The 57,671-nt window shown below is 37.9% G+C and carries 53 protein-coding genes, 1 rRNA gene, 1 other RNA gene and 1 riboswitch (2 of these 56 only partly in view); of the genes, 43 read left to right on the top strand and 12 right to left on the bottom strand.

Features of this window, described 5'->3' with window-relative positions:
* On the top strand, window positions 1-1,684 hold the 3' portion of the coding sequence (gene metG / locus PYW34_RS09900; RefSeq protein ID WP_002289325.1) for a methionine--tRNA ligase. Its footprint begins 326 nt before the window's first position; 1,684 of the gene's 2,010 nt are visible here — the last part of the coding sequence; its start codon lies beyond the left edge, outside the window; it ends in the stop codon at window positions 1,682-1,684.
* A gap of 478 nt (window positions 1,685-2,162) precedes the next feature.
* Here metG and PYW34_RS09895 read toward each other — a convergent pair whose 3' ends face one another.
* Window positions 2,163-2,750 (bottom strand): hypothetical protein, encoded by a 588-nt coding sequence (locus tag PYW34_RS09895; protein WP_002293998.1) that lies wholly within the window; start codon window positions 2,748-2,750, stop codon window positions 2,163-2,165.
* Between the two features lie 174 nt (window positions 2,751-2,924).
* Between PYW34_RS09895 and PYW34_RS09890 the strand changes: the two genes are divergently transcribed.
* The 5 genes from PYW34_RS09890 (at window position 2,925) to PYW34_RS09870 (ending at window position 7,719) form a co-directional block, all read left to right on the top strand.
* Window positions 2,925-4,247 (top strand): APC family permease, encoded by a 1,323-nt coding sequence (locus tag PYW34_RS09890; RefSeq protein ID WP_002294000.1) that lies wholly within the window; start codon window positions 2,925-2,927, stop codon window positions 4,245-4,247.
* A 154-nt stretch (window positions 4,248-4,401) separates the two neighbouring features.
* Window positions 4,402-5,178, top strand: coding sequence for a TatD family hydrolase (locus tag PYW34_RS09885; protein ID WP_002294001.1), 777 nt, complete (start codon window positions 4,402-4,404; stop codon window positions 5,176-5,178).
* The gene (rnmV, locus tag PYW34_RS09880) at window positions 5,171-5,740 is read left to right on the top strand and encodes a ribonuclease M5 (protein WP_002305490.1); all 570 of its coding nucleotides are present in this window, start codon (window positions 5,171-5,173) and stop codon (window positions 5,738-5,740) included. The genes PYW34_RS09885 and rnmV overlap by 8 nt, the downstream gene beginning before the upstream one ends.
* Window positions 5,733-6,617, top strand: coding sequence for a 16S rRNA (adenine(1518)-N(6)/adenine(1519)-N(6))-dimethyltransferase RsmA (gene rsmA / locus PYW34_RS09875; RefSeq protein WP_002294004.1), 885 nt, complete (start codon window positions 5,733-5,735; stop codon window positions 6,615-6,617). The genes rnmV and rsmA overlap by 8 nt, the downstream gene beginning before the upstream one ends.
* Before the next feature lie 472 nt (window positions 6,618-7,089).
* A complete protein-coding gene (locus tag PYW34_RS09870; protein WP_002294011.1) occupies window positions 7,090-7,719 on the top strand; it encodes a hypothetical protein in 630 nt (209 codons plus the stop codon).
* Between the two features lie 123 nt (window positions 7,720-7,842).
* On the opposite strand, the gene PYW34_RS09865 is transcribed toward PYW34_RS09870, so the two are convergent.
* Window positions 7,843-8,952: an ABC transporter ATP-binding protein gene (locus tag PYW34_RS09865; RefSeq protein ID WP_002289507.1), complete on the bottom strand. Its 1,110-nt coding sequence runs from the start codon at window positions 8,950-8,952 to the stop codon at window positions 7,843-7,845.
* Between the two features lie 208 nt (window positions 8,953-9,160).
* Here PYW34_RS09865 and mgsA point away from each other — a divergent pair, with 208 nt between their 5' ends.
* Both mgsA and PYW34_RS09855 read left to right on the top strand, forming a co-directional pair.
* Window positions 9,161-9,583, top strand: coding sequence for a methylglyoxal synthase (gene mgsA, locus PYW34_RS09860; protein WP_002289508.1), 423 nt, complete (start codon window positions 9,161-9,163; stop codon window positions 9,581-9,583).
* Window positions 9,584-9,769: 186 nt separating this feature from the next.
* Window positions 9,770-9,868, top strand: a riboswitch (THF riboswitch).
* Between the two features lie 37 nt (window positions 9,869-9,905).
* Window positions 9,906-10,442: a folate family ECF transporter S component gene (locus PYW34_RS09855; RefSeq protein ID WP_002289509.1), complete on the top strand. Its 537-nt coding sequence runs from the start codon at window positions 9,906-9,908 to the stop codon at window positions 10,440-10,442.
* Window positions 10,443-10,481: 39 nt separating this feature from the next.
* Here PYW34_RS09855 and PYW34_RS09850 read toward each other — a convergent pair whose 3' ends face one another.
* The 3 genes from PYW34_RS09850 to PYW34_RS09840 form a co-directional block, all read right to left on the bottom strand.
* Window positions 10,482-12,245: an ABC transporter ATP-binding protein gene (locus PYW34_RS09850; protein ID WP_002289511.1), complete on the bottom strand. Its 1,764-nt coding sequence runs from the start codon at window positions 12,243-12,245 to the stop codon at window positions 10,482-10,484.
* 2 nt (window positions 12,246-12,247) lie between these two features.
* On the bottom strand, window positions 12,248-13,963 hold the full coding sequence (locus PYW34_RS09845) for an ABC transporter ATP-binding protein (protein WP_002294013.1): 1,716 nt from the start codon (window positions 13,961-13,963) through the stop codon (window positions 12,248-12,250).
* Window positions 13,964-14,741: 778 nt separating this feature from the next.
* Window positions 14,742-14,966 carry a hypothetical protein gene (locus PYW34_RS09840; RefSeq protein ID WP_002294014.1) on the bottom strand — a complete coding sequence of 75 codons (225 nt, stop codon included), beginning with the start codon at window positions 14,964-14,966 and terminating at the stop codon, window positions 14,742-14,744.
* A gap of 190 nt (window positions 14,967-15,156) precedes the next feature.
* Between PYW34_RS09840 and PYW34_RS09835 the strand changes: the two genes are divergently transcribed.
* From PYW34_RS09835 to PYW34_RS09765, 15 genes are all read left to right on the top strand, one after another.
* Complete coding sequence (locus PYW34_RS09835; RefSeq protein ID WP_016925852.1) at window positions 15,157-17,934, top strand: sigma 54-interacting transcriptional regulator; 2,778 nt, start codon at window positions 15,157-15,159, stop codon at window positions 17,932-17,934.
* Window positions 17,935-18,014: 80 nt separating this feature from the next.
* Window positions 18,015-18,434, top strand: a complete 420-nt coding sequence (locus PYW34_RS09830; RefSeq protein ID WP_002294017.1) for a PTS sugar transporter subunit IIA — start codon at window positions 18,015-18,017, stop codon at window positions 18,432-18,434.
* 11 nt (window positions 18,435-18,445) lie between these two features.
* On the top strand, window positions 18,446-18,916 hold the full coding sequence (locus tag PYW34_RS09825) for a PTS sugar transporter subunit IIB (protein ID WP_002287114.1): 471 nt from the start codon (window positions 18,446-18,448) through the stop codon (window positions 18,914-18,916).
* A gap of 16 nt (window positions 18,917-18,932) precedes the next feature.
* Entirely contained in the window at window positions 18,933-19,712 is a 780-nt protein-coding gene (locus PYW34_RS09820; protein ID WP_002287115.1) for a PTS mannose/fructose/sorbose/N-acetylgalactosamine transporter subunit IIC, read from the top strand.
* Window positions 19,699-20,520, top strand: a complete 822-nt coding sequence (locus PYW34_RS09815; RefSeq protein WP_002287116.1) for a PTS system mannose/fructose/sorbose family transporter subunit IID — start codon at window positions 19,699-19,701, stop codon at window positions 20,518-20,520. The genes PYW34_RS09820 and PYW34_RS09815 overlap by 14 nt, the downstream gene beginning before the upstream one ends.
* 16 nt (window positions 20,521-20,536) lie before the next feature.
* Window positions 20,537-21,586: an SIS domain-containing protein gene (locus PYW34_RS09810; RefSeq protein WP_002324182.1), complete on the top strand. Its 1,050-nt coding sequence runs from the start codon at window positions 20,537-20,539 to the stop codon at window positions 21,584-21,586.
* 12 nt (window positions 21,587-21,598) lie between these two features.
* A complete protein-coding gene (locus PYW34_RS09805; protein ID WP_002287119.1) occupies window positions 21,599-22,603 on the top strand; it encodes an SIS domain-containing protein in 1,005 nt (334 codons plus the stop codon).
* 632 nt (window positions 22,604-23,235) lie between these two features.
* A complete protein-coding gene (locus tag PYW34_RS09800; protein WP_002287121.1) occupies window positions 23,236-24,255 on the top strand; it encodes an NAD(P)H-dependent glycerol-3-phosphate dehydrogenase in 1,020 nt (339 codons plus the stop codon).
* 42 nt (window positions 24,256-24,297) lie between these two features.
* Entirely contained in the window at window positions 24,298-25,179 is an 882-nt protein-coding gene (gene galU / locus PYW34_RS09795) for a UTP--glucose-1-phosphate uridylyltransferase GalU (RefSeq protein WP_002287122.1), read from the top strand.
* A gap of 373 nt (window positions 25,180-25,552) precedes the next feature.
* The gene (locus PYW34_RS09790; protein WP_000222572.1) at window positions 25,553-26,506 is read left to right on the top strand and encodes an IS30 family transposase; all 954 of its coding nucleotides are present in this window, start codon (window positions 25,553-25,555) and stop codon (window positions 26,504-26,506) included.
* Between the two features lie 39 nt (window positions 26,507-26,545).
* Window positions 26,546-26,923, top strand: coding sequence for a hypothetical protein (locus tag PYW34_RS09785; RefSeq protein ID WP_002294021.1), 378 nt, complete (start codon window positions 26,546-26,548; stop codon window positions 26,921-26,923).
* A 605-nt stretch (window positions 26,924-27,528) separates the two neighbouring features.
* Window positions 27,529-28,143: an SIS domain-containing protein gene (locus PYW34_RS09780; protein WP_002287124.1), complete on the top strand. Its 615-nt coding sequence runs from the start codon at window positions 27,529-27,531 to the stop codon at window positions 28,141-28,143.
* A gap of 772 nt (window positions 28,144-28,915) precedes the next feature.
* Window positions 28,916-30,655, top strand: coding sequence for a putative basic amino acid antiporter YfcC (yfcC, locus tag PYW34_RS09775; protein WP_002294022.1), 1,740 nt, complete (start codon window positions 28,916-28,918; stop codon window positions 30,653-30,655).
* Between the two features lie 156 nt (window positions 30,656-30,811).
* The gene (iadA, locus tag PYW34_RS09770; protein ID WP_002287126.1) at window positions 30,812-31,996 is read left to right on the top strand and encodes a beta-aspartyl-peptidase; all 1,185 of its coding nucleotides are present in this window, start codon (window positions 30,812-30,814) and stop codon (window positions 31,994-31,996) included.
* A gap of 110 nt (window positions 31,997-32,106) precedes the next feature.
* Window positions 32,107-32,310 (top strand): CsbD family protein, encoded by a 204-nt coding sequence (locus PYW34_RS09765; RefSeq protein ID WP_002287127.1) that lies wholly within the window; start codon window positions 32,107-32,109, stop codon window positions 32,308-32,310.
* Window positions 32,311-32,410: 100 nt separating this feature from the next.
* Here PYW34_RS09765 and PYW34_RS09760 read toward each other — a convergent pair whose 3' ends face one another.
* Together PYW34_RS09760 and PYW34_RS09755 are read right to left on the bottom strand one after the other, a co-directional pair.
* Window positions 32,411-33,073, bottom strand: coding sequence for an ABC transporter ATP-binding protein (locus tag PYW34_RS09760; protein WP_002287128.1), 663 nt, complete (start codon window positions 33,071-33,073; stop codon window positions 32,411-32,413).
* 12 nt (window positions 33,074-33,085) lie between these two features.
* The gene (locus PYW34_RS09755) at window positions 33,086-34,588 is read right to left on the bottom strand and encodes an ABC transporter permease (protein ID WP_002287129.1); all 1,503 of its coding nucleotides are present in this window, start codon (window positions 34,586-34,588) and stop codon (window positions 33,086-33,088) included.
* A gap of 547 nt (window positions 34,589-35,135) precedes the next feature.
* On the opposite strand from PYW34_RS09755, the gene PYW34_RS09750 reads away from it, so the two are divergent.
* The 7 genes from PYW34_RS09750 to PYW34_RS09720 all read left to right on the top strand — a co-directional run bounded on the left by PYW34_RS09750 (window position 35,136) and on the right by PYW34_RS09720 (window position 41,871).
* Window positions 35,136-36,815, top strand: coding sequence for a ribonuclease J (locus tag PYW34_RS09750; RefSeq protein ID WP_002334387.1), 1,680 nt, complete (start codon window positions 35,136-35,138; stop codon window positions 36,813-36,815).
* Between the two features lie 126 nt (window positions 36,816-36,941).
* On the top strand, window positions 36,942-37,421 hold the full coding sequence (locus PYW34_RS09745; RefSeq protein WP_002287132.1) for an aminoacyl-tRNA deacylase: 480 nt from the start codon (window positions 36,942-36,944) through the stop codon (window positions 37,419-37,421).
* A 218-nt stretch (window positions 37,422-37,639) separates the two neighbouring features.
* Complete coding sequence (locus tag PYW34_RS09740; RefSeq protein WP_002287133.1) at window positions 37,640-38,320, top strand: metal-dependent hydrolase; 681 nt, start codon at window positions 37,640-37,642, stop codon at window positions 38,318-38,320.
* 7 nt (window positions 38,321-38,327) lie between these two features.
* Window positions 38,328-39,659: a DRTGG domain-containing protein gene (locus PYW34_RS09735; protein WP_002287134.1), complete on the top strand. Its 1,332-nt coding sequence runs from the start codon at window positions 38,328-38,330 to the stop codon at window positions 39,657-39,659.
* Between the two features lie 14 nt (window positions 39,660-39,673).
* A complete protein-coding gene (locus PYW34_RS09730; RefSeq protein WP_002287135.1) occupies window positions 39,674-40,636 on the top strand; it encodes a DHH family phosphoesterase in 963 nt (320 codons plus the stop codon).
* Window positions 40,637-40,746: 110 nt separating this feature from the next.
* Complete coding sequence (locus PYW34_RS09725) at window positions 40,747-41,085, top strand: zinc ribbon domain-containing protein YjdM (protein ID WP_002287137.1); 339 nt, start codon at window positions 40,747-40,749, stop codon at window positions 41,083-41,085.
* A gap of 78 nt (window positions 41,086-41,163) precedes the next feature.
* The gene (locus tag PYW34_RS09720) at window positions 41,164-41,871 is read left to right on the top strand and encodes a zinc metallopeptidase (protein ID WP_002287139.1); all 708 of its coding nucleotides are present in this window, start codon (window positions 41,164-41,166) and stop codon (window positions 41,869-41,871) included.
* A 102-nt stretch (window positions 41,872-41,973) separates the two neighbouring features.
* On the opposite strand, the gene PYW34_RS09715 is transcribed toward PYW34_RS09720, so the two are convergent.
* Window positions 41,974-43,455, bottom strand: coding sequence for a helix-turn-helix domain-containing protein (locus tag PYW34_RS09715; RefSeq protein WP_002296077.1), 1,482 nt, complete (start codon window positions 43,453-43,455; stop codon window positions 41,974-41,976).
* Window positions 43,456-43,763: 308 nt separating this feature from the next.
* On the opposite strand from PYW34_RS09715, the gene PYW34_RS09710 reads away from it, so the two are divergent.
* The 3 genes from PYW34_RS09710 (at window position 43,764) to PYW34_RS09700 (ending at window position 46,150) form a co-directional block, all read left to right on the top strand.
* Entirely contained in the window at window positions 43,764-44,300 is a 537-nt protein-coding gene (locus tag PYW34_RS09710; RefSeq protein ID WP_002287143.1) for a TetR/AcrR family transcriptional regulator, read from the top strand.
* 77 nt (window positions 44,301-44,377) lie between these two features.
* Entirely contained in the window at window positions 44,378-45,748 is a 1,371-nt protein-coding gene (locus tag PYW34_RS09705) for an RsmF rRNA methyltransferase first C-terminal domain-containing protein (protein ID WP_002287145.1), read from the top strand.
* Window positions 45,749-45,814: 66 nt separating this feature from the next.
* A complete protein-coding gene (locus PYW34_RS09700) occupies window positions 45,815-46,150 on the top strand; it encodes a hypothetical protein (RefSeq protein ID WP_002287147.1) in 336 nt (111 codons plus the stop codon).
* 80 nt (window positions 46,151-46,230) lie between these two features.
* Here the strand turns inward: PYW34_RS09700 and PYW34_RS09695 are convergent, their stop codons facing one another.
* The gene (locus tag PYW34_RS09695) at window positions 46,231-47,088 is read right to left on the bottom strand and encodes a helix-turn-helix domain-containing protein (RefSeq protein ID WP_002287150.1); all 858 of its coding nucleotides are present in this window, start codon (window positions 47,086-47,088) and stop codon (window positions 46,231-46,233) included.
* A 106-nt stretch (window positions 47,089-47,194) separates the two neighbouring features.
* Between PYW34_RS09695 and tadA the strand changes: the two genes are divergently transcribed.
* From tadA to PYW34_RS09665, 6 genes are all read left to right on the top strand, one after another.
* Window positions 47,195-47,710, top strand: a complete 516-nt coding sequence (tadA, locus tag PYW34_RS09690; RefSeq protein ID WP_002287154.1) for a tRNA adenosine(34) deaminase TadA — start codon at window positions 47,195-47,197, stop codon at window positions 47,708-47,710.
* Between the two features lie 21 nt (window positions 47,711-47,731).
* An RNA gene (gene ffs / locus PYW34_RS09685) (signal recognition particle sRNA small type) lies at window positions 47,732-47,818 on the top strand.
* Window positions 47,819-48,026: 208 nt separating this feature from the next.
* Window positions 48,027-49,412 carry a bifunctional metallophosphatase/5'-nucleotidase gene (locus PYW34_RS09680; RefSeq protein WP_002287155.1) on the top strand — a complete coding sequence of 462 codons (1,386 nt, stop codon included), beginning with the start codon at window positions 48,027-48,029 and terminating at the stop codon, window positions 49,410-49,412.
* A gap of 36 nt (window positions 49,413-49,448) precedes the next feature.
* Complete coding sequence (locus PYW34_RS09675) at window positions 49,449-50,126, top strand: YutD family protein (RefSeq protein WP_002287156.1); 678 nt, start codon at window positions 49,449-49,451, stop codon at window positions 50,124-50,126.
* A gap of 7 nt (window positions 50,127-50,133) precedes the next feature.
* Window positions 50,134-50,898, top strand: coding sequence for a TIGR01457 family HAD-type hydrolase (locus PYW34_RS09670; RefSeq protein ID WP_002333429.1), 765 nt, complete (start codon window positions 50,134-50,136; stop codon window positions 50,896-50,898).
* 1 nt (window position 50,899) lies between these two features.
* Window positions 50,900-51,559 carry a TIGR01906 family membrane protein gene (locus PYW34_RS09665; protein WP_002287161.1) on the top strand — a complete coding sequence of 220 codons (660 nt, stop codon included), beginning with the start codon at window positions 50,900-50,902 and terminating at the stop codon, window positions 51,557-51,559.
* Between the two features lie 29 nt (window positions 51,560-51,588).
* On the opposite strand, the gene PYW34_RS09660 is transcribed toward PYW34_RS09665, so the two are convergent.
* Both PYW34_RS09660 and PYW34_RS09655 read right to left on the bottom strand, forming a co-directional pair.
* The gene (locus PYW34_RS09660; RefSeq protein WP_002287163.1) at window positions 51,589-52,098 is read right to left on the bottom strand and encodes a phosphatidylglycerophosphatase A family protein; all 510 of its coding nucleotides are present in this window, start codon (window positions 52,096-52,098) and stop codon (window positions 51,589-51,591) included.
* A 111-nt stretch (window positions 52,099-52,209) separates the two neighbouring features.
* Window positions 52,210-53,208 carry an NAD(P)/FAD-dependent oxidoreductase gene (locus PYW34_RS09655; protein WP_002333430.1) on the bottom strand — a complete coding sequence of 333 codons (999 nt, stop codon included), beginning with the start codon at window positions 53,206-53,208 and terminating at the stop codon, window positions 52,210-52,212.
* A gap of 200 nt (window positions 53,209-53,408) precedes the next feature.
* On the opposite strand from PYW34_RS09655, the gene PYW34_RS09650 reads away from it, so the two are divergent.
* Window positions 53,409-53,993, top strand: coding sequence for a peptidylprolyl isomerase (locus PYW34_RS09650; RefSeq protein ID WP_002287167.1), 585 nt, complete (start codon window positions 53,409-53,411; stop codon window positions 53,991-53,993).
* Between the two features lie 76 nt (window positions 53,994-54,069).
* Here the strand turns inward: PYW34_RS09650 and PYW34_RS09645 are convergent, their stop codons facing one another.
* Window positions 54,070-55,245, bottom strand: a complete 1,176-nt coding sequence (locus PYW34_RS09645) for a MalY/PatB family protein (RefSeq protein ID WP_002296072.1) — start codon at window positions 55,243-55,245, stop codon at window positions 54,070-54,072.
* An 81-nt stretch (window positions 55,246-55,326) separates the two neighbouring features.
* On the opposite strand from PYW34_RS09645, the gene PYW34_RS09640 reads away from it, so the two are divergent.
* From PYW34_RS09640 to PYW34_RS09630, 3 genes are all read left to right on the top strand, one after another.
* Window positions 55,327-55,707, top strand: a complete 381-nt coding sequence (locus PYW34_RS09640) for a CvfD/Ygs/GSP13 family RNA-binding post-transcriptional regulator (RefSeq protein WP_002287231.1) — start codon at window positions 55,327-55,329, stop codon at window positions 55,705-55,707.
* A gap of 73 nt (window positions 55,708-55,780) precedes the next feature.
* Window positions 55,781-56,143, top strand: coding sequence for a hypothetical protein (locus PYW34_RS09635; protein WP_002287172.1), 363 nt, complete (start codon window positions 55,781-55,783; stop codon window positions 56,141-56,143).
* 697 nt (window positions 56,144-56,840) lie between these two features.
* Window positions 56,841-57,671, top strand: a 16S ribosomal RNA gene (locus PYW34_RS09630); it runs 729 nt beyond the window's last position.

The following is a 57,671-nucleotide window of genomic DNA, read 5'->3' as shown; positions in this document are numbered from 1 at the left end:
ATTTGATCGTTTATTAGAACAGGGAGATATTTACTTAGGTGAATATGAAGGCTGGTACTCTGTTTCTGACGAAGAATTCTTTACAGAAACACAACTTGCAGAAGTGTACAAAGATGACGAAGGTAACGTGATCGGTGGTAAAGCGCCAAGTGGACACGAAGTAGAATTGGTAAAAGAAGAATCATACTTCTTCCGCATGAGCAAATACGCAGACCGTCTGTTGGAATACTATGAAGAACATCCCGAATTCATCCAGCCAGAATCTCGTAAAAACGAAATGATCAACAACTTTATCAAACCAGGATTAGAGGATCTTGCAGTTTCACGAACAACTTTTACTTGGGGAGTACCAGTCAAGAGTGATCCGAAACATGTGGTGTATGTATGGATCGATGCATTATCCAATTATATTACTGCACTAGGATATGGCTCCGAAGATGAAAGTCTATTCGAAAAATACTGGCCTGCAGATGTTCAGATGGTCGGTAAAGAAATCGTTCGCTTTCATACGATCTATTGGCCAATCATGCTGATGGCCCTTGATTTGCCTCTACCTAAAAAAGTATTTGGGCATGGCTGGCTATTGATGAAAGACGGAAAAATGTCTAAATCAAAAGGAAATGTCGTTTATCCTGAAATGCTTGTGGAACGTTATGGTTTAGATGCACTCCGTTATTATTTGCTTCGTGCTGTTCCGTTTGGGTCAGATGGTGTCTTTACGCCAGAAGATTTTGTTTCCCGTGTCAATTATGATCTGGCAAATGATCTAGGGAACTTATTGAATCGAACGATTGCTATGATCAACAAATATTGTGATGGACTCGTTCCTGACTATGCCTCACTTGTCACTCCATTTGACAGTGAACTGTCTACGACGGCTGCTAACGTTGTCGGACGTTACCATGATGCAATGGAAAAAATGGAATTCAATACAGCATTGGCTGAAATCTGGGTGCTGATTTCTCGTGCAAACAAATACATTGATGAAACAGAACCATGGGTATTAGCAAAAGACGAAGAAAAGAAAGCTGAATTGAATAGTGTCATGATCCATTTAGCTGAATCTTTGCGTATCGCAGCGATATTACTTCAGCCAATCATGACAGAAACGCCAGAGAAGATCTTCAATCAACTAGGATTGGACTCTGAAACAATGAATCTTGAAGGATTACACTTTGGCGAATTTCCTTCAGGAACAAAAGTAGTTGCAAAAGGTACACCAATCTTCCCACGTTTAGATATGGAAGAAGAAGTTGCTTTTATTCAAGAAAAAATGTCTGAAGGTACTCAAACAAACGAAGATACAGTCAAATGGGATCCAGAAGAAACAGAACTTGTTTCAACGAAAGAAAAACAAATCAAATTTGATGTATTTGAAAAAGTAGAACTAAAAGTAGCAGAAGTCATCAACTGTCAAAAAGTAGAAGGGGCAGATAAGTTGCTGCAATTCCGACTAGATGCTGGAGACAGCCAAGACCGTCAAATCTTGTCAGGAATCGCTGAATTTTATCCTGATCCAAGCGAATTGATCGGGAAAAAAGTCGTCATTGTAGCAAATCTGAAACCACGAAAGATGCGTGGACAAATCAGTCAAGGAATGATCCTTTCTGCAGAAGCACCAGATGGCTCTTTACAAGTAATCGAAGCACCAAAATCCATGCCAAATGGCTCAGAAATCGCATAGAAATTCAAAGGGGGTATGACACTAGTTGTGTCATACCCCCTTTTTCCGAAATTTGAGAAGCAATTTTCGTAAATTCCTTCTTATTACTTGAAGCCAATCATATAATACAGAAACAGAGAACTATCCAAAATAAATCCTAGAAAAAGAAGTACGAGCTTCGCTGATTTTTGTTAATTTAGAATAATACTAATAGGAATCGTAAAAACAGAAAAAAAGCATAATGATAAAGGGTCGGGCAGATTTTAATTGATTCATCTGGTACTCTTTTTTATTGTCCTTACATTCATAAAGTTTGAATGCAATGACTTTATTACATCTATATTTATATCTAACAGTAGCGTTGATGTGTTAATTATAAGTTCTATCACTTTATGTTCAATTAGTTTGTGCTCTTATATGTGTGATTGAAAATATAGATAAAAAAACAATCATCGGCTTTGACTTCGATGATTGTTTTCTTTATTTTGTAAAAATCCTATCACTTGATTTTATGGTAACCTTTTATTTTTGTCTTCAAACGGCTTGGTAAGAGAGCAGTAAGCAGTGCAAATGGGATCGAAAAGACATACCAGAAAATCGTACGTCCGATACCATAATGTTGATAGAGCTTTGTCAACATCACGTGTAACAAGATCAACCCTAAAAGCAAGGAGCCAGCTATAAACCAATGATTATCCCAATGCATGACTTCACTAAGTGCCATCACTCCAAAAGGATAGAAATAAAAATAGATCCCGACTAAGGTCATCCGCCAGTTCTTTGTAAATGTTCCGATATTCAATAAAAAGAAAATCGCTGAAAGCAAAATACCGATAGGCGGAAAAAGCCCAACCAAAAAGGAATACAACATCCCCCACAAGATCATCACAGGACCTTTGATCAATGCAACGATTGCGATGAACAAAGTCAGCAATATTAGTTTTTGTGATAACGTTGCAACAGTCATTAATCCAAATAAAATTAATGTGAACCAATGCCAATGGGACTGCTGTTGTTCTTTACGGGAAAAATCGACCCGGTTGGATAAATAATCTGCTAATTTCGGATAAGAACGCTTAAAATCCATAAACTGTTCCTCCTTCGTGGAAAAGGTAGGTTTAGTATACGAAAAATAAAAAAGAAATACATCCGTCTTAAGAGGGAGTTTTTCACTGAAAGTGGAGAAAAAAGAATGGTAAATTAAAATATTCTCAGTTATACTGAAAATTATACCAAATTTCAAAGAAGAAAGAGGATGGGAATGAAAGGCAAACTAAAACGAGAAATCAATCTGTTTGGCGCATTAGCTACCGTTATGGGAACCGTGATCGGTGCAGGCGTCTTCTTCAAAACTGCTGCTGTTACTGCTAGTACTCAGTCTACAAGTTTGACATTGCTAGCTTGGCTTTTGGGTGGTTTCTTAACGATCTGTGCTGGATTGACAGTGGCTGAATTAGCTACAGCAATCCCGGAAACTGGTGGAGCTGTAAAATATATTGAAGCTGCGTATGGAAAATTGCCCAGCTTTTTATTAGGATGGGCGCAAAGCTTGATTTACTTTCCTGCTAATATTGCTGCATTATCGATTATCTTTGCGACACAATTGACGAACTTATTACAATTATCTACCGATTATCTTTTGTTGATTGCAGTGATCACCGCTGTTTCTGTGACAGGGTTGAATTTGTTAGGGACAAAAGTCGGTGCTTCTGTACAATCAGTGACGTTGATTGTTAAATTAATACCAATTGCTGTGATTGTCATATGGGGATTATTGACCCCAGGACAAGGAACTGTCCAGTTATTTCCAATCGAAGCTGGAAAAGATGTTACTTTTGTCGAAGGATTGAGCAGTGCGTTGTTAGCAACGTTGTTTGCTTATGACGGCTGGTTAGGTGTCGGTGCAATGGCAGGGGAAATGAAACGGCCGGAAAAAGATTTGCCTAAAGCAATTATTCTTGGTTTGAGTTTTGTAACAGTCGTTTATCTATTGATCAATTTTGTTTTTTTGAAAACTTTGCCGATTGATCATCTTGCCGGTAATTTGAATGCAGCTTCTGAAGCATCAGACGTCATTTTTGGAGGAATCGGTGGAAAGCTGGTCACTATTGGGATCTTGATCTCGGTATACGGTGCATTGAACGGTTATACACTAACTGGGATCCGCGTGCCTTATGCGATGGCTTTAGAAGACGAGCTACCTTTCAGTAAACAGCTGACAAAGCTTTCAAAGAAGTTTACGGTTCCTTATGTTCCTGCGGTTTTCCAGTTAGCAGTAGCTTGTATTATGATGAGCCTTGGTTCTTTCGACTTTTTAACAGACATGTTGATTTTTGTGATGTGGCTATTCAGTTTACTGATTTTTATCGGTGTCTTTATTTTAAGAAAAAAAGCGCCGGAATTGCCACGTCCATATAAAGTACCACTTTATCCAATCGTTCCGATTATTGCGATTCTCGGTGCTATTTTCATTTTAGGTATGACGATGATGACGCAAACGAAATTAGCATTGATCGGTATAGGTGTTACCTTGATAGGTATCCCAGTCTATTATCAAAAAAAGAAAAAACGCTCAGAAGAGTAAAATATTTCAACAACAGACAGAAAAAGTACGAACTAGGTCCTCTAGATCTTCGTGCTTTTTCTATTTCAATAAAACAAGTTCTTCTATTTTGATTTTTGCTACTTCTGCAAGTAGTGCTTATGTGCTAAAGTAAGAATGAAAAGGAGAGATAAACATGATATTTGATTCTCATACCCATTTAAATGCTGAACAGTTCAATGAAGATATTCCAGAAACGATTCAGCGAGCACAAGAAATGGGGGTAACGAAAATGGCGGTCGTGGGCTTCGATACGCCAACGATTGAAAAGTCTTTGCAATTAAGCCATGACTATCCAAATATATACAGTATTATCGGCTGGCATCCGACAGAGGCTGGCAGTTATACGAAAGAAATCGAAAATAAATTACAAGAACAATTGACTTTACCAAAGGTTGTAGCATTAGGGGAAATTGGCTTGGATTATCATTGGATGGAAGACCCGAAAGAAGTCCAAGATAAAGTATTTCGCAGACAGATTGCTATCGCAAAAGAAATGAACCTACCAATCAGTATTCATACTAGAGAAGCACTTGAAGACACGTATCAAATCCTAAAAGAAGAAGATGTTCGAGATATCGGTGGAATCATGCATAGTTTCAGTGGTGATTATGAATGGGCAAAACGATTTCTTGACTTAGGGATGCATATTTCATTTAGCGGTGTCGTCACTTTCAAAAAAGCATTAGACGTCCAAGAGGCTGCAGCAAATGTACCAATCGAACGATTACTTGTGGAAACAGATGCCCCTTATCTGGCACCAGTTCCTTTTAGAGGAAAGCGAAATGAACCAGGCTATACTCGTTATACAGTAGAAAAGATTGCTGAACTTCGGAATCTTCCGACAGAAGAAGTGGCTGCCCAAACATGGACAAATGCGCACCGATTATTTGGTCTAAGCGAACATGGATAAGATGAAGATCCAAGAGATTATAGTCGTTGAAGGAAAAGACGATACAAGAAGGCTGCGGGAAGTAGTTGATGCAGATACGATAGAAACAATAGGGTCTGCAATCAATGAAGAGATCCTGATGCAAATTGAACATGCCCAAGAGACTCGTGGAGTGATCGTTTTTACCGATCCTGATTTTTCAGGAGAAAAAATAAGAAAAATCATTATGGAAGCTGTTCCTCAGGCAAAACATGCTTTTTTGCCGCGCACACAAGCTAAACCAAAGAAAAAGGGAAGCCTTGGTGTCGAGCATGCAAGTGATGCTGCTATTTTAGAAGCATTGAAAAAGGTCGTGACGCCAGACATTTCCCAAACGGCTGTTTCTGAAATCACTAGACAAGACCTTTTAGACTATGGTTTAATAGCTGGGGCACAAGCAAAAGAAAAACGAGAAAAACTAGGTGACGAGTTGCGCATCGGTTACACGAACGGCAAACAATTGGAAAAACGTTTGAAGATGTTTCGTATTACGCCGAAAGAACTCGCCCAAGCAATGAAAATAGTGGAGGAACAACATGAGTGAATATCGTGAAATTGCGACACCCTCTAGAACAAAAGAGATTTTATTGAAACATGGTTTTTCATTTAAAAAAAGTTTAGGACAAAATTTTCTGACTGAACCAAATATTTTAAGGAAAATCGTAGAAACTGCGCAAATAGATGAACATACGAACGTGATCGAAGTTGGACCAGGAATCGGTGCATTGACGGAACAATTAGCCAAGCATGCAAAACAAGTCGTAGCATTTGAGATCGATGATCGTTTGATCCCTGTATTGGCTGATACGATGCAACCCTATGACAATGTGACTATTGTACATCAAGATATTTTAAAGACCGATTTGTCAACAGCTGTTAGAGAAACATTTCATGAGGAGCTTCCGTTAAAAGTCGTAGCGAATTTACCTTACTATATTACGACACCGATCATGATGCATTTTCTTGAATCAGATTTGGTTGTGGATGAACTAGTCGTCATGATGCAAAAAGAAGTAGCTGATCGTATCTCTGCTGAACCAGGAACGAAAGCTTATGGTTCATTATCGATTGCTGTTCAATATTATATGGAAGCCAGTTTAGCATTCATCGTACCAAAAACAGTATTTGTCCCTCAGCCAAATGTAGATTCAGCGATTTTGAAACTGACAAGAAGAGATATACCGGCAGTCGAAGTGACAGACGAAAAAGCATTTTTCCGATTGACAAAAGCGGCATTTCAGCAAAGAAGAAAAACGCTTTGGAATAACTTGCAGCATTCGTATGGCAAAGATGACCAGACAAAAGCATGGTTAGCAAAAAGCTTGGAAACAGCTGGAATCGATCCAAAACGTCGTGGGGAGACTTTGTCATTACAAGAATTCGCCGCATTAAGCAATGCGATGTCAGAAAATATGCAGTAAAAAAAGAGGTTGTGACAGAAGTTGTGAAAAAGCTGTCCTGCATCAAGTAATAAGAACAGCCAAACAAAAATAGTTCCTCATGTTTTTCGTTTGTTTGGGCTTATTACCGCAGATGCAAGCTTTTGAACACCGTTTAGTGGAAAGGTTGTGAAATCAGCGCTTTGACCTGAGTATTAGAGAAACAAACGGCAAAATAGTTCCTCATATTTTGCCGTTTTTTGAGCTAATACCGAGGTTCAGCTGATTGAACACCGTTTAAGAAAGAGGTTGTGGTCCTGCCGTTTAACTCTAAGTCACAAGGAACAATTTCAAAAAACAGCTTCTCATGTTTTTGAGTTAGTTGGTCTTATTACTTGATACTCACACTCATTTTGTATGGATTTAGAAAAGAATATGTGTCTTGACAGTTATTAGTAAGTGAGTTATACTAAGTCGACATTTATGTGTCAAGACATATTAGGAGAGAGAAAAAATGAGAAAAAATTCAGTTCGAAAACTAACGATTTCTGCTTTATTGATTGGGATGGGGGTCATTATCCCAATGGTCATGCCTAAAATCATGATTCCACCAGCTTCCTTTACTTTGGCGTCTCATGTGCCATTATTTATTGCGATGTTTTTTACACCAGGAGTTGCAGTGGCTGTTGCGCTAGGTACGACATTTGGTTTCTTTTTAACAACGCCGGTTATCATCGCATTGCGAGCATTGTCACATCTTGTGTTTGCGTTGATTGGGGCTTGGTACTTGCAAAAGCATCCGAGTATCGTTTTAAAAAATGGACAGTTTACTTTTGCTAATTGGCGTTTCCAAGGGTTCAATTTTGTGATCGGTGTGATTCATTCTTTAGCAGAAATGCTAGTAGTCAGCATCTTTTACTTTATTGGTAATATGCCTGAAACATATTATTCTCAAGGATATTTTTATACAGTATTCATCTTGATGGGGATTGGTGGGCTTATCCACAGTTTAGTTGATTATAATATTGCTTATTTTATAGCAGGAACACTCAGCAAATATTTTGATATCCCCGTATTTACGGCAGCAAAAAAAGAAAATCGGAAAGAGTCGATTCAAGGGTACGCGAAGAAAACGACATATTAGACATGATCTCTCAAAAAAAAAACTCTCATCTAGTAATGGATAATAAATCCTCTAAGATGAGAGTTTTTTGTCCTAAAAAGAGCTGCACCAACATCTTCTGGCACAGCTCTAACAGGGGGCAATTTATGGAAGTTTGATGACTTGTTCTGTTTCTTTATCAAAGAAGTGGCCTTTGCTGATGTTGAAGGCAAGGTCGACTATTTCGCCTGGTTTATGGAAATCTCTTGCATCTACTTTTGAGATGAACTCAGTAGAACCAGTTTTTGTGTAAAGCATCGTTTCAGCTCCAAGTAATTCGGAAACGACAACTTCTGATTTCACTACGGCTTCAGGTGAAGCTTCAAGGGCTACTTGTTCACTGTGGATGTCTTCTGGACGAATACCGAAGATAACTTCTTTTCCTTCATAACCTTTTTCAACTAATACTTTGTTTTTTCCTTCAGGAATACGAAGCTTAAGCCCATGTCCATCTGTGATAACACCATTTTTCAATGTCACATTAAAGAAGTTCATGGCAGGAGATCCAATAAAGCCGGCAACGAACATATTGACGGGTGTATCATAAACTTCTTTCGGTGTACCGATTTGTTGGATAAATCCGTCTTTCATGATAACGATTCGGTCAGCCATAGTCATTGCTTCTGTCTGATCGTGAGTAACATAGATGGTCGTTGTTTCAAGACGCTGGTGAAGTTTGGCAATCTCAGCACGCATGGCTACACGTAATTTAGCATCTAAATTTGATAATGGCTCATCCATTAAGAAGACTTTTGCATCCCGAACGATTGCCCGTCCCAATGCCACACGTTGGCGTTGTCCACCAGATAAAGCAGCTGGTTTTCGTTTCAAGTATTCTGTCAGACCTAAGATCTCTGCTGCATTGTCCACACGTTTTTTGATGTCTGCTTTATCATATTTACGTAATTTCAAGCCAAAAGCCATATTATCAAAAACAGTCATATGAGGATACAATGCGTAGTTTTGGAAAACCATGGCAATATCACGGTCTTTAGGTGCCACGTCATTCATGACTTTTCCGCCGATATTTAGTTCTCCTTCAGAGATATCTTCCAGTCCCGCGATCATTCGCAAAGTAGTTGACTTTCCACAACCGGAAGGACCAACAAAAACGATAAATTCACGGTCTTTGATTGATAGATTAAAATCAGTTACAGAATAATTTTCTGCATTGTCATATTTTTTATATACGTTTTTCAGAGCCATTTCTACCATAATACGTTCCACACTTTCTTTTTTAGTTTTATTAACTATTTAAAGTATAAATGAAAGCGTTAACTAACTTCAATGTCATGTTGAACAAGAATTTTTTCTTTTTTTTGTCAATGTGCTAGTTTTAAGCTTTAATAAATATCCATAAGAAATAAAAACTGATACACTGGAGTAAATAAGTATGTTAACAATATCAAAAGGAGTGTCTCTTATGAAAATCGCTTTGATCGCTCATGACCGAAAAAAACCTATGATGGTGAAATTAGCAACAGCGTATAAAACAATATTGGAAAAACATGAACTTTTTGCTACCGGGACGACTGGGCAGAGGATCACGGAAGCAACCGGCTTGCCGATCCATCGGTTTAAATCCGGACCGTTAGGCGGGGATCAGCAAATTGGAGCCATGATTTCGGAGGATCAGTTAGATTTGGTGATTTTTCTTCGAGACCCGCTGGCTGCACAGCCCCATGAACCAGATGTAACAGCACTTATCCGTTTATCTGATGTCTATGAGATTCCGTTAGCTACGAATATCGGAACAGCTGAGGTGCTACTAAGAGGACTGGAAGCCGGCTTCCTAGATTTTCGAAGAATCGTCCATGAAATAGACAAGCATCCACTTTCATTTTGATGGATAAGCGTATGGAAAAATAACGTTTAATGTTCGCCTATATGTAGCTATAAAAGCTAAACAAACTGATAATATGCGATATAATACGAACGTATTGGATAATATAAACAATAATATTAGTTTTTCGTATTTGCAGTAAATGTGAAAATATGCTATAGTTTCTGTGGGAAAAGATCCCAAAAATAATACAGAGTAGAAAATAAAGCGTTAAGTGCTAAGAGGATGGGATGTTGCCTCTTGGACGAAGGACGTAATGTTCGCGGTTTTATTTTCGCATTCGCTGCATGATACGATGTAGCAGCTCTTAAAGGAGATGCTAAAAATGAAGAAACACCGGTTAGACGCACGTATGATTGCTATTATGGGCTTATTGATTGCATTGATGGTCACTTTGTCCCGACTGGTAGCAATCGAGACCCCATTTATTAAAATCAGTGTCACATTTATTCCACAAGTGATCATGGGCATTCTTTTTGGTCCTTTTTGGTCAGGGATAGGCGCAGTTTTAGCTGATTTAGTAGGAATGGCCCTCTTCTCGAAATCTGCATTCTTTATTGGATTTACATTGAATGCATTTATTGAAGGAGCAATCTACGGATTCTTTTTCTATCGAAAAGAGATCACTTGGAAAAATGCCATTCTGGCTACGCTTAGTGTCACGCTGATCATCAACTTATTTTTGACACCATTATGGCTTGCGTTGATGTACCATGTGCCATTGTTCAGCTGGGTCGTTTGGGCGCCCCGCCTGTTAAAAACAGTAATATGGTTACCGATTCAATCAATTGCCATTTATTACGTAGGACGTAGTATTCCTTACAAAAAAATTTTAAGAAGTTTAGCGATCCACGCTAAATAAAAAACAAGCAGTCTTCCCATCCCAGAAGACTGCTTGTTTTTATTGTGCTGTGAATTGTGCTTGATAGAGCCGTCGGTAATAACCATCTTTTTGAAGCAGCTCATCATGGGTGCCCATTTCGACAATAGCTCCCTGATCCATCACTAATATCTGGTCCGCATTTTTGATTGTGGACAGGCGATGGGCAATCACAAAACTGGTTTTTCCTTCCATCATTGCTAAGAAGGCTTGTTGGATTTTTTTCTCTGTCAATGTATCGACTGAGCTGGTAGCTTCATCTAAGATCAACATAGGGGGATTACTGATCATCGTTCGAGCAATCGTCAACAGTTGGCGTTGTCCATCTGATATCTTTAACCCTTGACCGCCAATCTTAGTATCTAATTTTTCCGGCAAACGTTCTACAAATTCATACATATAAGAGGCTTTTAGGGCATCATTGATTTCTGCGTCACTTGCTTCCGGATTCCCAAAACGAAGATTTTCTCGCAATGTACTGTCAAATAGCCAAGTATCTTGTAACACCATTCCAAAACTTTTACGTAATGTATCACGTTGGATAGAGCGGATGTCATGGTCATCGACTGTAATTGTTCCTTTTGTTGTGTCATAAAAACGCATCAGCAAATTAACAAGTGTGGATTTTCCGGCCCCTGTTTTTCCTACTATAGCAATGGTTTGACCTGGATAAGCAGTAAAATTGAAATCTTCGATCAAACGCTGCTTGGGGTCATAAGAAAAAGAAACATGATCAAAAGAGACTTTTCCTTTGATATTTTTGGGTTCCAAGGCATAGGCATCTGGCAAATCAGGCTTTTCTTCTGGCTGATCGATCAAATCAAATGCTCGTTCTAGACCAGAAAAAGCGGTTTGCAGTTGTGTCGTGATTCCAGAAAGTTCGATAAATGGTTTAGAAAACTGACTTGAGTAGATCGTAAAGCTGGAAATCACACCAACAGTGATTGACGAACCACTCTTCAATGCCAATAGGCCGCCAACTAAACCAATCGATAAATAAGCAAGGTGATCTACAAAACGAGAAGACGGGTTTGTCAAGGAAGAAGAAAATTGTGCCCGTTGTCCTTTTTCATATAGATCAGCATTTAGCAGTTCAAATTGCTGTTGACTAGCTTCTTCTTGCTGAAAAGCTTTCACGATTTTCTGGTTACCGATTCGTTCGGTCACAAAGCCCGAGATATCCCCAATAATCCTTTGCTGTCTATCGAAATTTGTTTGTGAAGCACGAGCAACGATCCAACTCACAAGGAAAATAATTGGTGTAGAACAAAGAACGACCAATGTCAGAAGTGGACTTAGACGCATCATAAAAATAAACGAAAGAATGATGATTGCCACTCCAGAAAATAATTGATTGAAGGCCGCAGAAATTGCAATGGAAATATTGTCCATATCATTTGTAAATCGACTGACGATATTTCCGTGGGAGTTTTGATCATAATAACGAAGTGGCAATCGATTCAGATGAGCAAATGCATCTTTTCTTAATTTTGCAACGGATAAGTAAGCTAACCGATTGCTTAACACTTGGATGAGCCATTGACTGACTACGTTGATTAAAACGATACCACCGAATAGAATAAGTAAATGGAACAGTCGATTGAAGCGGACCTGTCCTTCTCCAATCATTTGATCGATACTTTGACCAATTTGTAACGTCATCACAACTGTTGCAATCCCATTGATGATTCCTAGTATCACAGCTAGCCAAATGTCTTTTGCATAGGCAGTAAGGTAAGGAATGAATCGGCGGAGCGTCTGCAAGGATAATTTTTTTACTTTCATAACTATTCTTCCTCCTGTGATGCGACGATTTCCTGATATTCTGCTGATTGAGCAAGTAATTCTTCATGGGTACCCTGAGCAGCAATCTTACCTTGATCCATCACTAAGATATGATGTGCTTCTTGAATAGAGCGGACACGTTGGGAGATAATAATCACTGTACTGCCAAGATAAGTCTGTAGCGCCTTACGCAAATCCAAGTCTGTTTGATAATCCAACGCACTTAAAGAGTCATCTAAAATCAGTAATGCTGGCTTGGCAATCAAAGCTCTTGCAATCGTCAGTCGCTGTTTTTGTCCGCCAGAGAAATTTTTCCCATTTTCCATGACTTTTGTATCTAAACCATTTGGAAGCTGACGGACAAATTCTTCTGCCTGAGCGATTTTCAGAGCTTCCCAACATTCTTTTTCTGTGGCGTCTTTCTTACCCCATTGAAGGTTTTCACGAATAGTCCCGGTAAATAGTACAGAAGTTTGGGGAACAAGAGCAATTTGCTGACGGAGATGATCCAGCTGCCAAGAACGAACATCCATTCCGTCCATTATAACTGTACCGGAACTGACATCATAGAAACGCGGAATCAATTGTGTCAAAGTCGTTTTCCCGCTTCCGGTTGGACCAATGATTCCAAGGACTGTATTTCGCTTCAGCTGAAATGTAATATTTTGGAGAGAAAGACCAGAATCAGGAGTATAACGGAAGTCAACATGGTCAAAAGCGATAATTGCTTCAGAAGAAAAATCGGGAGTAGTACTGACCTCAGCTTCAAGAATCGAATTTTCTGTGTCTAGCACCTCTTTCACCCGATTTCCTGAAGCTTCGGCACGTGTGAAGATCACGACGAGGTTTGAAACAACGATCAGTGCCAAAAGCATTTGATTCATATAATTGATCAAAGCAAGAACTTGTCCTTGTTGCAAGCTACCAATATTTACTTTGATCCCGCCAACTGTCAGCAAACAGATGATCCCGACATTCATGATCAAGGTTGTAGCAGGTGATAATAGGGCAGAGATATTGGAAACACGTAAATAATTGTTCGCTAGATCATTTGTGCTTTTATCGAACTTCTCTGTTTCTTTTTTTGTCTGCGCAAATGCGCGGATGACACGAACACCGCTAAGATTCTGACTAACGTGTTCATTGAGCTGATCTAGTTTTTCTTGCACTTTTTGGTAGAGAGGAACGGTTTTTTTGATGATAAAAAATAAAATGATTGAGAAAATAGGCAATAATGCTAAGAAAAACAGACCTACTTCCCAGTCGATCACAAAAGCCATGACCACTGACCCGATACTTAAAAACGGTGCTCTGATCAATAAACGAATGACCATTGCTAAAGCTAGCTGAAGCTGATTGATGTCGTTTGTCATTCGGGTGATCAAGGTATCTGTTCCAAAATGATTCAACTCGTTGTGAGAGAAAGTATTGATTTTTTTGATTAGCTGATTACGTAACTCTGTACCAAATCCTTGTGAAGCTACTGAAGCATAGTATTGGCAAATGATAGCACAAATCAGACCAATCACAGACATAGCGACCATCCATAAGCCCATTTCAATGATTTTTCCTCGGTCATTCATTTTTAGTCCATTATCGATCAAGGAAGCCATCATTAAAGGCAGGACAAGTTCGAAGACAGCTTCAAGAAATTTGAAGAACGGGCCCAAAATGATTTGCTTACGATAGTCTTTTGCATAACGTAATAACTGAATCATATGATTCCTCCTATTATTTATTTGTCCACAATTGAAAAAACAAGTACTACCACATTGTAGCTTAGGAAATTTAGAATGAAAAGAGAACAAGCCTTTTCATAAATGAAAGTTTTATTATGAAGAAGCTTTAGAAATTGAATAGACTATTTTTTTTAAAAAAAAGAAAATGAGAAAACATGCCAGTCTCTTCATTCATAGGAACGTCTATTTTACTTAATTTTTCTATAAATGAATTCTGCATAAAAAATATATCAAGTAAATGTTTATAGATGAAACTCTATTTACTTCTTTTTTAATTTGTTCTTGCAATCTTTTTTGCTACGTAATTTTTGTAAAAAAGTGGGTTGAGAGAAATCTAATTGATTTTCAAAGAAGGAGTATGAAAATGAGAAAAATATTTATTCGTTTATTGTGGGTACTATCTTAGAGGAATAAATAATAGTGGAGAAAACTATGGTTTGGCGCAGATTCTATCAGGTTTGATGGAACGAAGACAACCTCCCGACATCAAGTCAAAAGCTACTTGAGATTTTGATCTGAAAATAAAAAAAGAAAACAAGGTAGGAACATCAATGTTTCTACCTTGTTTTCGTAATCAATGGGAAAAAACTAAGAGTGGTGTACGTAATCAATAAAAAGGATGGTGACAACAGTACCTCTTTACTCTCTGAAAGCATCATAACTCGTTTTTCCTCATTATGCCAATAAATTGTTGTTATACCACATATAAGGATTTGTAATAGCTAAAAACAGACAGGAAAGTTGAAATCTGTGAATCTTATTTTGTATGGAAGGATTTATAGAACGCAAAAATCAAGATAAAGATGAATAAAAATCCTGTTTCGGCTATATATTGCGTATCTACGCCAATAAAACGAGTTTGTTCTGTCATAGCCATATAAAGCAAAGGCAAAAATACAACTACAGCGAGATAAGATCCGATGATTTCTCGAAAAGTTTTCCAGGAAGTATGTTTCCTGTTTTTATATTTATCCGATTTCATTGAATAGTCATAGCCTCCTTATTCTTTCATATGTTGAAATTCCAGTATAAAAACTGGAAGGAACTGTACGTTTTTTAGAATAAAAATTATAAGGGATAAGTAGGCTGCTGTCTATAATAAGATATATTTTTCAATTCTTTATTAAAGATTTTATTGACAAAATGAATCCGTTTTCTATGATGGAGGAGGGGTGAATAAGTTGTTGAAGAAGGAAATTTTATGTTACTTAGAGAACCAGACAGCCTTTTTCGATTTAGAACATATGAACGAGGTCTTTACAGCACAAAGGTTAGCTGATCATTTTGGGGTAAAAAGAAACACAGTCAGTCATTATTTGAACCAGTTAAATGATGAGCAACTACTAGTCAAAATCAATTCTCGACCAGTGATTTATTTCCACAAAGAAGCTTTTGAAAAACAATTTTTTAAGTTACGCACGAATTTTTATTTTTCTATCGATGATCTCAAAGAGGAACAGCCTTTTTTCGCGCAACCAAAAGACTTATTCTCTTTTATGATCGGATACGACGCCAGTTTGAAAGAAAGTATCGAACAAATCAAAACAGCTCTTTACTATCCAGATGGCGGATTACCACTTTTGATTACAGGCGAAAGTGGCACAGGTAAAAGTTATTTAGTTAATTTGGTCTATCAGTATTGTCTGCTTCATGATCTGCTAGAAGATTCTGCACCATTCATCACTTTTAATTGTGCACAATATGCAGATAATCCTGAACTTTTGACTAGCAATTTGTTTGGACATGTTAAGGGAGCGTACACTGGTGCAGAAGAAAATAAAAAAGGGGCTTTTGAAGCAGCAGATGGTGGGATCTTGTTTTTAGACGAGGTACATCGCTTAACACCAGAAGGTCAGGAAAAACTGTTCACCTATCTTGATCAAGGTGTGATTTATCGTATGGGAGAACCTAATTTGTCACGCCGGATCAAAACACGTCTCTTTTTTGCTACGACTGAAGAGATTACTAGTCATTTCTTAACAACTTTCATTCGAAGAATACCTATCCGAATCGAACTACCTGCACTTAATCAGCGTAGTCGTAATGAACGGCTAGAACTGATGTACTCTTTTTTTCTCGAAGAACAAAGAAAAATGGGGAGCCCTTTGTCAGTCAGTGGACCAGCTTTGTCACTTTTAATAAGTCAGAAATTATCCGGAAACATAGGAGAGCTGAAAAATATCGTCAAAGTTTCAGCAGCAAAAGCATATGCTGAACAGCGTGAACAGCCTGAAATCCATGTCACGATCCATCATTTGCAAAAAGAACTACTTGCGCAGCCTATTACTAAAAATACAGCACAGCAAGGAATCTATATTACGCAAGACCAGACCTTAGAGCAATTAATGGAGAAGCAACAGCCCGAACAGCAGCGAATCGTTAAAAGTTTTGAGCAAATCCTAATTGATTTCAAGAAAAATAACTGTCTGCTATATTCTTGCGAAGGAAAATTAAAGCAAGAAGTGATTCAATTATTTGATTTTTTGCTGTTTGAGACCAGTAGACAAGAAAAACACGAGCTGCTGGTTTATTGGACACAATCTATCCGAGAGACCTTTCGACAAATGGAAACTGCCTATCAAATCAAATTCGATGGAAACAGTGTCTATGCCTTGAGTTACTATCTCTATCAGCGAAGCACTATCAAATGGTTACCGGAAGAACATGATATTATCCAACTAATCAAAGAATTAGAACAACAAGTTTCTCAGTCTTATCCATCTAGTTATCACTATGTCCAACGAATTCTGGAATTAAGTAAGATCAAATTAGATATTGAAGACACAAGTATGGATCGGATTTTACTGACGATCTATCTAAAAAAAGCGAAATGGTCAAAAGAAAAACGACTGCCAAAAGCGATGATTGCTGCTCACGGTTATGCAACTGCTAGCAGTATGGCAAATGTAGTAAATCGTTTATTACAAGAGGATCTATTTGAATCATTTGATATGCCACTAGATGTCACACCACAGCAGATTGCTTCAGAAATCCTTGATTATTGCGAAAACAGCGATGTTTCAAATGGATTGATCATATTAGTAGACATGGGATCTCTGAAAGAAATCCATCAGTTTTTTAAAAAACAGTTATCCGTACCGCTTTTGATTTTGAATAATGTGACGACACCTTTAGCAATCACAGTAGGGGAATGCCTGCAAAAAAATGTATCATTAGAAGAGATAGCAGAAGAGACTGTTCGACAGATCCAGCCAGAATGGCGACTGCTCTATCCAGAGGAAAACAAACCCAAAGCACTCATTACTACTTGCTTCACTGGAATCGGTACGGCGGTCCACTTAAGTGAACTGCTAGAAAAAAGCTTACCTACGGCTTGTCAGTTGAAAATCATCCCATATGAATATCAGCAATTAAAAGATAAGAAAAACAGTGACCCATTATTTTCCATATACGAAGTCGTAGGAATGATTGGCACCACAGATCCTGATATCACCAATATCGACTATCTTTCATTAGAAGACCTCATCTCGGGGGAAAAGATGTCTGTACTAGCTGAATGGTTGGACACTACTATGAATGCTTCAGAGAAGGAAATATTCAATCAGCGCATCATTCGTAATTTTTCATTGGAAAAAGTACTGGATTCCGTGACTATTCTAGATACAGAGAAGGTGATGGGAGAAATCGATCATTTTATGAGAGAATTAGAGGTGCAGTTGAATCGAAGCATCAGCAATCCCAAAAAATTAGCGTTGTATGTCCATGTGAGCTGTCTCATTGAACGATTGATCCGACAAATGCCAATCGAAACCTATCAAGGATTAGAGAAATGGAAGCAGTGTCAAAAAGAAGGGTTATCTGCTATTAAATCTGCGTTTAGTGTCATTGAAGAGCATTATAGTGTCATGATCCCCAATTCTGAGATTGCCTATATCTATGATATTTTGAGTGAAGATACAGAGTTTCTCTCGATAGAAGAAGAATTTTGAACATAAGCAAGTTGTTGCCACTAATTTTGGCATGCAACTTGCTTTTTTAGTATGTGTAAGTGAAAAGAGGAGATGAAAAAGTGGATAGAGAAATTATCTTAGCTTCCCATGGAAAATTTGCTTCAGGGATATTAGATTCATTAGAGCTGATCTATGGGAAAAATCATTCTATTACTGTATTGGATTGCTATACTGATGAGAATTTTGATTTAGCGGAAACAGTAAGGCAGCTTTTTATGAGGTACAAAGATAAAGAAATCATTGTTCTGACGGATCTTTTTGGCGGAAGTGTCAACAACGAATTCTTACAATATATCAATCGGGATCATGTCTATCTCGTTGCCGGATTGAATTTGCCACTATTGATTGAGCTAGTATCTCGGTTGGACGCTGAAGTAGAGACAACTGTTTTGATCCAGCAGGTGCTAACTGATTCAAAAAAAATGATCCAGTTTTGTAACGAGCGGCTCAATCAGAAAATAGAAGAAGACGAATTTTAGGAGGAAGAAAAATGATTGTATTGACAAGAGTCGACCATCGGTTATTACACGGACAAGTAGCTTTTTCATGGACACAAACAATAGGCGCAGACTGTATTTTGATTGCTAATGATGATGTACCTACGAATGAGATACGAAAGACAACGATCAAATTAGCCAAGCCACAAGGAGTCAAACTAGTGATCAAATCAATTGATGACTCGATTGCCGCGTTGAAAAGCGGGGTGACAGATAAATATAAGTTATTCATCGTAGTGGAATCGATCGAGGATGCATATAAGCTGGCAGAAGCGTATCCAGAAATCAAAACCATCAACTTAGGAGGGATCAAGGCAAAACCTGGTACTCGCAGCATCGGAAAAGCGGTAAATATTTTACCAGAAGAGGAGGAACGCTTGAAACGATTAATTGACAAACAAATAGAAGTAGAAATCCGTCAAGTACCAGCAGATAAAAAAGTGGATGTAAGAGAAGTTTTGTAAGAAAGGAAGAACCTCAATGATTGTACAAGCAGTCTTATTAGGAATTGTTGCATTTGTCGCACAATCAGAATATGCACTAGGGACATCGTTGCTTTCTCGTCCGATTGTGACGGGGCTGTTTACAGGAATCGTGTTAGGTGATGTAAAAACTGGGATCATTATGGGCGCAACTTTAGAGTTAGCATTTATCGGATCGTTCTCAGTAGGTGCTTCGATTCCACCTGATGTTGTGACCGGTGGGATTTTAGGGACGGCTTTTGCTATTACAGCTGGAGCCGGTACAGAAACCGCGCTTTTACTAGGTTTGCCGATTGCTACGTTGACATTGATATTGAAAAATATTTACTTAGGGCTTTTGATTCCAATTATGAACCATAAAGCAGACAATTATGCAGAAGAAGGAAATTATAAAGGAGTCGAGCATATGCACTTGCTTGCCGGTATCGGTCTTTCCTTGATGCTTGGTGTTGTGGTAATGGTTTCTTATATGGTGGGAAGCAATACGATCGGAAATCTATTAAATATGATTCCTGACTTCGTTCAAAAGGGGTTGTCAGTAGCTACAGGGTTGATTCCAGCTCTTGGTTTTGCGATGCTTGCTCGTTTGCTGATCAACAAACAAGTTGCACCATATTTTTTCTTAGGTTTTGCTATAGCTTCTTACTTAGAGATTCCTGTGACCGGAGTAGCTATTTTTGGTGCGATTTTAGCAGTTGTGGTAGTCAATATTATGAATGTCCGTCAACTACCACTTCAAACAACTGCAGGGGAGGTAGAAGAAGATGAAGAATTCTGAGATCAAAAACAGCAAAATAACGAAAAAAGAGCTAAATCACGTATTTTGGCGTTCTTTTCAAATGGAGTTTTCTTGGAATTATGAACGTCAGATGAATATGGCTTATGTTTATGCAATGATTCCGATTTTGAAAAAGTTATATCAGTCGAAAGAAGAAATGGCAGCAGCTTTGAAACGGCATCTAGAGTTTTTTAACACGACCCCACATATCGTTACACTGATTTTAGGAATCACGGCTGCAATGGAGGAAGAAAATAAGGATGATCCTGAATTTGATGTGACTGCGATCGATAGTATCAAAACATCTTTGATGGGACCTCTTGCAGGGTTAGGAGATTCTTTCTTTTGGGGAACTTTGCGATTGATTGCCACAGGTGTGGGTACCTCTTTAGCCATGCAAGGAAATATTTTAGGCCCTATCTTGTTCATTTTGATTTTCAATATTCCGCACATTCTGTTTCGCTATCTAGCAACAGGTTGGGGATATCGCTTAGGAACGGGTTTTTTGAAAAAGATCCAGGCAAACGGTATGATGGAAAGTTTGACATTAGGCGCGTCTATTATTGGACTGATGGTCGTTGGAGCAATGACTGCCACGATGATCACCATCAATATTCCTTTAAAAATCGGTTCAGGAGAAAATGCTGTGACTGTTCAAAGTATTTTTGATGATATCGTTCCAAATATCTTATGTCTTGGAGCATTTGGCATAGTGTTTTATCTATTGAAGAAAGAAGTGAAACCATTAACGATCTTGATCGGACTAGCTTTCTTTGGAATTTTTGGTTCGTGGATAGGGATTTTTTAAAAAAGGAGCAGAGAAAATGTTTACGATGCAAGATTATATCTATGAAGAAAAGGAAGTACTAAGTACGATCTTGAAAAAGAATGATTTTTCGACAAGAGAACATATGAAAAAAACAGTGAATTTACTGATCTTAGCAACGGGTTCATCTTATAACGCTTGTTTAGCAGCGAAGCCAGCATTGGAATCTTATGGTGATCTTACTGTCGATATTCAAGAACCTTTTTATTTTTTCCATTATGGAAAACTTTCTCCTTCAATCGATACTGTGATTGCTGTGTCACAAAGCGGGAAAAGTGCTTCTACTGTTGAAGCAGTAAAAATGATACAAAAACAAGGGTTACCTGTTGTTGCTATCACAAATGACGTGCAAAGTCCACTTGCTTTAGAAGCTGCACAAATTATTGATTTAGGTGCCGGGGTAGAATCAGTAGGCTTCGTTACAAAAGGCTATTCTGCGACTGTTTTACAGTTACTACTCTTAGGGATAGGAATTGGAATAAGTAAAAATAAAATCAGCAAAAAAATAGAACAAGACTACATGCAACAGTTGCGCAAAATAATCAACCATTTACCAGCGATTATTCAAAAAACGGAAGAATTTTTTGATGGATATCAAAGTTTATTTCGTTTAGCACAGCGTTTCGTCACCATTGGATATGGTCCAAACTGGGGAACAGCTAAAGAAGCAGAGACGAAATTGACTGAAACAATCCGCGTTCCGTCACAAGGATTTGAGTTAGAAGCTTATATGCACGGCCCATACCTGGAGGCAGATGCTTCGCATTTGCTATTCTTTATTGAAGGGGAAAGTGTAAATAAGGAACGTTCGCAAAAGTTGCAAAGATATATGAGTCGGTACGTTGGAGAGACTCTCACCATTACCACAAAAAAAGCAAGAAACGAGAAAACACTTGGATTAGCAATAGAATGTGATGAATATCTGTCTGTATTAGCGCTTGTCGTTCCGTTTCAACTATTCGCTTATAAAACCGCAGTAGCTAAAGGTATTGACTTGAACAAAAAGATTTTTGAAGACTTTGATACAGTCTTGAAAAGTAAATTATAAGAGGTGGAAATCATGCTGAAATTCAATGAAGAAGAACAAATCAAAGCAATAAAAGGCGCACTAGCTTTACGTCCGCAAGTAGAAGAAATCATCGATAAACTTTATGCGGAAAAATTTGACGCTGTCTATTATCTAGGAATCGGTGGAACGTATGCTTCCTCGATGCAAGCTGTCACTTATATGAATGGGAAAAGCAACTTGCCTGTCTTTGTACAGCATGCTGCAGAATATTACACTACTGGAAACAAAAGATTAACAAAAGATTCTATCGTTATTTTGTCCTCTGTTACCGGTACAACTCAAGAAGTAGTGAAAGCAGTAGAACAAATTAAGAAAGTAGGAGCGACACTGATTGGATTTATCGATAAAGCGAACAGTAAGTTGTCTCAGCTATGCGATTTTGTGGTCACTTATCCAGCTCCTGGAACAGAACAAATCAAATTTTTTATGGCAGCAGATCGATTGATGTATTTGAATGGAGAATTCGAAGCTTATTCAGAATACTATGAACAGCTCGAACGTTATTTACCAACAGGGTTAGTGGAAGCAGAGAAAAAAGCAGATGCATTTGGCTTATCATTTGCAGAAAAACATCGACGTGATAGTATGCATTATTTTATTGGAGCAGGGAATCAATGGGGAGCTGTTTATTCATATGCCATGTGTTACTGGGAAGAACAAAGCTGGCTTCCATCGAAATCTATCCATGCTGCCGAGTTTCTTCACGGGACGTTAGAGATCGTAGAAGAAACAACCCCAGTCACATTATTTTTAGGCGAAGATGAACAGAGAGTGTTATCTGAACGTGTGGCTAAACTTTTGCCAAAAATTTGCAGCAATTATACATTGATAGACACAAAAGACTATCCAGTAGAAGGTATCAGTGAAAAATATCGCGGACGTGTTTTGTCTTTCTTATTGATGCATGTAGTGACACAACGCATCGATGCTCATGTGGAGCAGTTGAACTGCCATCCATTAGAGATACGCCGCTACTATCGTCAGTTTGATTATTAGGATAGACTGGATAAAAAGAATATAAAAAATAAAGAGAGCAGCGATAACTGCTCCCTTTATTTTTTTAAAATATTGGCATCAATTACGTTATAAAACACATTTTTTGCATTATCTACAGTTCAACTTATAATCTGTTTAATGGGACATGTGGGTGCCAACCATTTTTTGTTATGCAATAGTACTATTTAGTTGTTGCATGGATCCGTAGTAAAAGTCCAAGTACAACGAGTTGCGCCAGTTTACATAGCGTTTTGTATCCAGAATGTTGACTAAAACAAAAGTTCCTATGTCAACCGTCAACAGAGACAATCTGTCCGTTGCAGGACCTGACAGATTTAGAAATGTTCAATCTGTCTCTTATGTATTTTAAATCAATACTCACTAGGAGAAGTTTCCTAACCTCCTAATAGTAATGCTGGTAGTAACATTGTCAAAACTGCTTCCTCTTAGGAACAAGCAAAGCATAACGAGTGTAAAAATAAAATGTAGACTATTGTAACATATCATTGATTATTTCAAGTAAAAACGATAAAAGAAGTAAACAAACACTTAAAAACAATGGAAATTAGTCCCAACTTTAAGAAATGTATACTATAATGGAAATTATCAATTATTTATTTGGAGGAATATCCATGAAACAAAAAATCGCAGTTCTTGGTCCTGGATCTTGGGGCACTGCTTTAGCACAAACATTGGCAGAAAACGGGCATGATGTCCGTATTTGGGGAAATGTACCTGAACAGATTGATGAAATCAATAAGTATCATACAAATCAGCATTTTTTACCTGATTTGACGATCCCAGAATCGATTATCGGATATAAAGAATTGGCAGAAGCAGTGGATAATGCAGATGCTATTTTATTTGTTGTTCCAACAAAAGCGATTCGTTCAGTCGCACAGGAACTTATTGGTAAAATGAATACTAAGCCAATCATTATACATGCAAGTAAAGGACTAGAACAAGATACGCATAAACGAATCTCAGAAGTTTTGGCTGAAGAAATTCCAGAAGAAAAAAGACAGGCAATTGTTGTATTATCTGGTCCTAGCCATGCTGAGGAAGTGGCAGTACATGATATCACAACAATTACAGCTGCAAGTATTGATCAAAAAGCAGCAGCCTATGTACAAAAACTGTTCATGAATGATTATTTCAGGATTTATACAAATAATGATGTGATTGGCGTAGAAACTGGTGCAGCACTGAAAAATATCATTGCAATTGGTGCCGGCGCTATCCATGGATTAGGATTCGGAGATGATGCAAAAGCAGCAATCATGACTCGAGGATTGGCAGAAATCAGCCGTCTTGGTGTCGCGATGGGTGCCAATCCTCTGACATTTATCGGTTTGAGTGGTGTGGGGGACTTGATCGTTACTTGTACAAGTGTTCATTCTCGCAATTGGCGTGCCGGTAACTTGTTAGGACAGGGACATAAGCTGGAAGAAGTTCTAGAAAACATGGGAATGGTCGTTGAGGGTGTGGCAACGACAAAAGCAGCAGTAGAGCTAGCTCAACAGCTAGGTGTTGAGATGCCAATTACTCAAACAATCTATAATGTTTTGTATAATGGAGAAGATATCAAAAAAGCAGCAAAAGAAATCATGTTACGTGACGGAAAAATGGAGAATGAATTTTCTCTTCGTTAAATAGATGATCAATAGTTAATCGTCGTTTAGGAGGAACAGCAAGTGAAGGTCAAAAAAGCAGTCATTCCTGCCGCTGGGCTAGGAACACGTTTTTTGCCGGCAACAAAAGCCATGGCAAAAGAAATGCTTCCAATCGTGGATAAACCAACGATCCAGTTTATTGTGGAAGAAGCATTGGATTCGGGAATCGAAGACATCTTGATCGTAACGGGAAAAGAAAAAAGACCCATTGAAGATCACTTTGATGCAAATATCGAATTGGAAAACAATTTGCGGGAAAAGGAAAAAACAGAATTACTCGCTTTAGTTGAAGAAACGACTCAAGTCAATCTTCACTTCATCCGTCAATCTCATCCAAGAGGACTGGGGGATGCCGTGCTTCAAGCAAAAGCATTTATAGGAAATGAACCGTTTGTCGTCATGCTGGGGGATGATTTGATGAAAGATGATATCCCATTGACTCAACAATTGATGATGGATTATGAAGAAACACAAGCTTCCGCTGTTGCCGTCATGCGTGTACCAGAAAATGAAACATCTAAATACGGAATTATTGATCCTAAAACAGATAGCGAAAAGGGTCGTTGCAGAGTAAAAGGGTTTGTAGAAAAACCTGAAATGGGAAAAGCACCAAGTAATTTAGCCATTATCGGACGTTATCTACTGACTCCTAAAATATTTGAGATATTAGAAACTCAAGAACCAGGAGCAGGAAACGAGATACAGCTAACGGATGCACTTCAGACTCTTAACCAGACAGAGGCGGTCTATGCGAGAGAGTTTAAAGGAAAAAGATACGACGTAGGCGATAAGTTAGGATATATGAAGACAAATATTGAATATGGACTTCAACATTCGGAAATTGGGACTTCATTAAGTGCATATATTATCCAGTTGAGTAAAAAGCTAAGAACAGAAAGTTAACTGGAAATAAGTGGCCTGCTGAGAATGAAAGGCTATTTGTTATTAAAGCGGCAGCTTGTGCGTCATTTGCGCAACTGTCGTTTTAGTTTTTTGACTCTAGATCAGTTGAGTCGTGGAAAACGAAAGATAGAAAAAGACTTTCGTGAATAGATTCAGAAAATATTCTGCTAATGGTTTAATTTTTTTTTAAGTTGTATAAAAGAAAATGATTACATAAGAGAAATGAAAGCCAAGCCAGAAGATTCATAGTAGAATAAAAAGGCGAATTTTTTAATTACGCCGTTTGTATAATTAAGCGAGACAAATAAAAAAGCCATTTATGTTACACTCAAATTGTAATACCCGCTAAAGCATACAAGGAGAGTGAACATAAATGACTTATACCCATCTTACACCAAACGAGCTTGTAATGATAGAAGCATATTTTCATCAAGAAACTCCGGTTGCTATCGTTGCGAAGCAGCTTAAACGTGGACGCCAAACAATTTACAATGTCTATAACTTTCTCAAATGTGGTGGAACAGCACTTGAATACTTTGAACAATACAAAGAAAATAAGCGACGTTGTGGGAGAACCGAAATCATTTTTCCTGCTGAGGAAAAAGAATACATTGAAAAAAGATCAACTGAAGGTTGGACCCCAGACGTCATTATTGGCCGTGCAGAGCGAACCTTCTCTTGTTCAGTAAGTACCCTCTATCGCCGGTTTAAGACGGGAGAATTCAATGTTTTACATTTACCGATGCAAGGAAAACGAAAACCAAATGGTTATAAGGAAAAACGTGGAAAACAGGCATTCAAAAGAAATATTTCTGAACGTAAAAAAGATTATGTCGTTTTCGAAGAAGAATTTGGACATTTAGAGGGTGATACGATTGTCGGCATCCACCATAAAAGTGCCGTCATCACACTCGTTGAGCGACTTTCAAAAGCCATTATCGCCTTGAAACCAGAAGGCCGTAAGGCAGTTGATATTGAAAATTCGATTAATGAATGGCTTCAATCCGTACCCAAAAATCTTTTCAAATCAATTACCTTTGATTGTGGAAAAGAATTCTCTAATTGGAAAAGTATTAGTAATACGAATGATATTGATATTTATTTCGCAGACCCAGGAACGCCTTCCCAACGGGGATTAAATGAACATTCAAACGGACTCCTCCGAAAAGATGGACTACCAAAAGAAATGGAATTCAACCAAGTCAATCAAGGATTCATCTCATCCGTTGCGTCTAAAAGAAACCATATCCCTAGAAAATCACTAAATTACCAAACACCATTAGAAGTTTTTTTGAGTTACGTAAATGGAAAGTTTTGTCTCGCTTAATTTGACAAATAATATTATAAAAAAAGGTGTGTGTTCACTATGGGAAAATTAGTCGCTGTTGCACAGTCGCTGCTTGATATACTCAAGTGGCTGATGGAAGGAAGCAATTGGATATTTGTGTTGCCACTATTGCTTATTAGTCTATTTATCATGTTTCGCATGGTCAGAAAAAAAGAAACGTTTCTGATTTTTATCTGGTATGCAGCATCCGTTGGGGTTGCTACCTTGATGGTTGAATTGGCGTTAGGTAGTTGGGAAGCTTGCGTATTTGCTTTATTTTTTGCTGTACTGTATCTAATCATTTATATCCCATATATGAAAAGAAAGTCTCGGATAGGCAGAAAAGGTAGACATACAACTACTTTTTCTAGTACAGATTCTCTCGAACAAAGTAGAAGAACGAGAAGAAGACGGTAATATTTAGTAGGTATACGCAAAAAAAGATAAAATAATGGATAAACTATTGAGATGAGAGATTTATTTAATTGGTGGAAAAAAGCTTTTTTCACTTATATAAAAGAATCTTTTTTAAAGGAATGCTTGTTGTATCGGGATAAGCCATTCCTTTTTTTATGTTATTTATATATATATAAATCATACCAATGTTTTTTTGTATTTTCGTGCTTGCACTTGGATAAGAGATTACTTACAATAAATTCAGATAGAAACAGCTGAATAAAAAAAGGCTCCCTGACCCTTAGTTGGCGCTAAGAATCAGGGAATGACCAGTCACACACATACACCCTGACCGATCATTTTGCCATAGTCAATGCAGTGCATCGACCTAATTTATTGTACCTAATCTAGGGTGAAAATTCTACCCCTATGTAGATATTTTCCATGGTCTGCACGTTGTTTTATTTGCTATGTCAAGGTATTGGGCGTATTCGTTCAATGCCTTTTTTGTGTTTGAAACAGCAAAGACCACATGTGTTACTGTCTAACTACTGTTTTTTTATGTACTTCCTTAGATTAGGCAGCTGTTTCTATTCATGTCAAGTATAGCTAGGCGGGAGAGATAAATGAGTTTATGTTATTTTGACTATTATCACCAATTGGAAGAGAAATTAAGGATAGAAGAGCCGCTGATGCTTCAAGCTGGCACTTGGATCGCGAAACAAATTAATCAAGGTGGTAGATTGCAGATATATGCTAGCCGCACACTAAGTGGTGTAGCATTTGAATTTTGGGATCAAACCCCGGATCTTGTACCAAGTATATTGATTGAAAATCCAGCCGGAGGTGTCTATGAAACGCTAGAAGGTGCAGGACAGGCAATTATTGATCAGCTTTCTGTCAAATCAGAAGACATTTTTCTTCTTCTTTCGAATGAAGGAAGAAACCCGGCAATCATCGAACTAGCTCAGTGGATCAAAGAAAATGGTCATCCATTAATCATTGTTACTGGATTTGATTTGTCACGAAGTATCAAATCGCAACATAGCAGTGGTTTGCGATTATTTGAATTTGCTGATTTGGTTTTGGACAACCACGCCAATTTACATGATGCAGTCTTGACTTTGCCAAATCTAGATCCAGCGATCTGCGGAACAGCCTCTCTTGCAACGATCTTTTTGCTGCAGCAAGTTTTGTATTTTACAGCAAAACAGCTAGTCCAGGACACAAGTGGAAAATAGTTATCCACATGTTGACAAAGTTCCTTAAAAAAATAATGTTCCACATAAAAATGGAGCGTTTGAAAAAAAGAAAACGATTATTAATGAGGATTAACAACGACTACTTTTTTTGTTTTAGTTATTTTAAGATGGATCATCTTTGATTTTAAGCTTGTTTTGTTTAAAGTTTGTTATTTTTATAAGTTGTTTCACAGTTATGAGAAATGAGTTATAAGAATATGTAGTGTCAGAAAAATAAAAAGTAGTGGAAAAAGAGACAAGAAAGAATCCATATGGATTCTTTCTTGTCTCTTAATACACGTTGATGAAAGAGTCTTCCCCAAAACTCTTTACAAAGTAATTATAGTACATTTGTTATCATTATTGCAATGAAGTTTACCTGATATAACAAAATTGTCCAACAGGATACCTTTTTCTAATAGAAATAAAATACACAAAAATTGAAGGATAGATAATGGATATTTATAAGTGTTTATTATTATTTTTGCAATGAAATTCAATTTTTCAATGATTGTAAAATGAAAAAAACAGGACGAGATTTTCTCTAATCTAAAAATAAAAAAAGAATTTTAAGGAAAAACAGAGAAATAAAATACTTAATATAAATGGAAAGAGAAAAAAATAATCATACATAGGAGAAAAAAAACAAAATAGAAAAAAGTGATTTTCTAATAAATTATTCATGTGGAAATGTCATTTTTACTGTATAATTCATTTGATTATCCATTTTTTATTCATCAAAATTACTGAAAAAAGAAAGGAAGAAATAAATTTGAAGAAAACAAATTCTTCAGGAAAACCGAAACGCGACTTCACTAAATTATCGACACCCCATACGTATGTCATTATTTTTGGTGTAGTCATCTTTGCATGGATACTGACTTTTGTCGTTCCAGCAGGAAAGTTCAGCACGCAAGATATTGAATACAAAGATGCAAATGGCGAAACAAGTACTCGTACTGTTTTACGTCAAGATTCCTTCCGTTATGCTTACGAGCTGGATAAGTCGTATGTGTTTGATCAATTAGAAGAACTGCAAGATCATCCAGCAGAACGTGAAAAACTGGATGTTCCGGAAAAAGGATTGGAAAAAGTCATTGCTGACGGAGAAAAAAATCTTACGCAGGAAAAACTAGATGAAATCTCCTTGACAGATGATGTGCTTTACGATCAGTACGGCGAAAATATCTATGATACTTCTAAAAAATTGCATAAAACAGCCAAAATATGGGGAACAGATGATTTTGGCGGCTTTGGTTTCTTAAATTTTGTTTTTGAAGGACTAGTATCTGGAGATAAGTATGGATCTGCTGTAGGGATCGCTGCATTGATCCTTGTTGTTGGAGGTGCTTTTGGTATTATTATGCGTACCGGAGCGATCGACGCAGGTATCTATGCGTTTATCAGTAAAACTAAGGGACTGGAGCGTTTAGCTTTACCGCTATTATTCTTTGCTTTTTCATTCGGTGGCGCTACATTCGGGATGGCAGAAGAGGTAATTCCATTCTCAATGGTGATGGTTCCATTTGTCATTGCGTTAGGATATGACTCGATCGTAGCAGTAACCGTGACTTATGTCGCATCTCAAGTCGGAAATGCGACCTCTTGGATGAGCCCGTTTAGCGTAGCGGTGGCTCAAGGGATTGCTGGAATCCCCGTGTTGTCTGGTGCGACATTCCGATTGATTATGTGGGTAGTTGTTACTGCATTAGCCGCTGGTTATATGATGATATATGCAGAAAAAATCCGTAAAAAACCAGAAAGTTCGTTGACTTACAAATCAGATGATTATTTCCGTTCTCATATCAAAAAGACATCTGATGAAAATAAAAAATTCATGCTTGGGCATAAATTGATCTTATTAGAGATGTTAGTTGTCCTTGTCTGGATCGTTTGGGGCGTGACTCAAAAAGGCTATTACATTCCAGAAATCGCTTCTCAATTCTTTGTGATGGGATTAGTTGCTGGAATCATTGCTGTTCTTTTCAAATTAGATGGAATGAAAGTCAATGACATCGCTTCTTCTTTCCAATCTGGTGCAGCTGATTTAGCTGGTACAGCAATCGTAGTAGGTATGGCCAAAGGGATTCTTCTTGTCTTGGGAGGATCTGATGCATCTGTTCCTTCAGCTTTGAATACGATTTTGCATGGGATCGGGACGGCGTTGACCGGTGTTCCAGCTGTCATTGGTGCTTGGGCGATGTACATCTTCCAAAGTTTGTTCAACTTGGTTGTTACATCAAATTCAGGACAAGCAGCTTTGACTATGCCAATCATGGCTCCACTGGCAGATTTAGTAGGTGTATCCAGACAAGTAGCAGTTCTTGCTTATCAGCTTGGTTCAGGTTTTATGGACGCTTTTACACCCGTATCAGCCAGCTTGATTGGTGTGCTAGGTGTTGCACGGATCGAATGGGCAAAATGGGCAAGATTCCAAATCAAGATGCAAGGATTCCTGTTTGTTTTAGGAACTATTTTCATCATGATTGCCATTGCAATAGGTCTGCAGTAGTACTGGAGACCTGTAAATAAAAAAGTAATCCAAACAGTAGATAAGGACTCCAAGAACCGTCATTTTACGGTAAAATCAAAGGAGTAAAGATTCTATCGTTTGGATTATTTTTTAAGATCCTATCATCAGTTATACTTAAAGAAAGAGGAAAAATGTATGAAAATCATTCGACAAATTGAAGTGTTTGCACCAGATTACTTAGGAAAAATGGATGTACTGATTGCCGGTGGGAAGATTTTGGCTGTAGAAGAACAGCTAGAAGGCGGCTACGAAGGAGTGGAAGTAGAAGAACTTTCAGGTGAGGGAAAAGTACTAACCCCGGGTTTCATTGACTGTCATTTCCATATTTTAGGTGGAGGAGGAGAAGGCGGTTATCAAAATCGAACGCCAGAAGTCACATTGAGCCAATTGACTACAGCTGGTGTAACGACAGTTGTCGGTTGTTTGGGAACAGACGGAGAAGGTAGAGATATGACTGCGTTGATCAGCAAAGCGAAAGGTCTGGAAGCAGAAGGAATCTCCACTTATGTATACGAAGGTTCGTACCGATTGCCGGTAAAAACAGTAACAGATTCTATCATCAAAGACTTTTTGACAATTGATAAAATTATCGGAATCGGAGAAATCGCAGTATCCGATCACCGTTCTTCTCAGCCAAGTTTTGAAGAGTTCGCTCGTGCAGTAGCAGATGCTCGTGTAGGAGGCATGTTATCCGGAAAAGCTGGGATCATCAATGTCCACTTAGGCGGAGGAAAAAGAAAGCTAGAGCTATTGACACGAATCGTAGAAGAAACAGAAATTCCGATCACACAATTTTTGCCTACTCATGCAAATCGCACACCAGAATTATTTGAAGCTTGCGTGGCATTTGCCAAACGTGGTGGCACGATTGACTTCACTGCTAGCGAAGATCCTGATTTTTGGGAGAAGACAGATGGTGAAGTTCGCTTCAGCAAAGCACTGAAACGATTGATCGAGGAAGATGTTTCTTTAGATAATTTCACGATGACCTCAGATGGACAAGGAAGCTTGCCTTATTTTGATGAAAACAATCATTTCCTAGGGTTAGGAGTAGGAAGTGCCAAGGCATTGCTAGTAGGGATCAAAGAAGCTGTGCAAAAAGAAAGTATCCCTTTGGAAATCGCCTTACGAGCTATAACCAGTAATCCAGCACGTATATTGAAATTGGATAAAAAAGGAAAAATCGAAATTGGTGCTGATGCAGATCTGTGTATCTTGGATAAAGAAACGCTTGATATTGATACAGTTATCGCTAAAGGAGAAATAATGGTCCAAGAAAAAGAAGTCAAAGTATGGGGGACTTTCGAAAAAAGTTTTTAATCAACAGCTCTAACTATCTTTTTTAGAAAACGAGCGTTCTGTTTGTCTGTATCTGTTGTTGATGTTACCCTGAAGGTAGATCAATAAACAAACTAAGAGGAGGAAGCACAATGGCAGATTTAAAAGGACGTTCTAAAGATATGAAAGATAAAGTAGTCGGTGAAGGAAAAGAAGCATACGGCAAAGCAACAGACGACAAGAGCAAAGAAACAGAAGGGAAAGCACAATCACTAGGTGCTGACATCAAAGAAAAAGCTCGAAATTTAGGCGACGAAGTCAAAGACAAGTTTTCTCGAAAAGACGAAAAAAAATAAAAACCACTTATTACTAATTGAATCAAGCAAATAAAAAATCCGAACCATATCTGTCTCGCAGATATGGTTCGGATTTTTTATTTGATCATTATCCTGTTTTTTAAACTTCGATTTTTTGAAATTTTTTATTTTTTAGTTCAAAGACTTCATCACAGCTTTTTGCTACTTCAATCTCATGAGTCACGATGATAATACAGCGATTTTGTTCATGGGCGATTTCTTGGAAAAGTTTGACGATATCTTGTGAAGTTGTTTCATCTAGATTTCCAGTAGGCTCATCCGCTACGATTAGTTGATGTTCACAGCAGATAGCACGAACGATAGCGACTCGCTGCTGCTGACCTCCCGAAAGTTTGGTCACCTGTTTTTTTGCTAATATTTCATCAATTCCTACACGAGCCAGTCGATCTAAAGCAACTTGTCGATAATTCTCTTGCTTGGTCTTAGTGATTTCCATTGCTGCTATGACGTTGTCTAGAGCCGATAAATAAGGAAGCAAGTTGTAAGCTTGGAAAATAATCGAGACATCATTTTTACGATAACTTCTTAACCCGATTTTGTTCAGTGAACGATCTTGATAGTATACCTTTCCTTCTTTTGGTGCATCTAGTCCAGAAATAAGCGAAAGAAAAGTCGTTTTTCCAGAACCACTTGCTCCTAAAATAGCGTACATTTTTCCAGCTTCGAAATTCAGTTCTACATCTTTATAAAGCGCATCTTGCGGATCTTGATACCAAAATCCCAATTGTTCTGTCCGTAACATCAAATTCCTCCTTTAGTTTAATAGGATTTTTCTTGGGTTTAATCTTAATATCCCTATAGAAGCTAAAAAGACAGAAAACAGACTGATTCCAAATGCTACTCCGGCTAATAGTCCCAATTGTGCAGGTTTGACATTGATTTCCAATTCGCTGACTTGATCAGAAACAGCAAATGGATTATTCGTGGTTCCTTGTTGACCATCGCGTTGACCGCCTTGTTCTTGTCTGTTACCTGGCATTTGTCCACCGCCAGGAGCTTGCTGGTTTTGTGTCGTGGTTTCTGTCTGTTGGTCAAGTAGCTGCTGTCCCACGGCATTCGCGACGACGTTTCCGCTAAGCGAAGCAACTCCTAATGCAAGAATCATACAAATAGCCACTTCGGTAAACAATTGGAGAATGATTTTACTTCTGGATTCTCCTAAAGATAGCAAGACGCCTAACTCATGCCGACGCTCCCGAATGGTAATCATAATGATCAGAGTAAGTATGATAATACCGGCTACAGCCACTAGTAAAACAACATTTTTAGAAAAACTTGCCACGTTGTTTAAAGGTTCCAACATTGACTGATACATGGAATCATTTGATTGTAAGCTAAATGTATCTGTGTCGATCAGCTTCTCAGCTTCTTTGAGAAACTCATCCATTTTATCTGGATCAGATAGAGTGTAAATAGCAGAATCTATCGTGTTATCGTCAGATGTCCCATTTAGTTCATTTGCAAAAGTGTAAGAAGTGTAAAGTGTATTCGACGGATTCATGAAGTTGAATTTCATACCCATACTGCCGCTTGTTTCGCTGGATTCATAAATTCCTTTGATCGTCATTTCATAAGTGGTATCTTCATCTTCAGTACTCGTGATTGTGAAAGTATCTCCGACTGCCAGGTCATTTGTTTCTGCTAGAGTAGAATCAATGACTACATTGTTTGTGCCTTTGTCGCTGTCATCTATTCCTTCACCATCCGTGATTTTTGCTGTTCCATCAGAAAAATTACTATTTTGTGCAGTTGCTGACACACCACTGATTTGAAAGTCTGCTTGAGTCATTTGCGGATTCCCGCCCATTCCTCCAGCAGGTTCACCGCCTGCATCAGTAGTTTCTGAACTGTCTTCACTTGAATCAGAACTAGTGATGGCAGTTATTCCATCTTTTGCCATAGCTGAGGCGGAACTTTCAAAGGAATAACTCTTTACATTATCTAATTCAGCTATTTTTTCCGCGTCCGTTAAGGAAACTGGTGTAAGAGAAAAACTGCCTGGATCTGGACGTTCTTCAGTGGTAGAACCGCTTGAAGAAGTTTGTTCCTGTTTTTTAAATGAAGCTTCTCGATTGGCACTTAAAGTCACTGTTGCTCCAACTTCTTTTTGTGCTTGATTCGCTGCTTCTTCTGCAGCGCTTCGAATCGTGAGGCCAGCTAGCACAAAAATAAGAATGGCTGTGAACACGGCAAACAATAACAATGAACGTCCCCATTTTACTTTTGTACTTTTCCATGCACGTTTCATAAAATTCATATTTTGCATCCCTCCTAGTAGATGCATTTGATAATAGACAACCTATCTTAAAGCTAGCTTAAATCTTATGCTGTTTGCACACCATCAACATGAGGTTCTGTATATATAAAAAGTCACTATAGTTATTGCAAAAAATGTGGTAAAATGAAAAAAGTATGTTTCAAACCGACGAAGAAGAAATGAAAGAGGAATAGCAAAAGAAATCCTAGATGCTACAGAGGGATTTTTACGTGCATAGTTGTTCTAACAATTGCTGATACTAGCGATTTAGTTTATTTGTTGTATAATAATGGGGAACAGCTGAATACTTATATAAGTATTCTGGCTATAGCGTTTCGCAAAAGATCCATTTTGTTAATGAAGTATATCCAAAATAAAATGCCCATCCAACTGTCAGAACGCGGATGTGCTGGTAATTTTCCTGCTGATTCTCCATAAGTTGAGAAATAGTGATTTTGCATATGCTTCATTGGAATGGCTCATATATTTAGATAAAGAAGAAAATCGACATCTTTAAACTTGGATGTCATAAGAAGAGGTGAAGTTTGTGAGTACCATTAAAATTATCCCATTAGGCGGCGTTCGTGAAAATGGAAAAAACATGTATGTCGCAGAAGTGGGCGAGGATATTTTTATTTTAGATTGTGGGCTAAAATATCCTGAAAATGAGTTGTTGGGGATCGACGTCGTAATCCCTGATTTTACGTATTTAGAAGAAAACATTGATCGTGTAGCTGGTGTCTTTTTAACACATGGACATGCAGATGCGATCGGGGCACTTCCTTACTTGTTGTCAAAAATTTCTGTACCAGTATTCGGGACAGAGTTGACGATCGAGTTAGCAAAATTGAATGTCAGTCGTAATGAAGCAGCCAAAGGATTTAAGGATTTCCATGTGGTAGATGAGCATACAGAAATAGACTTTGGTGAAACAGTAGTGAGCTTTTTCCGTACCACTCATACGATACCAGATTCAGTGGGGATCAATCTGAAAACAAAAGAAGGTAGTATCGTTTATACGGGAGATTTTAAATTTGACCAAACGGCTATCCCAATGTATCAAACAGATTATGCACGATTGGCGGAAATCGGCAAAGAAGGAGTCTTAGCCTTACTAAGTGAATCGGCAAATGCAGAAAATCCTCAGCCTGTAGCTTCTGAAGCCCAAATAGCAGATGAAGTATTTGATACGATCAAATATTGGGAAGGGCGTATCATCGTCGCTTGTGTAGCAAGTAATTTGCAACGAGTGCAACAAGTATTGGATGCAGCAGAAAAAGCACAACGAAAAGTTGTCTTGACTGGTCAAGATTTCGAACGAATTATTCGCACAGCGATGCGTTTAGAAAAACTTCAATTACCAAGTGAAGATCTGCTTGTTACGTTGAAAGACATGAAAAACTATGATCCAGAAGAACTGATCATTTTAGAAACTGGCCGAATGGGTGAACCCATCAAGTCTCTGCAAAAAATGGCAAACGGTACACACCGTAATGTCAAGATTGAAGAAGGAGATTTGGTTTATATCACTACTACGCCAAGCATCGCGATGGAAACCATCGTGGCGAAAACGGAAGATATCATTTATCGAGCTGGTGGAACAGTGAAGTTGATCTCTGAGAATATGCGCGTTTCTGGCCATGCCAATCCTAATGACTTGCAATTAATGATCAATTTGATGAAACCAACATATTTTGTGCCAGTTCAAGGAGAGTATCGTGAATTAGCTGCTCATGCAGATTTGGCTCATGCAGTAGGGATGCCATACAAAAATATCTATATTACTGGACGCGGAGACGTGCTGGAATATAAGAACAAGCGTATGAGTGTTGTAGGAACTACAAGTGCAGAAAATGTAATGATTGATGGATTAGGCATAGGTGATATCGGAAACATTGTTTTACGTGATCGAAAAATCTTGTCAGAAGACGGGATTTTCGTAGCGGTTGTCACTATCAGTCGGCGAGAAAAGAAAATCATTTCAAAACCTCAAATTACTTCACGGGGATTCGTTTACGTAAAAGCTAGCCGTGATCTGATGAAAGAAAGCAGCAATATGATTGAAACAATCGTTGAGAAACATTTAGAAAGCAATGATTTTGAGTGGAGCAAATTAAAGCAAGACATCCGAGATCAATTAGGCCGTTACTTATTTGAACAAACAAAACGCCGCCCAGTGATCTTGCCAGTCATTATGGAAGCTACTCAACGTCGAAATAAAAAATAAACAAAAAGAGTAAGATGAACCTCTCTATAGAGTGCTCGTCTTGCTCTTTTTTTGCGAAAAACAAATAATTTTTGAATACAGCATCCCTCGCTTTATAATAAACGATAGAATAAAGGGAGTGAATCAATGATGAGTCAAACAAAAGTCGAACGTTATTTAGAAGAACAAAAGATCAGCTATCAACCACTTGATTTTAGTCATGTGGTAGAAGAATCTTTCACAGAAGAACTACAAAAAAGAGGGATTGATCCAGCTTTGATATGTAAAACTCTCGTAGTGAAAGGAAACAAAACTGGGGTGATCATCGCATTGATTCCTTTGAACGATCACTTAGATTACAAAAAAACGAGACAAGTGACGAAAGATCGTAAAGTTGGTTTTCCTGGAATGGATTTTGTATTAATGCATACAGGATATCCCCACGGAGCAAACACCCCTATTGGAATAAAACTCGCACATCCTGATTATTGTTTTTTAGCAGACAGTTCTTTAAAAGAAAAAGAAGAAGTAATTGTGTCAAGCGGTGAAATCGGGAGAAGCCTTCGGATAAAAGTAGCCGATTTAGAAAAGATCGTCCATCCTATTTACGCTGATTTAATTAGTTAAGGGACGAGAAGAGAAGCTAAGCAGAGCAGAGACCTCAAACTTGAGATTATATCTGCTTGGTACTTGGTGCATCCTGTATTATCTGTTACAATTGCTTTGTACATACTGTACTATCAATCCAATGAAAATATATTTAGCAGCTATATTTTTTCATTGATGTGCAAGTGATGAAATCGTTTTTAATAAAAAAGATACAGAGAAAACGCGAGGTGTAAAATATGAAAATTACGTATCATGGACATTCCTGTTTAACAATTGAAATGGAAAATGGCCAACGCGTGATGATTGACCCGTTTATTACAGGAAATCCATTGACAGACTTAACTGCAGAAGAAGTAAAGACAGATTGGTTGCTGATTACTCATGGTCATAGTGACCACATAGGAGATATGATTCCTATTGCAAAAGAAAATCAAGCCACAATTATCAGTATTGTTGAGATTGCTGATTATGCGAACAGCAGAGGAGTAGATTCATTCGGTATGAATATCGGTGGAAAACATGCGTTTCCATTCGGCGTGGTAAAATTCGTACATGCACAGCATAGTTCAAGCTATGAAGTAGACGGTATCGTTCAGTATATGGGCGAGCCTAGCGGAATTATTATTCAAGCAGAAGGAAAAACGATTTATCATGCAGGGGATACTGCTTATTTCAGTGATCTAGGATTGCTTGCAGAAGAATTCGATATTGATGTCGCTTTCTTGCCGATTGGCGATAACTATACGATGGGGCCAGAAGATGCAGCAAAGGCTGCGCAAACAATTCGTGCCAAGAAAGTAGTTCCAATCCATTACAATACTTTCCCTGTCATTGAACAAGATCCCGAATCTTTTGTAGAGTTACTGGAAGATAGTGAAGGAAAAATAATGAGCGTCTCGGAAACGCTGGAAGTGTAGGCAGAAAATGGCGACAAAACATGATTTGATTTTAGAATATATTGAAAGTTTACCTGTTGGCAATCGAATTTCTGTAAGAAGCATCGCAAAAGAATTGAATGTCAGTGAAGGAACAGCGTACCGTGCAATCAAAGATGCAGAAAATGTCGGACTAGTTTCAACAATTCAACGAGTAGGGACCATCCGTATCGAACGCAAATTAAAAAAACATATTGAACGTTTGACATTTGGCGAGGTCGTCAGGATCATTGAAGGGGACGTTTTAGGCGGGGCGGCAGGATTAGACAAGGTCTTGAATAAATTCGTCATCGGCGCGATGACTAAACATGCCATGGAACGCTATATTACGCCAGGATCACTAATGATCGTCGGCAACCGGGCGGAAGTCCAAAAATTAGCATTGGAAGATGGCGCCGCAGTATTGATCACAGGAGGATTCAATACGACTGCTGAGATTGCAAAGCTAGCTGATGATCTTGAAATGCCGATCTTACGCACCTCTTATGATACATTTACAGTCGCAACCATGATCAACCGAGCGTTAAGCGACCAATTGATCAAAAAAGATATCATGCTTGTCAGTGATATCTATATGCCAGCTGAAAAGACTCATTATTTGCAGCAGACAGATACGATTTCTGATTATCAGCGTTTGTCAGAAGAAACGCAGCATTCGCGTTTTCCAGTCGTCAACCGCCATCATCGTTTGATGGGGATTGTTACGGCAAAAGATGTTTTAGGGAAATCGCCAAACCAGATCATCGATCGGGTGATGACGAAAGAACCAATCAGTGTAAAGAAAACAATGAGTATTGCCTCTGTTAGCCATCAAATGATCTGGGATGGGCTAGAAGTCATGCCGGTCGTTTCCGATGACTTGACATTGGAAGGCTTGATTACCCGGCAAGATGTAATGAAAGCGATGCAGCTTGTCCAGCGACAACCGCAGATTGCAGATACGATTTCGGATCAGATATCTGGAAATATCCATACGATTGATACTGACCGTGAAGGAAATCGTTTGGAAAACCCTAAGTTCAAATTCGTAGTAGCACCACAAATGGTCAATGGCGTTGGAACCATTTCTTTTGGCGTACTTAGCGAAATCATTTCTGATGTCGCACAAAAAACAATGGTGATGAACCAAAAACGAAATATCTTGATTGAACAAGTGAACCTACATTATTTGCGGCTGATCCAATTGGAAAGCGAATTAGACATTCGTCCACGTGTATTGGAAATCGGCAGACGTTCCGCTAAACTGGATATCGAAGTGTTTATTGAAAACACCATCGTTTCCAAAGCAATCGTTGTTTGTCAAGTAATGGAACGTTCTTAGAAAGCAGGAGTGAAATGACAGTACAGCAAGAAATAGTAGATACAATAAAAAAATACGATAAAATCATTATCCACAGGCATTTGCGCCCTGATCCTGATGCATTAGGATCACAAGTAGGATTAGCCGAACTATTACGGGAAAGTTTCCCAGAAAAAGAAATACGTCAAGTAGGTGAAACGATTGAAGGGCTTCGCTTTTTAGCAGAAATGCAAGAAGTTGAAGATGTCTTCTACCAAGGAGCGCTAGTCATCGTGACTGATACAGCTAATTCACCCAGAATCAGTGATCAAAGATATCAGTTGGCAGAAAAACTGATCAAAATCGACCATCATCCCAATGATGACCCTTATGGAGATCTTGTGTGGGTAAATACAAAAGCAAGTAGCTGTAGTGAGATGATTGCAGAATTTGCTTTGATGTTTCCTGAATCTTTAAAGATGAACGTTAAGGCTGCACGGTTACTTTATGCAGGAATCGTCGGAGATACAGGGCGCTTTTTGTATCCCTCCACGACGTCCCGTACATTAGAGATTGCTTCGATATTGAGAAATTATCCATTTGATGCAAGTGCTTTGAACAGAGAGATTGAACAAATGCCGATGAAAGTCGCTAAACTTTCCGGTTATCTTTATCAAAATATCCAGGTGGATGAAAATGGTGCAGGAAGAATAATCCTTCCGCAAGAAATTCTTGATAAATATGGAATCGATGATTCAGAGACAGCTTCGATCGTTTCACTTCCTGGAGTGATTGACGAAGTGCTGGCTTGGGGGATTTTTGTTCAGCAGCCTTCAGGGTATTACCGCGTACGTTTACGTTCTAAGGGGCCGATCATCAATGAATTGGCTAAACGCCATCATGGAGGAGGCCATCCATTAGCAAGTGGTGCGAATGCAAAAGATTTAGCAGAAGTAGAGGAAATCTATAAAGAGATCCAAGATATATGCCAATCGTATAAGAGCAGAAAAACAGAATGATACTTCGTTCGAAAACGTGCCTTTTGTAGTAAAAATCACAAATGTATCTTTTCAAGATCTTCTTTTTCCGTTACAATAGTGCTCACTAAAGATTTTAAAGGAGAAAGAAGATGACATTACCAAATTGCCCAGAATGTGGCTCAGAGTACACATATGAAGATCGAGGCTTGTTGATTTGCCCAGAATGCGGGAACGAATGGAACAAAGAAGAACAAGAAACTGTCATAGAAGACGGATTAGTGGTATTAGATGCAAATGGAAACCGTCTGTTAGAGGGCGATAGCGTGACAGTGATTAAAGACTTGAAAGTAAAAGGTGCGTCAGGTGCCATTAAACAAGGAACAAAAGTCAAGAACATCCGTTTAGTAGAAGGCGATCATAATATCGATTGCAAGGTAGAAGGATTTGGACCGATGAAACTGAAATCGGAATTTGTGAAAAAGAATTAAAGAATATTCAAGGTCTTTTCACATTCTTTTCCTACTACTAATGATAAAATAAAGTAAACGAAAAGGAGTGAAACGAAAATGTATGGTTATGGAATGTATGGTTTTTTAGATCCGACATTTCTTTTGGTCATTCTTGGATTAGTTATTTCCGGAATTGCGTCAGCGTACGTCAATAGTACTTTCCGAAAATACGATCAAGTGAGAAGCAAAAACAATGTGACTGGTACACAAGCAGCACAATATATATTACAAAGTCAACAGATAAATAATGTCGGTGTTCAACAAATTGCCGGAGATCTCACAGATAACTACAATTCAGGTAATAAGATGTTGAGTTTGTCTCAAGCAACTGCACAGTCTACTTCAGTTGCTGCGATAGGTGTAGCAGCTCATGAATGCGGACATGCGGTACAAGATGCTTCGGGTTATGTCCCATTGAAGATTCGTGCAGCACTTGTTCCAGCAGCTAACTTTGGTTCGATGATTTCGTTCCCCTTGATTATGGTAGGTGTATTGCTTAGCTGGAACTCTACGTTAATCAATATCGGGATTTTCGCTTTTTCTTTAGCATTACTTTTCCAATTGGTGACATTACCAGTCGAATTTAACGCGTCTCGGCGAGCAATCCAAATTTTGAGTGAAGGCGGACTACTGACGGAAGAAGAAGTACCGATGGCAAGACACGTATTATTTGCAGCAGCACTGACTTATGTTGCAGCAGCGCTTTCGACATTCCTGCAGCTGTTGCGCTTGATCTTATTGTTCGGCGGCAACCGAAGAGATTAAAATAAAGAAGTTGTGAAATCAGCGCTTTGATCTGAGCTAATACCGAGAGTTAGCTGATTGAATACCATTTATTTGGAATAAGAGGATGTGACAAGAATTTTGTCACATCCTCTTTGTTTTGTTCTCATAACCTTTTTTCATATACAGTTCATGAACCGCTTTTATTAACTCGCCAAATAACACTGTATTGTGCGTTGTATCCAGATAGAAAGTCTCCGTTTCATCTGAAATTTTCTCATGCTGATCTGTAATGATCAAATCAGCATGTTCTGAATATGCGGTAATTTTAACAGCATCTTTGCGAAATAACTGCTGCAAATGGCTTTGAAGATGATAATTTCCTGTAAACTGTTTGGTTATCTGCAAATGGATGAGTAACTGCTCTTTCGTTTCTGTTTGTAGTAAGTGTTGGATCAATTGACTAAGGTATTGACTGATTTGGTTTCTTTCCCCATTTTTTGAAAAAATTGTATCGATTTTTTCTCTTAATTTCTTTTCCTGTATAAAAGAACTAGAATGATTGGACGTGGCTTCTGGAAAGCAAAGTGTAGAAAAACTACTGCTGGATTCACCCAACAGTTTGAAAAAAACAACTGCCAACACAAGAAAATAAAAATAAATTGGTATTTTATTTTCTAAATGGTTGAGAGGAAACTGTTGAGTTAAGTAAGTCATCAATTGACCGACTTGTCGACAAATAAGGTTTTTGCTTGTGGAAAATAAAAAACCAATCTCCTGTTTTTGTCGAAAAGAGATTTGATTTGGAAAAAAACAATAGAAAAAATAATTAAAGTAGGCTCTCTCTGTTTCTGTCTCTTCACAAGGGCGACTCACTGAAAAAGAAGTAAAGTATTCTGAATAATCATGTGTATGCTGCAATAAGTCCATCAATTCAGTGATTTCAGAAGAAGTTTTTGGAAAATATGCCTGTTGTTTGTTTCGTAATATGAATAAAGTTAACAGCAAGTAGATATTTTTTTCTTGTTTTGAAATTTTTTCTATTTGCTCATCTGTACTGTTCATTTTTAGTGCATTTAATTCAAGTGAGGAAAATGGCCAATCGTTACCTCCAAATGTATCTGAAAGAAAAAAGTAAAGATAGAGACGGATAGATAACTCATTTCCTTCAAGAGTACAGCAATTTTTTACAGATAGGATCCGTAAATGGAATTTTTTTAAGGAATGATTGAGCTGTTTTGTCAGTTTTTCGAGATAGGAGGGCGATATATAAAGTTGTTCAAGTAAATATTTTTTTGGTACAGCAGTTTGTGGATAATTGATTAGTAACATCAAATAGTTAAAACGATTGGATTCTTTTAGGTAGCATAATTTTAACTTAGAAAAAACAGCTAACTTTTTAGTTTGATCGGTTTCTTTGGTTTGGATCTCTCCTTTATGATTAGAATAAATAAATTCATCAATCAATAAAAATTGCTTGAGTGATACATTTATTTTTCGGATCAGTTCTTTGATTGTCCGTTTTGGAATATGTAAGTCATTGGATAATTCTTGTAAAGAACAATTATTTTTTTGAATGACCATTTGTAGAACAAGTAACTCTTTTTTTCTTGCTTCAATTAGCATAAATACCTCCTTTTTATTCTGTTTTTGTATATAGTTAGACAAAAACTGTGAGTGGAAAGTCATTTCAGTCTGTGTTATTCTCACAGAGTGTCGCCTTCTTTTTTATATAACGTTATTTAATTTTTTTGTTACCTTGTTTATTCTATTGTTTATTTCCTAGGGTATTTTGTCAAGATATTCTTGTTTTTAAGGCGGAAAAATTAATTTTTAATGGATATAACTAAATATGTTTTGATAATTATCAATAATATTTTTAGAATTATTTATGTTATTTATTTATGGGTAGATGAAAAGAGACGGAGGTAAGAATGATGGGGAGAGTAACAAATTATAGTAAAGAATATTTGCTGTTCAAAAGTATGGTATACGTGGAAGAATATGGAATGAAGTCAATTACTGCAAGAGAGTTAGCAGAGTTCTGCGGTTGTTCTACATACCCGATTTATACACATTTCAAATCAATCAGCGGGTTAAAAGAGAAGATATTAGAAGAAATCACTGTTTATTTTGAAAACTACTTAGCTGAATGCAGTTCCGATGATGTTTTAAGCATTGTCTACTTATTGAAAGATTTTTTTTCTATCCATGAAAGTATTCGTGAAATCATTGCAAAATCTGATTTAGACATGGATTCGCTATTTAAGCGGCCATTTTTCTCATATGTCAAAGGTCACACGAAGATCAAAGAAGAAAAGTCGCTTGAATTGGTATGGCTTAATGCATTGGGAAGTTTGCGCTCAGATGATTCTTCTCAAGATTTTCTTGAAATGATGAACGCTGTTTGGGATAAAAACGAGGTGACGGATGAATACTTGGAAAATATCTTAAAGGAACAGTCACCTTAGGCAGCAACATGAAAAAGTAGATCAGCCACCTTTATTTTTCGTAAAAAAGATTGTAAAATGTCTAACGAAACATTGGAATGAAGGAGGAAGCGACAACGTTACCACAGCAATTTATCAAAAAATATCGTCTTCTTTTAGGCGAAGAAGCATCCGATTTTTTTTCTGCGCTTGAACAAGGAAGCGTGAAAAAAGGATTTCGGTGGAATCCACTAAAACCGGCAGGATTGGACATGGTCCAAACTTACCATAGCGAAGAATTACAACCCGCTCCCTACAGCAATGAGGGATTTCTTGGCACTGTCAATGGAAAGTCTTTCCTCCATCAAGCTGGGTATGAATATAGCCAAGAACCAAGTGCAATGATCGTTGGAACAGCTGCTGCAGCAAAACCCGGTGAAAAAGTTTTGGATTTGTGTGCGGCTCCCGGTGGTAAATCAACCCAATTAGCTGCTCAAATGAAGGGGAAAGGGTTATTAGTGACGAATGAGATCTTTCCGAAACGTGCGAAGATTTTATCAGAAAATATAGAACGATGGGGAGTTTCGAACGCAATAGTGACAAATCATGCACCCGCAGAACTTGTCCCTCATTTTTCGGGCTTTTTTGATCGGATCGTGGTTGATGCTCCTTGTTCAGGAGAAGGAATGTTCCGAAAAGATCCAAATGCAATAAAAGAGTGGACAGAAGAATCTCCGCTATACTGTCAAAAACGTCAGCAAGAGATTTTGTCTTCAGCAATAAAAATGCTAAAAAATAAAGGACAACTGATTTATTCGACTTGTACGTTTGCACCAGAAGAAAATGAAGAGATCATTAGCTGGCTTGTAGAAAATTATCCAGTAACGATTGAGGAGATTCCTTTGACTCAATCCGTTAGTTCAGGACGTTCTGAATGGGGAAGCGTAGCTGGTTTGGAAAAAACAATACGTATATGGCCTCATAAAGATCAGGGTGAAGGACATTTTGTTGCAAAGCTGACTTTTCATGGACAAAATCAGATGCATAAAGAAAAGAAGACACGAAAAAAAAGTAAAGTGCAAATGACAAAAGAGCAGGAAAAACTCTGGACGGAGTTTTCAAATGATTTTCATTATGAAGCTACTGGAAGACTTTTAGTGTTCAACGACCATCTTTGGGAAGTTCCTGAGTTAGCCCCTTCTCTCGATGGTTTAAAAGTCGTACGTACAGGTTTGCATTTAGGAGATTTCAAAAAGAATCGATTTGAACCTAGCTATGCATTAGCGCTTGCTACAAAAAAGATAGAGAATATACCTTGCTTGCCGATCACTCAAAAGGAATGGCAATCTTACACAGCAGGAGAAACATTTCAACGTGATGGGAATCAAGGATGGGTTTTGCTAGTATTAGATAAGATACCTGTCGGATTTGGGAAACAAGTAAAAGGAACAGTAAAGAACTTTTTCCCTAAAGGATTGAGATTTCACTGAGTGGATTAGTTCGTTTATTTTTTTGTCTATGCTATGATGGAGATAGATAAAAAGGAGCTGATACTTATGAAAACATCAACAAAAGTAACAATCGGATTAAGCGTAGCAGCCGCTGCCAGTGTAGCGACAGCAGTCGTTGTATCGGGAAAAGTAATGGAAAAGATCCATCATATGACTACTCGGACGAAAGTAAAAAAATTCGTCTATGACAAATTTGATGGAAATGAAAAATTACTAGAAATCGTAGATGGTCTTTCAGATAGTGACTTGGATTCTTTGATGGGAATGTTAGCAAAAATCAAATCAGGAAAAAAGAAAATCTCTGTTTATGGTGATTCAATCAAAGATTCAACCGAAGATGTAAAAGACCGGCTAATGCATTTTGTTGAAAAAATGATGTAAGAGAAACTAGCTTTTGAACACTATTCATTCGAAATAAGGGGTTGTGACAAAATTATTGTCACAACCCCTTTAATCTATCTTTAATTATGTTCATGAAGCAATAAAAGATAGCAAAACAGTAAATCGTTGGCTTTTTTTAGATTGAAACCAGACTGTTCTTGAAATTTTTCGATTCGATATTTTAGAGTATTACGATGAAGAAACAGTGTTTTTGCAGCAGAGCTGACATTGCCTAATTCATTCCATAATTCTTGAATGATCACTTCCATTTCATTTTGTTTGATCAGTTCTATGTAACTTTTGATCAACTTACTATCTTTTACAGTATCTTTTGTATAGTAATGTAAAGCCACATCTTGCATAGAAAAAGTACGGCTGTGAGTATAAAGATTGTTTTGCTCTGTTAAAAAAATTTTTCTTTCTTCAGCAAACAAAGGGACGAGGTCGGTGCCAGGTGAATGGAAAGAACCAACGAATACAGACGTTGTCGTATCAAAATCAGCATCTAAAGATAGAAAAATACCGTTGATTTCAGTAGCATCAAGATAATCACGGTTTATTTGTTCGACTAAGAGCGCATCTGTGTCTGTATAAAAAAAGAAATCAGCAGAATAGCGAAATAATTCCAAAATAGTATCTTGCCATTCTTTTTTTAAGAATTCTCCTTTTGATTCGACGTGAAGCTGGATCAAACGAAAGCTTTTTTCTTGAACACAAGAAGCATCTTTAAAAAGATAGTGATACCATGGGTGTTTTTTTTGATCGTTGATTACAGGGAATAACGCTTTCAAAAGGCTGGTTTCTTGTTGAGATAATGAATCTTGTTTGATCCAGATAAAAGCATCATCAATTGCAAAAGAAAGGATATCCGCTTCTGATGCTGGAGAGTTTTTTTTCTGTGCTTGTGGGTAAAGAGCAAGTAATTTATCCATTTTCATCTTGTTCACCTCTTGTATTTATTTTACCATAGAAAAAAAAGTTAGTTACAGCCTTTTTATCATATGCTAAAGTAAAACAAGAAAAAACAAAGGCAGGGAAGGGTAATTGGTAAATACAAATCTTGATGCAGTAGAAAAAGAAAAATGGATGCGCCTTGCATTGGCAGAAGCAAAGAAAGCAGAAATGCTTCATGAAGTTCCGATTGGAGCAGTGGTTGTATTGGATGGAAAAGTGATTGGAAGAGGATATAACCTTAGAGAAACCACGCAAGATGCTACTACACATGCAGAAATGCTTGCAATCAAGGAAGCCTGTGAAAAAGTGGGAAGCTGGCGCTTGGAAGATGCTGCACTTTTTGTTACCTTAGAGCCTTGTCCTATGTGCAGCGGCGCGATGATTTTGTCTCGTGTAGCAGAAGTTTATTTCGGCGCGTATGATCCAAAAGGCGGAACAGCCGGTACCTTGATGAATCTTTTGGAGGACGAGCGGTTTAACCACCAAGCATATGTAGAAGGTGGCATTTTAGAAGACGAATGTGGGATGATTTTGACTGACTTTTTCCGAAAGCTCCGCCAGCGAAAAAAGAAATTAAAAAAAGACTGGTCAACGAATGAAAAATAAGGTATACTATTCTTTGCCGAAAGGCTAGGACAATGGTGGGCTTGTGAAGCGTGTCAGGTCTGGAAGGAAGCAGCACTAAGCAGGTTCCGCCATGTGTCTGATTATAATGAAACGACAACAGACTTTCGGGTCTGTTTTTTTTATTTTTATAGTACTGTAAAAATGAATGTTCCTGATTTTTTAGCCAGACTGATTTATCGAATATTGTACTTATACAATTTGCTTCAAGGCAGGAAAAACTCTGAAATAGAGCTTGTTTCAATGGAAGAAAAAGCTGCCTATGGTATGATAAAGATAAAGAGAGGCGAGAGGGTACATGGAAAAAATAGTGATTTTACATACGAATGATCTGCATTCTCATTTAGAAAATTGGCCAAGGATCAGAAGGTTTTTGGATCAACGTAAACGAGAAAACGAAAAGAAAGAAAAAACGACAACGATTGCAGTAGATCTAGGTGATTTTGTGGATCGTTGGCATCCATTGTCAGAAGCAACGAATGGACAGGAAAATATCTTGCTGATGAATGAAGTTGGTTATGATGCAGCGACGATAGGAAACAATGAAGGCGTAGGAAATTCCAAAGAAGAGTTGAATCATTTATACGATCATGCTGAGTTTGATATCATCCTGGATAACTTATTCGATAAAAATACGCTCCAGCCACCGGCATGGACGAAACCATATAAAATCATTACAACGAAACACCAGACGAAAATCGGACTAATTGCATTTACTGCTCCATTTCCGCTTACTTATAATCCGAATGGCTGGGACATACGGAATCCTTATGATATTTTGCCAGAATTAGTCGAAGATTTACGTTCACAAGTGGATGTTTTAGTTTTGATGAGTCATCTCGGGATTCAGGATGATTTCCAAATTGCAAAAGAAATACCAGCAATTGATGTTATTTTAGGATCGCACACCCATCATTTATTCAGAGAAGGTCACGTAATCAATGATGTCCAAATAGCAGCCGCTGGAAAGTACGGGCAGTATGTCGGTGAAGTCCATTTAACCATCGATGAAGAGAAAAAAATCCTTAAGCATTCAGCCAAAGCCATCCCTACCGAAACAATGACAGCTTTTACAGAAGATGAACAAGAAATAAATAGTTATCTAGAACGTGGGCATGAATTATTAAAAGAAAAAGAAGTAGCAGATTTGCCATTTTCTCTGAGTCTAGATATCTTCAATGAGCATTCGTTTATCCAAGTAGCCTTTGAGGCGGTGAAAGAACGAGGAAAGACGGAAGCAGCAATATTAAACAGTGGTCTGTTTTTAACTGAAATTCCAAAAGGGCGGGTCAATCAGGATCAGCTTCACACTGCGTTGCCGCATCCGATGCACTTGTTAAATGTCACATTGGGTGGAAATGATCTGATCCGCTTAGTTTTAGAAATAGAAAAAAATCGTAACTTTTTACGTAACTATCCTATGAAGGGAATGGGATTTCGCGGTAAGATTTTTGGGCAGATGGTCTATAATGGAATCACATATGATTCTATTAACCATCAAGTCTTTTGGAAGAACAAGCCAATCGATCTGAATAAAAATTATACTTTTACTACCGTAGATCATTTGATGTTTGTTCCATTTTTTCCAACGATTGAGATTGCTGGAAAAAATGAATTTTTGTTCCCTGAATTTATCCGAAGTGTGGTAGGAGATTACTTGAAAGCTCACTACCCAATCAAATAAAAACAAGGTATAATAAAAAAGATAGGTGGTGAACGCATGTCTGCAAAACAAAATGAACAGCAGAACGTTGAGCATAAAACAGAAATTGCTAAGAAAAAATCATCAGCTGAACAGGAAACAACAGTCACCGAAGAACTGACAGCTGCTTTGGAAGAAATCGTTGAGGAGCCTAAAGCAGAAAAAGTCAAAGGCGAGCTAGTGACACTGTTAGATGACAGTAATTTTTTGATAGGTGAAAGACATTATCGGCTTGTGTCCGATTATCGTGAAGGATTTAATGCAGAAAAGCTTGGAGAACGTTACAGTGATGTACTAGCCCGATATGATTATATCGTAGGAGATTGGGGTTATGAACAACTACGCCTAAAAGGATTTTTCCAAGCGGATAATCGACGGGCGCATCCAGATCAGCGAATCGATTCCTTGGAAGACTATCTTTACGAATATTGCAATTTTGGTTGTGCGTATTTTGTCATCGAGAGAATCGGCGGTAAAAAAGAAAAGACAACTCAGCGCCGAAAAAAGAAAAAAAACCATAATCGTGCGTATATCGATGAGAAAAAAGGACCAGTCGCATCTAATCGCAAAAAACCGGTTATTAAAAATCGAAAAACAGAGTCAGCAAAAACCTCTGAAAAAGTAAAAAAACAAGAACAACCTAAACAAGTAGAAAAAACAAAAACAGCATTTACGATCAGAAAAAGGGAAGAGTAGTGGATGAATGGACTATAAAGGATATTTAATTGATTTAGACGGAACGATTTATCGTGGGACACAACCCATACCGGCCGGTAAACGATTTGTGGAAGAATTGCAAAAAAGAAAATTACCTTTCTTGTTTGTTACCAATAACACGACTAAGTCACCAGAAACAGTAGCTAATCGTCTAGCAGATGAGTTTGACATTCATGTAGCTCCAGAGACAGTCTACACAGCTACTTTGGCAACAATCGATTTTATGAAAGCAGATGGAAAAGGGAAAAAAGTCTATGTTATCGGAGAAGCAGGATTGATTGACTTGATTTTAGCTGCCGGATTTACATGGGAAGAAGAGACTCCTGACTATGTAGTGGTAGGCTTAGATAATTATCTGACCTATGAAAAAGTAGTTAAAGCAACACTTGCTATTCAAAAAGGTGCTACTTTCATTGGAACGAACCCAGATAAGAATATACCTACTGAACGCGGCCTTCTTCCTGGAGCAGGGTCAGTCATCTCTTTTGTAGAGACAGCAACCCAAACGCCGCCGATCTACATCGGAAAACCAGAAGCCATCATTATGGATAAAGCCGTTGAAGTATTAGGGCTGCAAAAAGAAGAAGTAATCATGGTTGGAGATAACTATGAAACAGATATCCAAGCTGGGATACGCAATAATATAGATACTTTGCTCGTTTTATCAGGTTTTACAAAAGAAGAAGATGTACCTGGGTTGCCTATCCCAGCTACCTATGTGAAACAATCACTGGATGAATGGAGCTTCTAATATGAAAAATTCGAGATGGCAGTGGATGGAATATGCTGGATTGTTCAGCCTATTTCTGACACTGATCAGTCTGGCAGTTGGTGTGACGATCAACTTTCGACCACTATACGTATTTGATATCGGACATTTGCAAATTTTGGATTATACTTCTTTAGATCAAGAGACGTTACTGAAAAATTTTGATCACCTAATGAATTATCTCAATAATCCCTTCAAAACCATCCTCAGCTTGCCAGATTTCCCAGTTTCTGCTAGCGGAGCCCATCACTTTTATGAAGTGAAAATTTTGTTTTTAGTGGATTATGCTGTGTTTTTCATCACTTTGATCCCGAGTATTTTGTTTATCAAATATTTGCAAAAGAATGATCGGCTTTGGCGGTTGATTCGTCCGTTTCAAATCGGCATGTTACTGCCAGTTGTTTTCGGTTTTTTCATGATGATAGGATTTGATCGCTTTTTTATCCTTTTTCATGAAACGTTTTTCAACAACGATGACTGGTTATTCGATCCCGTTACTGATCCAATCATCAATGTACTTCCAGAAGAATTTTTCATGCATAGCTTTATCTTATTTTTTGTATTATTAGAATTATTTTTTGCTGTTTTTCTTTTCTTAGGAAAAAATAGCTTGAAACAAACAAAAAAGAAAGAACTCGTCTAAATAGACGTTTTCTTTCTTTTTTTGTTGAATTATTGAGTAAGGCGACTTCTTTTTTCTGGTTCTTTGTGTGCTAATCGACTGGCAGCAGCAGCGGCGATCGCTCCGACGATATCATCTAAGAAGGTATGGACATGAACGCCATCGTGGCTGTTTAGTTCTTTTAAAATACCAGGTTTCACCTTGTCGATATAACCATAATTCGTAAAGCCGATCGTACCGTAAACATTCACGATTGACAAGGCTAGGATCTCATCGATACCGTAAAGGCCTTCGTCATCTTCGATAATATGTTGCAACGGACTCATCAATTTTTTCTTTTCTGCTAATATATCTAATTGGATTCCAGTGATAATGGCGTTATGTACTTCACGCTTTGTTAGCACGCTGTTGACACTTTCAGTACAATCCGCCAAAGTCAAATCAGAAATATAGTCTTTTTGTAAAAACATGACAAGTTGTGCGATATCTTCTACAGTTACGCCACGTTCCTTCAATAGTTCTCTTGCCTTTTCTTCTAAAGTCTCAGTTTTGACGACCATATTATTGCTCCCCCTTTATTTTTTCTTTCTCTATTTCATGTTAACGGAACATGAAAAAAATGCAAGAAACTGCTTTCGGGTTTAACTTGAAATGCAAAGAGATATAAAAAATCAACTAGGACGAAGATTTTTATCGTATAAGCTTGTGCTGTGACCAGGCTGAGTTCGTTCCTTTGGATTAATATAGTGTAAAGCGTTGTTCACTGCAGTAGGTGCTTCACCGAGCCCAGTAGCAATCAGTTTCACTTTTCCTTCATAGGTACAGATGTCACCAGCTGCATAAACGCCTGGAATAGAAGTAGACATATCTGATTTTACAGTAATGGCATTTCTGGTACTATCAAGTCCCCAAGAAGAAAGATGTTCTAAATTAGAAGAGAATCCATAATTGACGATCAGAGAATCAATCATCAAATCAATCGTCTCGTCACTTTTCACTTTTTTTAACCGGATATCTGTCAGTTCCCCATTATTGCCTGATAATCCATCGATGAGATAGGGAGTAAGCAAGTTGACAGATGAAGATTTCAAGCGTGATACACTATGTTCGTGCGCACGAAATTCCTGGCGACGATGAATCAAGTAAACTTCGCTTGCAATAGGCTCTAACATCAACGCCCAATCGATAGCAGAATCACCACCTCCAGCAATAGCGACTTTTTTTCCAGCATACTTCATCAAATCATTCACGAAATAATCCAATCCGTGGTTTTCAAATGATTCAGCATTATCTAAATTCAATTTTCTTGGCTGGAATGAACCATTTCCTAAAGCTAAAATGACTGCTTTGGAATAATGGATGCCTTTATTTGTAGTAATCTCGATAACTTCGTCTTCACGAGTAAGCGAGAGAACTTCTTCTTTTAAATGGAATGTATGGTTAAAAGTAGTTAATTGTTTTTCTAATTGATCGATTAATTCACTTGCTTTTATTGCTGGATACCCAGGAATATCGTAAATATATTTTTCGGGATACAAAGTTGCTAATTGACCACCAAGTTGAGGTAGACTGTCAATGATTTTTGTTTTAGCTTGGCGCATTCCTGCGTAAAAAGCGGCAAACATCCCTACAGGACCTGCACCGATGATTGTAATGTCATAGATTTCCATAAAAATTCCTCCCTTTTCACACTATAGCAGAATTTAATTGAGAATGCTTCTCAAAAATGTTTGAATTCGAAATCGAAACGGTAAGTTATAGAATGTATCTAGTGATGAAAAATAAAAGAAAACAAATCTAGTATTTTTACGAGAGGTTAGGTATTATGTTATTATTATTATGAAGTATGCAAATATTAGGAGGAAACAATATGGCATTCCCACAACTAGATTTAAAAAGTGAAAAAGGACCAAAAGCTGTTATCAAAACAAACCGTGGTGACATTACTGTTCAATTATTCCCTGAACTAGCACCGAAGACGGTTCAAAATTTCATTGAACTTTCCAAAAAAGGTTATTATGATGGCGTGATTTTTCACCGCGTTATTCCTGATTTCATGATCCAAGGCGGCGATCCAACTGGAACAGGAATGGGTGGCGAAAGTATTTATGGCGAAAGTTTTGAAGATGAATTCAGTCGTGAACTGTTCAACCTTCGCGGAGCTTTATCTATGGCAAATTCAGGTCCAAACACAAACGGAAGCCAATTCTTTATTGTAAATAACACAAATGTGCCAGCTAATATGCTTGGACAACTAGAAGGTGCTGGATTCCCATCAGAAATCATTGAAGCGTATAAAGGTGGCGGAACTCCTTGGCTAGATTTCCGACATACAGTCTTTGGACATGTACTAGAAGGGATGGACACAGTAGATGAAATCGCAAATGTACAACGTGGTCCACAAGACCGACCTGTACATGATGTAGTGATTGAAACAATTGAAATTTCAGAATAGTTTGGTATGGTACGGAGTAATTATGAAAAAGGACGAAACCTAGTAAGGTCTCGTCCTTTTATTTTGAATAAATGATTTAATCGATTGTCTCTAAAGCATACTTGATTCGATTAAGTCCTTCCAGTAAAGTTTCTTCTGGACAAGCAATATTCAAGCGCATATGCCCATGACCGGAAGGACCAAACGTGATGCCAGGATTTAATACGACTTTTCCTTTCCGAACAAGAGTGTTCTCCAATTCTTGGTCGTCTGAAATATAGGCGGTAAAATCTAACCACATTAAGTAAGTTCCTTCAGGGTTCATTATTCTCACTTTCGGAAGATACTGTTCAAAAAACTGATTAACTGTTTGAACATTTTTTTCTAGATAAGGAATCAGTTGGCTTAACCATTCTCCACCCGTCTCATAAGCCGCTTGGGTTCCAATCAGTCCAAAAGTGTTGATTTCGTGCTGTTGGTTCATCACTAAATGTTTTTCAAAATCAGCTTTCATCTCTGGATTTTTGATAAATACCATTGAATTTTTGATTGCAGCTAGATTGAAAGTCTTGGTTGCGGAAGTAAAAGCAACTAGTAGATCATCTAAATTAGGATCAATCGTTAGCATGGAAGTAAATGTATGATCGAATAAAGTTAAATCTTGATGGATCTCGTCACTAAACAGAATCACTTGATGTTTTAAACACAATTCGCTTAACTGTTTCAATTCTTCTTTGCTCCAAACACGCCCTCCAGGATTGTGAGGATTGCATAAAATCATTGCTTTTACATTGTTTTCTTCGATTTTTTTCTCCATGTCAGACAAGTCCATGATGAAATGATTATTTTTTTCTAGCAAAGAGCTTCGAACGATGTGACGTTGATTTGTTTCTATAATAGAGGAAAATGGAGGATAAACTGGGTCATGAATCAAAATAGAATCGCCTGGTTTTGTAAAAGTTTGTACTGCTGCAGCTAAACTAGTTAACACACCACTTGTAAAAACGATATTTTCTTTCGTCAACTCCACAGCATGGTGTTGGCGTTCCCAATGAATGATAGCCTGATATAGTTTATCAGACAGAGTGGCATAACCAAAGATTCCATGTTTGATGTATTCACTAAACGCTTTAGCTACCCCACCGGGAGACAAGAAGTCCATATCTGCTACCCACAAAGGAAGTAAGTCATCCATTTGATATGTCTCAGCAATTGCGTCCCATTTTACACTTTCTGTATCTTTTCTTGAAATCTGTTTATCAAATTCGATCATCTTAAGACCTCCAGTCATTTTCGTCGCTTCTTTTTTTGAGCTATTTACAGTATAATGATAAATGCGAAGAGAGGGAAGTAGATGACTTATAAAATTGGACAAATAATTGAAGGAAAAGTGACAGGGATACAGCCTTATGGCGCATTCGTTTCTCTTGATAACGAGACGCAAGGACTTATTCATGTTTCAGAAGTACAATCCGGTTATACGAAAAATATCCATTCATTGTTAAAAGTCGGACAGCCAGTAACAGTTCAGATCATCGACATTGATGAATATTCCAAAAAAATCAGTTTATCTTTAAGAACGTTAGAAAAAACAAATCCAGCTGTTCCATATCGCAGAAAAAGGTATTTCACGAATAAAAATCGTAAGATCGGATTTACCACTATTGCGGAGCAGTTACCTATTTGGATAGAAGAAGCATTATCTGAACTAGAACGGAAAGAAAATAAGAAATAAAAAGTGTATTTTTTCTGAAAATGTGCTAGAATTTTTATGTAAGCCATAGAACAAGTTGATCGAGGTGGAAATTTTGGCAAGCAAAAGAGTTGCTGGTACAATTATGTTGCATTTGGAGGATGGTACTAAAAAATTTTTGGTCCATTCAATTGATGACAAGTTGGAATTTGCGTTAGCGGAACTTTCTGAAGGAAAGACTGGTTTAGCGAATATACTTAATTTCTTAAAAGAAATAGTTCATATCGATGTTAGCAAGATTAGTTTGATGGAATTGACAAATACACATATTAAAGAGGAAAATGTTCCGTTGTTTGTCTTTGAAACTGAACAAAAGAATCAAAGAGAAGAATTAGGCGAAGGATATATTTGGGAAGAACCAGGTCAAATGCGCTCTGTTCTTGGAACTTACGAAGTAGAGGGAGTGCCTTTCTTCTAAAATACAGATTAAGCGAACAAAGAAGTTTGAATTTTTTTCAAACTTCTTTTTTTATTGTTTGGTCCAAAAAATACAATGAAATGTTCTGCTAAAGATAGTTTTTTAGTGCATTTTATTTTCAAAATATGTTGAAAACGGTTGTATAACGAATAATAATAATTGATCGAAAAATCATTTCACAAAGTAATGCTTAATTTATAGTTGACCAAGGAAGAAATACATGATAAATTTAACAGCGTTGATTCTGAAGTGGATGTTATATCACATTTCTAAAAAATTTAAAAAATAGTTATTGACATGTTACTAACGACATGATAAGATAACTGAGTCGTTAAAAAAGAACCACTTGCGAAGCTTGATTCTATCGAAAAAAACTTCAAAAAAGTTCTTGACAAATAACAAACGATAAGTTATGATAAATGAGTTGCTGAAAGATTTCGAAAAACGAAATCGAAAAAAACTTTTAAAAAAGAGTTGACAATCGCTTGTCTCTCTGATATGATATAAAAGTTGCTACGGCAGCCAAAAACGAATCGGGAAACACTCCCGATGAAGTAGACCTTTGAAAACTGAACAAAGTAAGACAAACCAAATGTGTAGGGCGTCTTGATTCAATTCAAGACAACAAACATTTTTAACAAGCAAGCAATATGCTAGCAAACAAATTGAGCTTAACAATCGCAAGATTGTTCGAACTTTTTATGAGAGTTTGATCCTGGCTCAGGACGAACGCTGGCGGCGTGCCTAATACATGCAAGTCGAACGCTTCTTTTTCCACCGGAGCTTGCTCCACCGGAAAAAGAGGAGTGGCGAACGGGTGAGTAACACGTGGGTAACCTGCCCATCAGAAGGGGATAACACTTGGAAACAGGTGCTAATACCGTATAACAATCGAAACCGCATGGTTTTGATTTGAAAGGCGCTTTCGGGTGTCGCTGATGGATGGACCCGCGGTGCATTAGCTAGTTGGTGAGGTAACGGCTCACCAAGGCCACGATGCATAGCCGACCTGAGAGGGTGATCGGCCACATTGGGACTGAGACACGGCCCAAACTCCTACGGGAGGCAGCAGTAGGGAATCTTCGGCAATGGACGAAAGTCTGACCGAGCAACGCCGCGTGAGTGAAGAAGGTTTTCGGATCGTAAAACTCTGTTGTTAGAGAAGAACAAGGATGAGAGTAACTGTTCATCCCTTGACGGTATCTAACCAGAAAGCCACGGCTAACTACGTGCCAGCAGCCGCGGTAATACGTAGGTGGCAAGCGTTGTCCGGATTTATTGGGCGTAAAGCGAGCGCAGGCGGTTTCTTAAGTCTGATGTGAAAGCCCCCGGCTCAACCGGGGAGGGTCATTGGAAACTGGGAGACTTGAGTGCAGAAGAGGAGAGTGGAATTCCATGTGTAGCGGTGAAATGCGTAGATATATGGAGGAACACCAGTGGCGAAGGCGGCTCTCTGGTCTGTAACTGACGCTGAGGCTCGAAAGCGTGGGGAGCAAACAGGATTAGATACCCTGGTAGTCCACGCCGT

It is taken from the genome of Enterococcus faecium (assembly GCF_029023785.1).
Classification (GTDB): domain Bacteria; phylum Bacillota; class Bacilli; order Lactobacillales; family Enterococcaceae; genus Enterococcus_B; species Enterococcus_B faecium.
The sequence above is the reverse complement of the archived record's forward strand: the minus strand, read 5'-3'. Positions and strand labels throughout refer to the sequence as shown.

What these genes read in the sequence shown, in the direction of transcription:
- PYW34_RS09895 (WP_002293998.1), bottom strand. Translation starts at nt 2,750, where the DNA reads ATGGATTTTAAGCGTTCTTATCCGAAATTAGCAGATTATTTATCCAAC.
- PYW34_RS09890 (WP_002294000.1), top strand. Translation starts at nt 2,925, where the DNA reads ATGAAAGGCAAACTAAAACGAGAAATCAATCTGTTTGGCGCATTAGCT.
- PYW34_RS09885 (WP_002294001.1), top strand. Translation starts at nt 4,402, where the DNA reads ATGATATTTGATTCTCATACCCATTTAAATGCTGAACAGTTCAATGAA.
- rnmV (WP_002305490.1), top strand. Translation starts at nt 5,171, where the DNA reads ATGGATAAGATGAAGATCCAAGAGATTATAGTCGTTGAAGGAAAAGAC.
- rsmA (WP_002294004.1), top strand. Translation starts at nt 5,733, where the DNA reads ATGAGTGAATATCGTGAAATTGCGACACCCTCTAGAACAAAAGAGATT.
- PYW34_RS09870 (WP_002294011.1), top strand. Translation starts at nt 7,090, where the DNA reads ATGAGAAAAAATTCAGTTCGAAAACTAACGATTTCTGCTTTATTGATT.
- PYW34_RS09865 (WP_002289507.1), bottom strand. Translation starts at nt 8,952, where the DNA reads ATGGTAGAAATGGCTCTGAAAAACGTATATAAAAAATATGACAATGCA.
- mgsA (WP_002289508.1), top strand. Translation starts at nt 9,161, where the DNA reads ATGAAAATCGCTTTGATCGCTCATGACCGAAAAAAACCTATGATGGTG.
- PYW34_RS09855 (WP_002289509.1), top strand. Translation starts at nt 9,906, where the DNA reads ATGAAGAAACACCGGTTAGACGCACGTATGATTGCTATTATGGGCTTA.
- PYW34_RS09850 (WP_002289511.1), bottom strand. Translation starts at nt 12,245, where the DNA reads ATGAAAGTAAAAAAATTATCCTTGCAGACGCTCCGCCGATTCATTCCT.
- PYW34_RS09845 (WP_002294013.1), bottom strand. Translation starts at nt 13,963, where the DNA reads ATGATTCAGTTATTACGTTATGCAAAAGACTATCGTAAGCAAATCATT.
- PYW34_RS09840 (WP_002294014.1), bottom strand. Translation starts at nt 14,966, where the DNA reads ATGAAATCGGATAAATATAAAAACAGGAAACATACTTCCTGGAAAACT.
- PYW34_RS09825 (WP_002287114.1), top strand. Translation starts at nt 18,446, where the DNA reads ATGATTGTATTGACAAGAGTCGACCATCGGTTATTACACGGACAAGTA.
- PYW34_RS09820 (WP_002287115.1), top strand. Translation starts at nt 18,933, where the DNA reads ATGATTGTACAAGCAGTCTTATTAGGAATTGTTGCATTTGTCGCACAA.
- PYW34_RS09815 (WP_002287116.1), top strand. Translation starts at nt 19,699, where the DNA reads ATGAAGAATTCTGAGATCAAAAACAGCAAAATAACGAAAAAAGAGCTA.
- PYW34_RS09810 (WP_002324182.1), top strand. Translation starts at nt 20,537, where the DNA reads ATGTTTACGATGCAAGATTATATCTATGAAGAAAAGGAAGTACTAAGT.
- PYW34_RS09805 (WP_002287119.1), top strand. Translation starts at nt 21,599, where the DNA reads ATGCTGAAATTCAATGAAGAAGAACAAATCAAAGCAATAAAAGGCGCA.
- PYW34_RS09800 (WP_002287121.1), top strand. Translation starts at nt 23,236, where the DNA reads ATGAAACAAAAAATCGCAGTTCTTGGTCCTGGATCTTGGGGCACTGCT.
- PYW34_RS09790 (WP_000222572.1), top strand. Translation starts at nt 25,553, where the DNA reads ATGACTTATACCCATCTTACACCAAACGAGCTTGTAATGATAGAAGCA.
- PYW34_RS09785 (WP_002294021.1), top strand. Translation starts at nt 26,546, where the DNA reads ATGGGAAAATTAGTCGCTGTTGCACAGTCGCTGCTTGATATACTCAAG.
- PYW34_RS09780 (WP_002287124.1), top strand. Translation starts at nt 27,529, where the DNA reads ATGAGTTTATGTTATTTTGACTATTATCACCAATTGGAAGAGAAATTA.
- iadA (WP_002287126.1), top strand. Translation starts at nt 30,812, where the DNA reads ATGAAAATCATTCGACAAATTGAAGTGTTTGCACCAGATTACTTAGGA.
- PYW34_RS09765 (WP_002287127.1), top strand. Translation starts at nt 32,107, where the DNA reads ATGGCAGATTTAAAAGGACGTTCTAAAGATATGAAAGATAAAGTAGTC.
- PYW34_RS09760 (WP_002287128.1), bottom strand. Translation starts at nt 33,073, where the DNA reads ATGTTACGGACAGAACAATTGGGATTTTGGTATCAAGATCCGCAAGAT.
- PYW34_RS09755 (WP_002287129.1), bottom strand. Translation starts at nt 34,588, where the DNA reads ATGAATTTTATGAAACGTGCATGGAAAAGTACAAAAGTAAAATGGGGA.
- PYW34_RS09745 (WP_002287132.1), top strand. Translation starts at nt 36,942, where the DNA reads ATGATGAGTCAAACAAAAGTCGAACGTTATTTAGAAGAACAAAAGATC.
- PYW34_RS09740 (WP_002287133.1), top strand. Translation starts at nt 37,640, where the DNA reads ATGAAAATTACGTATCATGGACATTCCTGTTTAACAATTGAAATGGAA.
- PYW34_RS09735 (WP_002287134.1), top strand. Translation starts at nt 38,328, where the DNA reads ATGGCGACAAAACATGATTTGATTTTAGAATATATTGAAAGTTTACCT.
- PYW34_RS09730 (WP_002287135.1), top strand. Translation starts at nt 39,674, where the DNA reads ATGACAGTACAGCAAGAAATAGTAGATACAATAAAAAAATACGATAAA.
- PYW34_RS09725 (WP_002287137.1), top strand. Translation starts at nt 40,747, where the DNA reads ATGACATTACCAAATTGCCCAGAATGTGGCTCAGAGTACACATATGAA.
- PYW34_RS09720 (WP_002287139.1), top strand. Translation starts at nt 41,164, where the DNA reads ATGTATGGTTATGGAATGTATGGTTTTTTAGATCCGACATTTCTTTTG.
- PYW34_RS09715 (WP_002296077.1), bottom strand. Translation starts at nt 43,455, where the DNA reads ATGCTAATTGAAGCAAGAAAAAAAGAGTTACTTGTTCTACAAATGGTC.
- PYW34_RS09710 (WP_002287143.1), top strand. Translation starts at nt 43,764, where the DNA reads ATGATGGGGAGAGTAACAAATTATAGTAAAGAATATTTGCTGTTCAAA.
- PYW34_RS09705 (WP_002287145.1), top strand. Translation starts at nt 44,378, where the DNA reads ATGAAGGAGGAAGCGACAACGTTACCACAGCAATTTATCAAAAAATAT.
- PYW34_RS09700 (WP_002287147.1), top strand. Translation starts at nt 45,815, where the DNA reads ATGAAAACATCAACAAAAGTAACAATCGGATTAAGCGTAGCAGCCGCT.
- PYW34_RS09695 (WP_002287150.1), bottom strand. Translation starts at nt 47,088, where the DNA reads ATGAAAATGGATAAATTACTTGCTCTTTACCCACAAGCACAGAAAAAA.
- PYW34_RS09680 (WP_002287155.1), top strand. Translation starts at nt 48,027, where the DNA reads ATGGAAAAAATAGTGATTTTACATACGAATGATCTGCATTCTCATTTA.
- PYW34_RS09675 (WP_002287156.1), top strand. Translation starts at nt 49,449, where the DNA reads ATGTCTGCAAAACAAAATGAACAGCAGAACGTTGAGCATAAAACAGAA.
- PYW34_RS09670 (WP_002333429.1), top strand. Translation starts at nt 50,134, where the DNA reads ATGGACTATAAAGGATATTTAATTGATTTAGACGGAACGATTTATCGT.
- PYW34_RS09665 (WP_002287161.1), top strand. Translation starts at nt 50,900, where the DNA reads ATGAAAAATTCGAGATGGCAGTGGATGGAATATGCTGGATTGTTCAGC.
- PYW34_RS09660 (WP_002287163.1), bottom strand. Translation starts at nt 52,098, where the DNA reads ATGGTCGTCAAAACTGAGACTTTAGAAGAAAAGGCAAGAGAACTATTG.
- PYW34_RS09655 (WP_002333430.1), bottom strand. Translation starts at nt 53,208, where the DNA reads ATGGAAATCTATGACATTACAATCATCGGTGCAGGTCCTGTAGGGATG.
- PYW34_RS09650 (WP_002287167.1), top strand. Translation starts at nt 53,409, where the DNA reads ATGGCATTCCCACAACTAGATTTAAAAAGTGAAAAAGGACCAAAAGCT.
- PYW34_RS09645 (WP_002296072.1), bottom strand. Translation starts at nt 55,245, where the DNA reads ATGATCGAATTTGATAAACAGATTTCAAGAAAAGATACAGAAAGTGTA.
- PYW34_RS09640 (WP_002287231.1), top strand. Translation starts at nt 55,327, where the DNA reads ATGACTTATAAAATTGGACAAATAATTGAAGGAAAAGTGACAGGGATA.